At 65.7% G+C, this 57,671-nt stretch carries 50 protein-coding genes; 27 read left to right on the plus strand and 23 right to left on the minus strand.

Annotated elements, in window-relative coordinates; translation table 11 throughout:
* Positions 1-444: 444 nt before the first annotated feature.
* Entirely contained in the window at positions 445-2,613 is a 2,169-nt protein-coding gene (locus HZB53_01175; protein ID MBI5876233.1) for a sodium-translocating pyrophosphatase, read from the plus strand.
* Positions 2,614-2,786: 173 nt separating this feature from the next.
* Here the strand turns inward: HZB53_01175 and HZB53_01180 are convergent, their stop codons facing one another.
* From HZB53_01180 to tsaE, 4 genes are all read right to left on the minus strand, one after another.
* Positions 2,787-3,611, minus strand: a complete 825-nt coding sequence (locus HZB53_01180) for a hypothetical protein (protein MBI5876234.1) — start codon at positions 3,609-3,611, stop codon at positions 2,787-2,789.
* 452 nt (positions 3,612-4,063) lie between these two features.
* Positions 4,064-4,624, minus strand: a complete 561-nt coding sequence (rimI, locus tag HZB53_01185) for a ribosomal protein S18-alanine N-acetyltransferase (protein MBI5876235.1) — start codon at positions 4,622-4,624, stop codon at positions 4,064-4,066.
* A gap of 6 nt (positions 4,625-4,630) precedes the next feature.
* On the minus strand, positions 4,631-5,302 hold the full coding sequence (gene tsaB / locus HZB53_01190; GenBank protein ID MBI5876236.1) for a tRNA (adenosine(37)-N6)-threonylcarbamoyltransferase complex dimerization subunit type 1 TsaB: 672 nt from the start codon (positions 5,300-5,302) through the stop codon (positions 4,631-4,633).
* Positions 5,303-5,305: 3 nt separating this feature from the next.
* The gene (tsaE, locus tag HZB53_01195) at positions 5,306-5,773 is read right to left on the minus strand and encodes a tRNA (adenosine(37)-N6)-threonylcarbamoyltransferase complex ATPase subunit type 1 TsaE (protein MBI5876237.1); all 468 of its coding nucleotides are present in this window, start codon (positions 5,771-5,773) and stop codon (positions 5,306-5,308) included.
* Between the two features lie 552 nt (positions 5,774-6,325).
* Here tsaE and HZB53_01200 point away from each other — a divergent pair.
* Together HZB53_01200 and HZB53_01205 are read left to right on the plus strand one after the other, a co-directional pair.
* Positions 6,326-7,063, plus strand: a complete 738-nt coding sequence (locus HZB53_01200; protein ID MBI5876238.1) for a metallophosphoesterase family protein — start codon at positions 6,326-6,328, stop codon at positions 7,061-7,063.
* Positions 7,064-7,170: 107 nt separating this feature from the next.
* Positions 7,171-8,109: a DUF4349 domain-containing protein gene (locus HZB53_01205; protein ID MBI5876239.1), complete on the plus strand. Its 939-nt coding sequence runs from the start codon at positions 7,171-7,173 to the stop codon at positions 8,107-8,109.
* A gap of 185 nt (positions 8,110-8,294) precedes the next feature.
* On the opposite strand, the gene HZB53_01210 is transcribed toward HZB53_01205, so the two are convergent.
* The 6 genes from HZB53_01210 to HZB53_01235 form a co-directional block, all read right to left on the minus strand.
* The gene (locus HZB53_01210; protein MBI5876240.1) at positions 8,295-9,989 is read right to left on the minus strand and encodes a cyclic nucleotide-binding domain-containing protein; all 1,695 of its coding nucleotides are present in this window, start codon (positions 9,987-9,989) and stop codon (positions 8,295-8,297) included.
* Between the two features lie 342 nt (positions 9,990-10,331).
* Positions 10,332-12,248, minus strand: coding sequence for an excinuclease ABC subunit UvrC (gene uvrC / locus HZB53_01215; GenBank protein ID MBI5876241.1), 1,917 nt, complete (start codon positions 12,246-12,248; stop codon positions 10,332-10,334).
* Between the two features lie 187 nt (positions 12,249-12,435).
* Positions 12,436-12,966 (minus strand): hypothetical protein, encoded by a 531-nt coding sequence (locus tag HZB53_01220; GenBank protein MBI5876242.1) that lies wholly within the window; start codon positions 12,964-12,966, stop codon positions 12,436-12,438.
* Between the two features lie 214 nt (positions 12,967-13,180).
* The gene (locus HZB53_01225) at positions 13,181-14,314 is read right to left on the minus strand and encodes a beta-lactamase family protein (protein ID MBI5876243.1); all 1,134 of its coding nucleotides are present in this window, start codon (positions 14,312-14,314) and stop codon (positions 13,181-13,183) included.
* Between the two features lie 181 nt (positions 14,315-14,495).
* Positions 14,496-14,897, minus strand: coding sequence for a type II toxin-antitoxin system VapC family toxin (locus HZB53_01230; protein MBI5876244.1), 402 nt, complete (start codon positions 14,895-14,897; stop codon positions 14,496-14,498).
* Positions 14,894-15,148 (minus strand): hypothetical protein, encoded by a 255-nt coding sequence (locus HZB53_01235; protein ID MBI5876245.1) that lies wholly within the window; start codon positions 15,146-15,148, stop codon positions 14,894-14,896. The genes HZB53_01230 and HZB53_01235 overlap by 4 nt, the downstream gene beginning before the upstream one ends.
* Positions 15,149-15,356: 208 nt before the next feature.
* Between HZB53_01235 and HZB53_01240 the strand changes: the two genes are divergently transcribed.
* The 5 genes from HZB53_01240 (at position 15,357) to HZB53_01260 (ending at position 21,841) form a co-directional block, all read left to right on the plus strand.
* Positions 15,357-16,190: a patatin-like phospholipase family protein gene (locus tag HZB53_01240; GenBank protein MBI5876246.1), complete on the plus strand. Its 834-nt coding sequence runs from the start codon at positions 15,357-15,359 to the stop codon at positions 16,188-16,190.
* Positions 16,191-16,207: 17 nt separating this feature from the next.
* Positions 16,208-16,816, plus strand: a complete 609-nt coding sequence (locus tag HZB53_01245) for a hypothetical protein (protein ID MBI5876247.1) — start codon at positions 16,208-16,210, stop codon at positions 16,814-16,816.
* A gap of 254 nt (positions 16,817-17,070) precedes the next feature.
* Positions 17,071-17,958 (plus strand): NAD(P)-dependent oxidoreductase, encoded by an 888-nt coding sequence (locus HZB53_01250; protein MBI5876248.1) that lies wholly within the window; start codon positions 17,071-17,073, stop codon positions 17,956-17,958.
* A gap of 146 nt (positions 17,959-18,104) precedes the next feature.
* On the plus strand, positions 18,105-20,864 hold the full coding sequence (locus HZB53_01255; protein MBI5876249.1) for a molybdopterin-dependent oxidoreductase: 2,760 nt from the start codon (positions 18,105-18,107) through the stop codon (positions 20,862-20,864).
* Entirely contained in the window at positions 20,861-21,841 is a 981-nt protein-coding gene (locus tag HZB53_01260; GenBank protein MBI5876250.1) for an FAD binding domain-containing protein, read from the plus strand. Before HZB53_01255 ends, HZB53_01260 begins: the two co-directional genes overlap by 4 nt.
* Positions 21,842-21,998: 157 nt before the next feature.
* On the opposite strand, the gene HZB53_01265 is transcribed toward HZB53_01260, so the two are convergent.
* The gene (locus tag HZB53_01265; protein ID MBI5876251.1) at positions 21,999-22,520 is read right to left on the minus strand and encodes a flavodoxin domain-containing protein; all 522 of its coding nucleotides are present in this window, start codon (positions 22,518-22,520) and stop codon (positions 21,999-22,001) included.
* A 605-nt stretch (positions 22,521-23,125) separates the two neighbouring features.
* On the opposite strand from HZB53_01265, the gene HZB53_01270 reads away from it, so the two are divergent.
* From HZB53_01270 to HZB53_01300, 7 genes are all read left to right on the plus strand, one after another.
* The gene (locus HZB53_01270; protein MBI5876252.1) at positions 23,126-24,844 is read left to right on the plus strand and encodes a hypothetical protein; all 1,719 of its coding nucleotides are present in this window, start codon (positions 23,126-23,128) and stop codon (positions 24,842-24,844) included.
* A 118-nt stretch (positions 24,845-24,962) separates the two neighbouring features.
* Positions 24,963-25,922 (plus strand): ABC transporter permease, encoded by a 960-nt coding sequence (locus HZB53_01275; GenBank protein ID MBI5876253.1) that lies wholly within the window; start codon positions 24,963-24,965, stop codon positions 25,920-25,922.
* A 6-nt stretch (positions 25,923-25,928) separates the two neighbouring features.
* Positions 25,929-26,879 (plus strand): ABC transporter permease, encoded by a 951-nt coding sequence (locus HZB53_01280; GenBank protein MBI5876254.1) that lies wholly within the window; start codon positions 25,929-25,931, stop codon positions 26,877-26,879.
* Positions 26,880-27,033: 154 nt separating this feature from the next.
* Entirely contained in the window at positions 27,034-28,734 is a 1,701-nt protein-coding gene (locus HZB53_01285; protein MBI5876255.1) for a hypothetical protein, read from the plus strand.
* Positions 28,703-29,437 (plus strand): endonuclease III, encoded by a 735-nt coding sequence (locus tag HZB53_01290; protein MBI5876256.1) that lies wholly within the window; start codon positions 28,703-28,705, stop codon positions 29,435-29,437. The genes HZB53_01285 and HZB53_01290 overlap by 32 nt, the downstream gene beginning before the upstream one ends.
* Positions 29,430-30,392, plus strand: a complete 963-nt coding sequence (locus tag HZB53_01295; protein ID MBI5876257.1) for a hypothetical protein — start codon at positions 29,430-29,432, stop codon at positions 30,390-30,392. The genes HZB53_01290 and HZB53_01295 overlap by 8 nt, the downstream gene beginning before the upstream one ends.
* A gap of 32 nt (positions 30,393-30,424) precedes the next feature.
* Positions 30,425-30,964: a hypothetical protein gene (locus HZB53_01300; protein MBI5876258.1), complete on the plus strand. Its 540-nt coding sequence runs from the start codon at positions 30,425-30,427 to the stop codon at positions 30,962-30,964.
* Between the two features lie 22 nt (positions 30,965-30,986).
* On the opposite strand, the gene HZB53_01305 is transcribed toward HZB53_01300, so the two are convergent.
* The 3 genes from HZB53_01305 to HZB53_01315 form a co-directional block, all read right to left on the minus strand.
* Positions 30,987-33,551, minus strand: a complete 2,565-nt coding sequence (locus HZB53_01305) for an SMC family ATPase (GenBank protein MBI5876259.1) — start codon at positions 33,549-33,551, stop codon at positions 30,987-30,989.
* Between the two features lie 383 nt (positions 33,552-33,934).
* Positions 33,935-34,477 (minus strand): ATP/GTP-binding protein, encoded by a 543-nt coding sequence (locus HZB53_01310; protein ID MBI5876260.1) that lies wholly within the window; start codon positions 34,475-34,477, stop codon positions 33,935-33,937.
* Between the two features lie 18 nt (positions 34,478-34,495).
* Positions 34,496-35,422, minus strand: a complete 927-nt coding sequence (locus HZB53_01315; protein ID MBI5876261.1) for a DUF4388 domain-containing protein — start codon at positions 35,420-35,422, stop codon at positions 34,496-34,498.
* Between the two features lie 260 nt (positions 35,423-35,682).
* Here HZB53_01315 and HZB53_01320 point away from each other — a divergent pair, with 260 nt between their 5' ends.
* Positions 35,683-36,075 (plus strand): hypothetical protein, encoded by a 393-nt coding sequence (locus tag HZB53_01320; protein ID MBI5876262.1) that lies wholly within the window; start codon positions 35,683-35,685, stop codon positions 36,073-36,075.
* Here HZB53_01320 and HZB53_01325 read toward each other — a convergent pair.
* From HZB53_01325 to HZB53_01365, 9 genes are all read right to left on the minus strand, one after another.
* On the minus strand, positions 36,072-36,731 hold the full coding sequence (locus HZB53_01325; GenBank protein ID MBI5876263.1) for an NUDIX hydrolase N-terminal domain-containing protein: 660 nt from the start codon (positions 36,729-36,731) through the stop codon (positions 36,072-36,074). The two genes, HZB53_01320 and HZB53_01325, sit on opposite strands and share 4 nt — an antisense overlap.
* Positions 36,732-36,985: 254 nt before the next feature.
* A complete protein-coding gene (locus tag HZB53_01330) occupies positions 36,986-38,731 on the minus strand; it encodes an MBL fold metallo-hydrolase (GenBank protein ID MBI5876264.1) in 1,746 nt (581 codons plus the stop codon).
* Positions 38,732-39,176: 445 nt separating this feature from the next.
* The gene (locus HZB53_01335) at positions 39,177-40,220 is read right to left on the minus strand and encodes a polysaccharide deacetylase family protein (GenBank protein ID MBI5876265.1); all 1,044 of its coding nucleotides are present in this window, start codon (positions 40,218-40,220) and stop codon (positions 39,177-39,179) included.
* A gap of 45 nt (positions 40,221-40,265) precedes the next feature.
* The gene (locus HZB53_01340; GenBank protein ID MBI5876266.1) at positions 40,266-42,554 is read right to left on the minus strand and encodes a YfhO family protein; all 2,289 of its coding nucleotides are present in this window, start codon (positions 42,552-42,554) and stop codon (positions 40,266-40,268) included.
* On the minus strand, positions 42,541-43,341 hold the full coding sequence (locus HZB53_01345; GenBank protein ID MBI5876267.1) for an RNA methyltransferase: 801 nt from the start codon (positions 43,339-43,341) through the stop codon (positions 42,541-42,543). Before HZB53_01345 ends, HZB53_01340 begins: the two co-directional genes overlap by 14 nt.
* 14 nt (positions 43,342-43,355) lie before the next feature.
* Positions 43,356-44,495: a lipopolysaccharide heptosyltransferase II gene (gene waaF / locus HZB53_01350; protein MBI5876268.1), complete on the minus strand. Its 1,140-nt coding sequence runs from the start codon at positions 44,493-44,495 to the stop codon at positions 43,356-43,358.
* A 13-nt stretch (positions 44,496-44,508) separates the two neighbouring features.
* Complete coding sequence (locus HZB53_01355; GenBank protein ID MBI5876269.1) at positions 44,509-45,180, minus strand: DnaD domain protein; 672 nt, start codon at positions 45,178-45,180, stop codon at positions 44,509-44,511.
* On the minus strand, positions 45,180-46,532 hold the full coding sequence (dnaB, locus tag HZB53_01360; protein MBI5876270.1) for a replicative DNA helicase: 1,353 nt from the start codon (positions 46,530-46,532) through the stop codon (positions 45,180-45,182). The genes HZB53_01355 and dnaB overlap by 1 nt, the downstream gene beginning before the upstream one ends.
* Before the next feature lie 83 nt (positions 46,533-46,615).
* The gene (locus HZB53_01365) at positions 46,616-47,125 is read right to left on the minus strand and encodes a bifunctional nuclease family protein (GenBank protein MBI5876271.1); all 510 of its coding nucleotides are present in this window, start codon (positions 47,123-47,125) and stop codon (positions 46,616-46,618) included.
* Between the two features lie 507 nt (positions 47,126-47,632).
* Between HZB53_01365 and HZB53_01370 the strand changes: the two genes are divergently transcribed.
* The 11 genes from HZB53_01370 (at position 47,633) to HZB53_01420 (ending at position 57,657) form a co-directional block, all read left to right on the plus strand.
* Positions 47,633-48,028 (plus strand): rhodanese, encoded by a 396-nt coding sequence (locus tag HZB53_01370; GenBank protein ID MBI5876272.1) that lies wholly within the window; start codon positions 47,633-47,635, stop codon positions 48,026-48,028.
* 52 nt (positions 48,029-48,080) lie between these two features.
* On the plus strand, positions 48,081-48,284 hold the full coding sequence (locus HZB53_01375; GenBank protein ID MBI5876273.1) for a hypothetical protein: 204 nt from the start codon (positions 48,081-48,083) through the stop codon (positions 48,282-48,284).
* A gap of 347 nt (positions 48,285-48,631) precedes the next feature.
* Complete coding sequence (gene ablA, locus HZB53_01380) at positions 48,632-50,035, plus strand: lysine 2,3-aminomutase (GenBank protein MBI5876274.1); 1,404 nt, start codon at positions 48,632-48,634, stop codon at positions 50,033-50,035.
* Entirely contained in the window at positions 50,017-51,195 is a 1,179-nt protein-coding gene (locus tag HZB53_01385) for a hypothetical protein (GenBank protein ID MBI5876275.1), read from the plus strand. The genes ablA and HZB53_01385 overlap by 19 nt, the downstream gene beginning before the upstream one ends.
* A gap of 86 nt (positions 51,196-51,281) precedes the next feature.
* Positions 51,282-52,352 carry an ATP-grasp domain-containing protein gene (locus HZB53_01390; GenBank protein ID MBI5876276.1) on the plus strand — a complete coding sequence of 357 codons (1,071 nt, stop codon included), beginning with the start codon at positions 51,282-51,284 and terminating at the stop codon, positions 52,350-52,352.
* Positions 52,353-52,375: 23 nt separating this feature from the next.
* On the plus strand, positions 52,376-53,374 hold the full coding sequence (locus tag HZB53_01395) for a hypothetical protein (protein MBI5876277.1): 999 nt from the start codon (positions 52,376-52,378) through the stop codon (positions 53,372-53,374).
* Complete coding sequence (locus HZB53_01400; protein ID MBI5876278.1) at positions 53,371-53,853, plus strand: GNAT family N-acetyltransferase; 483 nt, start codon at positions 53,371-53,373, stop codon at positions 53,851-53,853. Before HZB53_01395 ends, HZB53_01400 begins: the two co-directional genes overlap by 4 nt.
* A gap of 77 nt (positions 53,854-53,930) precedes the next feature.
* Complete coding sequence (locus HZB53_01405; protein ID MBI5876279.1) at positions 53,931-54,680, plus strand: hypothetical protein; 750 nt, start codon at positions 53,931-53,933, stop codon at positions 54,678-54,680.
* 54 nt (positions 54,681-54,734) lie between these two features.
* Complete coding sequence (tatA, locus tag HZB53_01410) at positions 54,735-55,286, plus strand: twin-arginine translocase TatA/TatE family subunit (GenBank protein ID MBI5876280.1); 552 nt, start codon at positions 54,735-54,737, stop codon at positions 55,284-55,286.
* 30 nt (positions 55,287-55,316) lie between these two features.
* Positions 55,317-56,243: a polysaccharide deacetylase family protein gene (locus tag HZB53_01415; GenBank protein MBI5876281.1), complete on the plus strand. Its 927-nt coding sequence runs from the start codon at positions 55,317-55,319 to the stop codon at positions 56,241-56,243.
* Positions 56,244-56,496: 253 nt separating this feature from the next.
* Positions 56,497-57,657 carry a trypsin-like peptidase domain-containing protein gene (locus tag HZB53_01420; GenBank protein MBI5876282.1) on the plus strand — a complete coding sequence of 387 codons (1,161 nt, stop codon included), beginning with the start codon at positions 56,497-56,499 and terminating at the stop codon, positions 57,655-57,657.
* Positions 57,658-57,671 lie beyond the last annotated feature (14 nt).

The raw sequence follows: 57,671 nt of genomic DNA on the forward strand, positions 1-57,671 counted from the left end.
GGGGGAGCGAGTTAAAAGGGGATTGGCGCGGCGGCTTTGCCGCCGCGCCAATCCCCAATACCCTTTTCCCCTTCTCCCCCGCGCGCGGGGGAGAAGGGGCTAGGGGATGAGGGGGTGACAACCACACTTGCCGCCCGGGATGGGAACATAATCAAACTGAAACAGTACAGGACAGTCCGCGAATAGCACGAATCTACGCGAATGGCTATGGTTTTCATTCGTGCCGATTCGCGTTATTCGCGGATTTCTTTTTGTGTTCCTTCGTGTGGCTTCGTGGACATGTTTTTCCCGCTTTCGCGGGCATCGGCGTATTTGCCATCTATCCCGTGAATTGCTAAAATAGCCGCGCTTGCAGGCTGGAATAGAGTGACGGGAGGGGCGCACAGGCGTGCGCCCCTTTGTTACGGACATTTGACGTTATCTTCATCGCAGGAGGATCACAGCATGGGTTTCTACCTTACTATCGTGCCGGTGGTCTCTGTGATCGCGCTGGCATTCGTGGGCTGGCTGGCCTACGATGTGCTGCGGCGCGACACCGGGACCCCCGAGATGTTGGAAGTGCATCGCACGATCAACGAAGGCGCCGTCGCGTTCTTGCGCCGGCAGTATACGACGATCGGCATCCTGGCCGTCGTCACGTCGGTGATTATCGGCGTCCTGATCGCCGGGCTTGAGAAGTTCCCCGAAGTCGCGGCCTACCGGAACAACCAGATTGGGCTGGGCGTCCTGACCGGCGTTGCGTTCCTGGTCGGCGCGGCCGCCTCGGCGCTGAGCGGTATCATCGGCATGTTCGTGGCGGTCAAGTCGAACGTGCGCGTGGCCAGCGCCGCGCGCCAGGGCGTCGGCCCGGCGCTGCAGGTGGCGCTGCGCGGCGGCGCGGTGTCCGGCTTCCTCGTCGTGACGCTCTCGCTGATCGGCGTCTTCATCATGTTCGTGGCGTTCGGCGGCATCGACCATCCGGGCGATGCGCCGTTCCTGATCGTCGGCACCGGCTTCGGCGCGTCGTTCGTCGCGCTGTTCGCGCAGCTCGGCGGCGGCATCTACACCAAGGCCGCCGATGTCGGCGCGGACCTGGTCGGCAAGGTCGAAGCGAACGTGCCGGAAGACGACCCGCGCAATGCGGGCGTCGTGGCTGACCTGGTGGGCGACAACGTCGGCGACTGCGCCGGCCGTGGCGCCGACCTGTTCGAGTCGACCGTCGCCGAGAACATCGGCGCGATGATCCTGGGCGTGGCCATCTTTGTCAAGACGCAGCGCGTCGAGTGGATCTTCTTCCCGCTGGTTGTGCGCGCGCTGGGCGTGATCGCCTCGATGGTCGGCCTGCTGGCCGTGCGCTACAACAAGGGCGAAGAGCCGATGAACGCGCTCTTCCGCGGCTACGCCGTGGCGGCCGTGCTCTCCGCCGTGGCGATGGGCCTCGTGACCAACATGATGCTGGGCGATGCCTGGCTGCCGCTCTTTGCGGCGGGCCTGGTCGGCATCCTGGCCGCGATCGCGTTCGTGCTGATCACGATGTACTACACCGAGGCGCGTTTCCGCCCGGTGCAGGAAATCGCCGACGCCAGCAAGACCGGCGTGGCGACCAACATTATCAGCGGCCTGGCCGTGGCGTTTGAGAACACCGCCGCGCCGGTCATCGGCATCGGCATCGCGCTGCTGGCCTCGTATTATCTCGGCACGCTGACGGCTGATACGCTGAAGGTCACGCCGGCCGTCGCCGGTATCTTCGGCACCGCCGTGGCGACCATGGGCATGCTGATGACCGCCGCGTACGTGCTGGCGATGGACACCTTCGGCCCGATCGTGGACAACGCGGGCGGCATCGTCGAGATGTCGAACGCGCCGAAGGAAGTGCGCGACGGCACCGACGCGCTCGACTCGGCCGGCAACACGACCAAGGCGCTGACCAAGGGCTATGCCATTGGCTCGGCTGCGCTGGCCGCTTTCCTGCTGTTCAGCGCCTACCTGGACAAGGTCGGCCTGGTGCGCGCCGCGGAACAGGGCATCGACCCGAACTCGCCGCAGGGCGTCGCGATCAACGCCGCCGCGCACGTCGTCAATCTGGGCGATGTGCGGGTGTTCGTCGGCGCGCTGATCGGCGCCATGCTCGTCTTCCTCTTCTCGGCGTTCGCGATTCGCGCGGTGAGCAACGTGGCGCAGGAGATCATCAAGGAAGTGCGCCGCCAGTTCAAGGAGATCCCGGGCCTGCTGGAAGGCAAGCCGGGCGCCAAGGCCGACTACGCCCGTTGCGTGGACATCACCACGCGCGGCGCGTTGAAGGCGATGGTGCTGCCGGGTGTCCTGGCGGTGGGCACGCCGATTGTGGTCGGCATCCTGCTGCGCGCCGAGGCGGCTGCGGGCCTGCTGATGGTCGGCACGATGAGCGGTATCCTGCTCGCCACCGTGATGAACAACGGCGGCGGCGCCTGGGACAACGCCAAGAAGTTCATTGAGGCGGGCAACCTGGGCGGCAAAGGCTCGGACGCGCACAAGGCGTCCGTGGTGGGCGACACGGTCGGCGATCCGTTCAAGGACACCGCTGGCCCGTCGCTGCACGTGCTGATCAAGCTGCTGGCGACGATTACGCTGGTGCTCGCGCCGCTGTTTATCTAGACGCAGCGCGGCGGCTGAACGACAGACCCGAAGGGTTTACAAAACCCTTCGGGTCTTTTTTGCTTCGAGCGCGGTCCGGCTTGCTGCCCCGCTTGTCATTCCGGCGCAAGCCGGAATCCAGTCCCACGCGCATGCATACAGTAGCGTTTAGAATCTACTTCGACGAGCGTGATTCACAGTAGTTGAATCGGCTTCAACCGCAGGCCCTGCCATTTTTGTTCAAGAATGATTTGCGCGAATCGGTTCGAGATGAACACCTCTCGAAATCCGCTATGTCCGCTACCAAACCATTCATGCGATAACTGGATATCCACATTCTCATGAAGACTTCCCCGACTGATCGACATAAGGCCGCGCATATGCACGGCTTTTTTTGTGATACCGCATCGTCGACACATCTCCGATCTTAATCCGTGTGCATTCAGTAAGGATGGCTTGGCAATAGACGGCACATAAAGCTGCGATACAAATTGTGATGGTTTGCCAGTTCTATGAACGTCTACATTCCACTTCTCGTGTCCTTTTATGTTCGCCGCGTCAAGGCGACTGAATACATTGTCCGTGGTCAAGACGGCATATGCCCAATGCAATGTTAGGAAGTCGTGCTTCCCCAACTTAGGCTCTGCCACCAAGTTAAAGGGTGTTTTTTGGATGAATCCCGCACCGCAAAGTGGACAGAAGTTTTCATAATTGGCTGGATTCGTGCCCAAGTCTCTTTGGGGGTGTGGATATCCTTGCTGATAAGTTGGCACAAGCCGCACCCAAGGAGCTGCCCGAATCTCTGCGTCTGTGAAAATCGTGTCATAGACATCAAGCGCCAATTTCTCTTTTGCCAACGCTGACAGCGGTAACCAATTGGGGTCAGATTCGACAATATCAATGTGAAGTAGATAGCCATTGCTTGGCAACGGACTTCGCTTTGACTTGATGCGCAACGAATCTATAGCCTGATCGACGTTGTCTTTGTGGTTGAATGTTAGCCTATGGTGTATTTCCATAATCGAACCGAGTCGGCATCAAAGTAGCGCCCCAATGCAGCATAATAGCGCGCCCGATAGAGCATCAGAGCTCGCAACCTTAAATCTCATGCCATCACCTTGACATCTAGAACAAATGTGCTATACTGGCATTTGTGGGCGAGTTGCGCCATTGATCGTTGAACCGTTTGATTCCCGCCGCTGCCCGGCCCGTTTCGTTTGAAATATAACGCGTCCGAACCCAATAGAATCAAGCCAAACGGTCCGATTCGTTTGATTGTTTGAAATGCGTCGCAATCAAACATCGGCCTCGGCTGGCGGCATTTCACTTTGTGGCAGGTTTTACCCAGCCGTCATTCCCGCCTTCGCCGTCAGTCAATCGCAGGTTTGTTGCTTTGTGCTCTTTGCTTGCTTTGCGGTGAGCAAAGCCTTCTCTCTACGCTCTCTGCGTCCTCTGCGGTGCGATTATCTTTTTACCCGCCTGCCGCCAGCCGTTCCCTTAGCCGCCCGACCAACCCCTCAAACATCACCTGGTACGCCTCGCTGGTGATCCGGGGCGTCGTCATGATCAACGCGTCTTCCTTGTTGTCGCTGTAGTAGCGCTTGCGCCGCCCCTCGACGTTGAAGCCGTACTTGCGGTACAGGTTTTGCGCGACCGTGTTGCTGACGCGCACCTCCAGCGTCATGCGCTCCGCGCCCATCGCGCGCGATTCCGCAATGATCGCCGCCAGCAGCAGTTCGCCCACGCCGCACCCGCGCCACTCGCGCCGCGTCGCGATCGTGCTGATGTGCGCGTCGTCCACCATCAGCCAGATGCCGCCGTAGGCGATCACCGTTGGACGCGGCAAACCGTCCTTGCCCGGCCGCTCACGCACGAGGTAGTAGTGCGCCATCTCGTTCTTCGCGATCTCGTGCCGGTACGCGCTGGCAGGCCACGGCTCAGTGAACGCCTCGTGCTCGATCACCATGATCGCATCGACGTCCTCGACGCGCATCGGCTCGATAACGTAGGGCAGCCCGCTCAGGTCGATCATCGGTGGCTACGCCAGGTTGTCCCCGTAGTCGGGCGCCAGCGTGTTGACGTCGTCGCTCTGCCCGGCCTGCCAGCGCACCCAGCCGAGGCGCGCCAGCACGCGCGGGTCGCGGCTGCGATCGTCCGGCGGCGCGAACTCTGCCGCGTCGCCGATCGTCGCGCGCAGCGTCTGCTCAGTGGCCGCGTCAACCTCGCCCGCAAAAAACACGCGCTGACCGGCCAGAATGGCCGCCAGATCCTCGGCGCGTCCGGGCGGGATGCGAGTGGTGGCTTCCCAGTGCGTGCCGTCGGCGCTGGCGCGGTAGAGGCACGCCGACAGCCGCCCGCGCCCAGCCTGCAGGACGGCGCACAGCACCGCGTCGGCACGCGGCGGGTACGCCTGTGCCGTAATATCGAGCGTCGGGATGCCAATCAGCGCCGCGCCGCTCACAAAGCAGCAGCCTTTGGCGACGCTGAGGCCGATGCGCAAACCGGTGTACGAGCCGGGGCCGTTGGCGACCGCGATCGCTCGGATGTCGCGCGCGGCGATGCTATTGCGCGCCAGCAACGCGACGATGTGCGGCACGAGCTCGACGGTGTGGTTGCGCTCGGTGTGCCACTGGAGCGCGTCGCGCGGTCCGCCGGCGTCCAGCAGGGCGATGCCGGCAAGCGAGGTGGCGGTGTCAATAGCAAGCAGCATAGGTCAGTCGGCGGCGATCTGTGCGAGCAGTTGCGCGGCGCGCGGTCCCGACGCGGCGAAATCGAAGGCGCGCCCGCTCCCGGCGTCCGGCTCGATGCGGATGTGCAGGCCGGGCAGGTCGCCGCGCGCATCGAACCGCTCGGCCCACTCGATCACGCAGACACCCTCGCCGTCCAGGTAGTCGCGCAGGCCGAGATTGAGCGCCTCGCGCGGGTTGTCGAGCCGGTACAGGTCGATATGGTAGAGCGGCAGCCGCCCGGCGTACTCGCGGATGAGTACGAAGGTCGGGCTGACGATCGGCTGGGTGATGCCCAGCGCGCGGCCGAGCCCCTGTGTGAAGGTCGTTTTGCCGCTGCCGAGGTCGCCGGAGAGCCACAGCACGTCGCCGGCTTGCAGCAGCGGGGCGATGCGCGCGGCCAGCGCCTGCGTTTCGGCGGCGCTCTGCGTGCGGGTAACCCAGGTGGCAGTCACATTCTTGATTATACCAAAGCGCCCGGGGCCGGGCGTGCGCTGGAATTTTACGCACACCCGCCGGATATATTGTCCAAGACGTGGGGACAGGTCTCTGACCTGTCCGAGCGCGCGGGTCAGAGATCTGCCGCAACACAGGCGCAGCGCGGATACCGATGTAGGGACAGGTCTCTGACCTGTCCGAGCGGACGGGCCAAAGACCTTGTCGTTACCTCCGCCGCTACGCGAGCGCGGCTGGCCCGCCTTCGCGGCTGTGCTACAATGAAGGTGGACTGGCTGCGTCGCGCGCAGGGTATACCGCAAAAGGTTAGGGATCGCACGGAAAGCCAGACCGTCATTCCGGCATGTTTTTGGCCGGAATCCACTCAACAAGGTGGCCCTGGCAATGGAGACAGTGGATGCCAGCGGTGGTCAGCGGCGAGAAGCCAGCGGGCAACGCATGCCGGCATGACGAGGGGGCGCAGTCCCGACAGTTTGGCGGTATACCCGCGACGCACAGCCGCAGATTTACCGCATGCCCGTTTCATGTTATCATCCCGTGCGGAAAACACTATGCGAATCGGCATTATTTCAGACATTCACGCGAACTCCGTCGCGCTGGAACGCGTCCTGCAGGTCATGGGCCCGGTGGACACGCTCTGGTGCCTCGGTGACGTCGTCGGCTACGGGCCCAACCCCAACGAGTCGATCGAGCGCCTGCTGGCCCTCCCGAACATGGAGGTCTGCCTGACTGGCAACCATGACTGGGCGGTGCTCGGCAAGCTCGACCTGAACGACTTCAACCCGGACGCGCGCCAGGCCGCGCTCTGGACCCGCGAGCAGTTGACCCCGGCGAGTGAGCGCTTCCTCGACGAGCGGCCGGGCAAGGTCGTGCGCGATGCGGAGTTCACGCTGGCGCATGCCAGCCCGCGCCAGCCAATCTGGGAGTACATCACCTCCGTGCCGCTGGCGCGCGCGAACTTCCCGCAGTTCGATACGCCGGTCTGCCTCGTCGGGCACACCCATGTGCCGGCCATCTACGCGCTCGACGCCAAAGGCATCGTGCACGACGAGCTGCCGACCGATGGCGGCAAGCTCAACCTGCGCGACGGGCGGCGGTACATCGTCAACCCCGGCAGCGTCGGGCAGCCGCGCGACAGCGACCCGCGCGCCGCGTACGCCATCTTCGACAGCGACAGCGGCGACTTTTATTTCCACCGCACCGAGTACGACATCGTGGAAACGCAGCGGCGAATGACCGCCGCGCAGATGCCGGTGCGGCTGATCATGCGGCTGAACTTCGGCTGGTAAACGGCCCGGGCGAGTCATGCGACTCGCCCTTTTTTATTGGGGAACAATCGGGCTTGGCACGGCGTCTGTATGGCAGAACAACAACCCGCAACCCGAAGGAGGCTCTCATGAAGAATACGCTGCTGAAAATGGTTGGCGTGCTGCTGCTGGCGGCGCTGGCGCTTAGCGCATGCGGCGCGGCCGCCACGCCAAGCTACATGCCGGGCCCCGCCGCCGAATCGCGGGCCGCCGACGGCTCAACCACGACCGCCGGCGCGCCCAATAGCAAGGCGCTGCCGTCCAACGCGCCGGCTCAGGCGCCCGCGCCGGGCCAGCCCAGCACGGGCAGCGCCGCCGTGTCCGACCGGCTGATCATCAAGACGGCGACGATCGCGCTGATCGTGAAGAACACGGAGCAGGCGTTCGACAGCATCAAGACGCAGACCGCCGCGTTCGGCGGGTTCGTGTCGGACTCCAGCACGGTGCGGATTGACAAGGATCGCGTGCGCATCACGGCAACGGTCCGCGTGCCCGCCGACAAGTACGACGAGGCGATCAAGGCGTTCAAGAAGGACGTGATTCGGGTCAACAACGAGAAGCTCGGCGGGCAGGATGTGACCGAGGAGTACACCGACCTGAACGCCCGCCTGCGCAACCTGGAGGCGACGGAGAAAGAACTGCTGGCGCTGATGACGACCGTGCGCGAGCGGATGCAGAAGGCGGAGGACATCCTCGCCGTCCAGCGCGAGATCAACAATGTGCGCGGTCAGATCGAGCAGTTGAAGGCGCGCATCCAGTTCCTCGATCGCTCAGTCTCGCTGGCGACGATCACGGTCTCGCTGGATTCGGAGACGCCGGAAGCGCCGGTGACACAGGAAGGCTGGGACCCGCTGCGCGTGGCGCGCGATGCCCTGCGCGGGCTGGTGAGCACGATGCAGGGTCTGGTCAACCTGGCGATCTACCTGCTGATCTTTGTGGCGCCGGTCCTGCTGGTCATCTTCCTGCCGCTGTACGGGTTGTGGCGGCTGTGGCGGCGGTCTCGCAAGCCGAAGGCGCCGAAGGCGTAGGGGCGCATCGGCGTGTGCGCCTGATGCAAATGACCAGGTAGGGGCGCACCGATGTGCGCGCCCGGCGGGGGGAGGGGCGGCACGCCAATCGGTCAGGCCGAACAAAAGACCCGAAGGGTTCTGTAAACCCTTCGGGTCTGATTTTCTGCATACGGGCGTTCACATGAACGCCTGTATCTTTTTGCCTACACCACGGGTGCCGGGCGTGCGCCGGCGCCGTTGTCGGGTGGAGTGTGCGGCTGCGACAGCAACCGGTGGTACTCGCCGAACCAGTCCAGGAACTCGCGGCGGCGCAACTGGCGCTCTTTCATGCGCTCCCGCTCGCGGAAGCGTTCCAGCGCATCGGAGATGAACGCCTGCGCGCGGCGCGGGTTCGGAATGTGGTCGAACGTCAGGCCGCTGTCGCCGCCGGCGGTCTGGATCAGCACCGTGCCGTAGTCGAACATGTTCTGGATGAACGTGTCGCGCTTGAACGTCACGTTCTGCACCTGCCCCAGGCTCGCCACGCGTACGCGCTCCTGCAGCCAGAGCGGCTGACGCTCGGAATCGATCAGGCGGTCGGGCGTGAGCACGTAGATGTCGTTCTCCCAGTCGCGGTACTCGTACCAGAGCCAGAACAGCGCGAGCGGCGTCAGCACCACGGCGATCAGCAGGGTGGCCGGCACCGAGAGCAGGCCGATGCCGACGATGTCGCTGTACAGCATGTAGAGCGTGAAGGCGATCACGACGGTCAGCATCAGTATCGGCATGCTGATGTCGCGCAGCAGCAGCAGCACGTGCTTGCGCCAGATGATCTGGTCGCCCTTGTGCGCGTAGGACGGCGCGATGATGTGCACGTTGCCGAACATCCGGCGCAGGATGCCGGAGCGCCCCTGCACCGAGACGCCGCCCGGCAGGCTGTCGGCGTCCGGCTTGTCGCCGCCGAGCCCGATCTCCTGCTGGAGCTCGCGTCGGATCGTCTGGCGCAGGCGCGAGATCTCCATCTGCCGCGCGTGCTCGCCCATGCGCGTGCGCTCGGCCTCGATCGTTTCGCGAATGTGGCGCGCGCGCGGCACGAAGTCGAACACGATGCGCCCGCCGCCCGCGGCCGTCTGGATCGTCACGTCGCCGAAGTCGAACAGATTGGCGAACAGGTTCGGCATCTCCGAGGTGACGTTCTGGATCTTGTCGAGCCCCGCTTCCTCGATCTCCTCAAACAGGAAGAGTGTGCGCTCGTGATGCAGCACGCGGCGGCTGGAGACGATGAACCAGTCGTTCTGCCAGTCAATGGTGTACCAGAGCAGACCGAGCACGTATACGGCCGCGGCGCCGGCGGCGACGCCCAGCAGTACCTGTCCGCCGAACGCGACCAGGGCGATGGTCGCCGGGATGAAGAACGCTGACCAGGCCGCGATGCGTGTGATAAGCCAGAGTGCGTGCCGGTGCGTGCTGTGCACCAGCGCCTCCTCGGCGCGCTTGGAGGGGAATTCGGCCAGCCGCCGCTTCGAACGCTGCACGATGCCGGCGTCGATCTCGCGCTGGATCTCGGGGTATTCGTTGTAGAACTCGAGGAAGTCGGCGCGCGCGAGGAATAGGAGCGACACCTGGCTGACGGCGTCGACCGTCTCGCGGCGCGGGGTGCTCTCGACCAGCGAGGTCGCCCCGAAGACGTCGCCCGCCACGTAGTAGCCGAGGAACTGCTGGCCGCCGGGCACGTTGCAGTTGGCGGACAACTGGCCGGATTCGACCAGGTAGAAGCGCTCGGCGGTCTCGCCCTCGCGGAAGATCACCTCGTTGCGCGGGCGCGACTCCTCGCCGAACTTGTCCAGCCACGGCTCGAGCTCCGCATCGTCGAGCACGTCGAGAAACTTGAAGCGCCGCAGGCGTTTGATGTCGACCATGACAGGTATCCTTGCCAGTCCGTGGAACCGCTCGTCATTGAGTGCGGACGGGTACCCCGGACCGCGCAGTTGTTATACTGTTTCGAAGTGTGCATGTCCCCATCACGCCGTCGCTTACGCACACGGCGTGACAACAACCGGCCCTCCCCCCGACCCCCCCCCAGCTTCGCTGGGAGGGGGTGCAAGTCAATGGGGATTGGCGCAGCGGCGCAGCCGCTGCGCCAATCCCCGATGGTTTTTCCCCTTCTCCCCCGCAGCGCGGGGGAGAAGGGGCCAGGGGATGAGGGGGCGGAAGTTGCCCCTACACAACCGCAATTAGGACATTGTCAAACCAAAACAGCATTACAGCCCAGCCTTGATCTGCTCGGCGGCGCGGCGGGTCATGCCCGGCACGGCCGCCAGTTCCTCCACGGGCGCGCGGCGGATGGCGTCCAGCGACCCGAACTGCTTCAGCAGCGCCTGCCGCCGTTTCTGCCCGATGCCCTTGATCTCGTCGAGCTGCGACGCCATCGACTGCTTGTCGCGCAGGCTGCGGTGATACGCCAACCCGTAGCGGTGTGCCTCGTCGCGCACGCGCTGCAGCAGTTGCAGCGCCGCCGTATCGCCGCCCAGCCGCAGCGACTGCGACTCGCCGGGGCGGAAGATCTCCTCCTGCTGCTTGGCCAGGCTGATGATCGGCACCGGGTCGAGCCCGAACTCCTGCATGACCTCGACGGCGGCCGATAACTGGCCTTTCCCGCCATCAATCATAATCAAATCGGGCAGGACTGCAAACGACGGATCACGCTTCGCGCCGGCGGCTTTGACCGGGGCCGCGCCTTTGGCGCTCACGCCGGGCCCGCCGCCCGATTCGCGCTCGGCGTGCTCGCTGGCGTAGTGCTTGAAGCGGCGGCGCAGCATCTCCTGCAGGCTGGCGAAGTCGTTCGGCTCGCCGGTCACCGTCTGGATCTTGAACTTGCGGTAGTCGCTCTTGCGCGGCGTGCCCTTCTCGAAGACGACCATCGCGCCGACGATCCCGACGCCCTGCGTGTTCGAGATGTCGTAGCCTTCGATGCGCGTCGGCGGGCTGTCGAGCCCGAGCGCTTCCTGCAGTTCGGTCAGCGCGCCGGTATGCTTCGTCTCGTCGGCCGCCCACTGGGCGCGCATGGCGGTCAGCGTCTCGACCGCGTTGTTGACCGCCATGTTCACCAGATCGCGCTTCTGGCCGTGGTGCGGCACGCTGATCTCGACCTTGTCGCCGCGCCGGTCGCGCAGCCACTGCTCGATGATCTTCGTCTCGTCGATCGCCTCGGGCAGCAGGATTTCGGGCGGCACGTAAGCGGCCTCATCGTAGAACTGCGTGACGAACGACGAGAGCACCTCGCCGGACTCTTTCTCGGCGGTGCCTTCCAGCACGAAATACTCGCGCCCGATCAGCTTGCCGTAGCGGATGAAGAAGACCTGCACGCACGCCTGGCCGTTCTCGCGCGCGATGGCGACGACGTCCTGGTCGGCCAGCCGCGTCGAGACGATCGCTTGCTTCTCGCTGATCTTCTGCAGGGCGACCAGCTTGTCGCGCAGGGCGGCGGCGCGCTCGAACTCCAGCACCTCGCTGGCCGCGCTCATCCTGGCCGTGATGTCGGCGATCACGTCCTCGGAGCGCCCGTCGAGGAAATCCATCAACTGCTTGATGACCGCGCGATACTCCGCCTTGTTGACCGCGCCGATGCACGGCCCGTTGCACATGCGAATGTCGAGGTACATGCAGGCGCGCGGGTCGGCGCCGGTAATCTCGCGGTCGCAGGTCAGGTACGGGAAGACGCGCCGCAGGGTGTTGAGCGTTTCGTACACGGCCCAGGCCGCCGTGAACGGCCCGTAGTAGCGCGCGCCGTCGCGCTCCATGCGCCGCGTCATGAACACCTTGGGGAACGGCTCCTGCCAGGTGACCTTGATGTACGGGTAGCGCTTGTCGTCCTTCAGCCGCACGTTGTAGCGCGGCCGGTAGCGCTTGATCAGATTGTTTTCGAGGACCAGCGCTTCCAGCTCGGAGCCGGTGACGATGAAATCGATCCGCTCGACCTGCAGCGACATCTGCCACGCCTTGGGCTGCGTGGCGATATTGGAGCGGTGCCAGTACGAGCGGACGCGGTTGCGCAGGTTGATCGCTTTGCCGACGTAGATGACCGTGTTGCCGCGGTCATGCATGATATAGCAGCCCGGCTTGGTCGGCAAGCTGTCCAGTTGCGACTGGATCGCCGGCGTTATGTGACTTTCACTCATCGTTGAGATTCTAGCATAGACCTGCGCCGCGCTTCAACTGCTTTCACCGCAAAGAACGCAAAGAGCGCAAAGAAAAACCACCAGCCAAGCTCACCGCAGAGCACGCAGAGAACACAGAGAAATCCCTGCCTTCATCTTGTCACCCTGTCACCTTGTCACCCTGTCATCCTGTCATCTTGTCATGCAGTCACCCGGCCGCCTCGATCCCCTCCTCCGCCAGCCACGCGTTCACGCGCGCCTGCATGCGCCCGGCACGGTACGCCTGCCAGCGCGCGGCTTCGGCGGGCGCGTCGCGCAGGATGGCCTCGAAGCGCGCGCGAGCGCCCGTGCCCTGCATCGCGCGCCAAAGCCGCTCGCGCAGCGCCGCGTCGGACGACTCCGCGAACGTCTTCATGTCGGCGTAACCGTCCATCGAGTCGCTCTCCGGCACCTTGCGGTAGCGCGCGCCGAAGCCCGCCTCGATCCGGTGCGCGGCGCGCAGGTCGTCCTTCACGCGCGCGCCAAGGTCGCGGCGCGACAGCGCCAGCTCGATATCGAGCGTGCCGTCGTCGGCGCCGTACATCTCCTGCAGGCCGTACAGTATCCGGCGCGTCTCCTCGCCGATGCGCTCGATCGCGCCGCTTTCCACGTCGAGGTAGAACGACAGCGCGCCCGATGACTGCTCGAACGCGTCGCACAGCCGGGCCAAGTCGAAAGGGACGGAGAGTGGGGTTGTCATAGGTCGCTCATAGCGGTTCCGGGCGGTGGCGGACAGCGCAGGCGTAGGGACGGGCCTCTGACACCCCAAAGGGCGCGACACGTCGCCTGTCCGCCCGGATCAAAGACACGTCCCGCGGAATAAGGGTAGGGACAGGTCTCTGACCTGTCCGGACGGGTCAAAGACCCGTCCCTACGACGGCGCAATCGCATGCCCGGTTCATACGACAGACCGCTCAATCCGTCACCGCGGCGCAGACCGCGCTTGAAAAGCGCGACCAGCGCGGGTGGTTCCAGAGGTTGTGCAGTATATGGTTGCCGAGCATCACGCAGACGAGCTCGCGCTCCGGGTCGGCCCATGCGAAGGTGCCGGCCACGCCGGAGTGCCCGAACGTGCGCGGCGACGTGAACTCGCCGGAGAAGTGCGGGCGCTTGGCGGCGCGCATGTCGAAGCCGAGCCCCCAGGCGCATTCGTCCCAGGTCATGAAGCCCTCGATGCCGCCGCGCAGGCCGGTCGTCTGGTTAGTCGTCATCAGCCGCGTCGTCGCCGGGGCGAGCACCGCACGCCCGTGCGCCTTGCCGCCGTCGAGGAACATCTGGAAGAACGCGGCCACGTCACCGGCGGTGGCGATGACGCTGCCGCCGGGGTTGGTCAGGGTCCGTGCGTAGCGCGAGTTGAAGCGTTCGAACGTGCCGCCGGCGTCGGGCACGCCATCCACCTGTGCAATGCGCGCATAGGTCGAGTCCGGCGGCGCCAGATACGCCTCGCTCATGCCGGCGGGCGCGAACAGCCGCTCGCGCAGGAACGTGGCGAACGGCTTGCCGCTGACTGCCTCGATGACCAATCCGAGCATGCCGTAGCCGACGTTGCTATACTCGACTTTGCTGCCGACCGGCGCGGCGAGGCGCGTGCGGTGGTAGTGCTTCAGCAGCGCGTCGGTGCCCGATCCGCGCTCGACCTGTTCGGTGATCTCCGGGCCGGGGTCCTGCGGCAGGCCGCTGGTGTGCGTCAGCAGTCGCCGGATGGTGATCGCGTCGCGCCACTCGCCCTTGAACTGCGGCACGTAGTCCGACAGCGGGTCGTCGAGCGAGACCTTGCCCGCCTCGACCAGCATCATCACGGCGGTCGCCGTCATCGGCTTGCCGATCGACGCGATGTGGAAGAGCGTGCTTGAGTTCACGGCGCGACCATTCTCGCCGGCGTCCGTGCGGCCGCCGTAAAACTCGCCCGCCATGCGGCCGCGCCGCGCGACGACGGCGGCCACGGCGCTGACGGTGCCGTCGGCCAGCCAGCCCTGCGGCTGCGCGAAGGCGGCTTGCAGGCGTTCGGCCGACAGGCCGACGGATTCGGGGGATGCGGTAGGCAGCATGACCAGGACTCCACAGGTGGGATGACGAGATTATAGAACGGCCAAGAGGCAAATCCCAAATCCCAACAGGCGCGGTAGCGGCGTTCAACTGAACGCCGGCCCGGGGCTTGAAATGCAGCGGAGTTGCGAGATGCCGGCTCGCGAATAGGAAGGGGCTTATTCAGCGCAAGCGCAGGTGGGATCAGGCGCTCGCCCAATTCTCGATACGCAGATTAGCAATGCGGTTGTAGTGACGTGTATTATTCGTGACCAGTATCCGGTCGGTCGCCATGGCCGTTGCGGCGATGAGCAGGTCGAAGTCCGCGACCGGCTGTCCCTGTTTGCGCAATTCGCTCTTGATACGCCCGAAGACGTGTAACACGGCATTGTCGAGCGGAAGCACCGGGAATTGCAGTATGAATGCTTCGGCGCGCGCGAGGTTTTCATTGACACGCGCCGAATGGTATGCGCCGAAGTACAATTCGGCCGCCGTGATGGCGGAAATGGCGATGCGGCTCACGCCGGCCTGGCGCAAATGCTCGCGGACGCTTACATCCCCCTTCAGCCAATAGACGCAGCTATCCGTGTCCAGCAGGTAGGTCACAGGCTGACCTCGCGCTCCGTGATCGTCCGGCTGGCGTAAATGTCTGCGACGATAGCGTCGGTGGAACGCTCATCATCCCATACGCCGAACGTCGCCAGCAACTCGACAGGTAGGGTGTCGCCGCTGTCGTTCGTGCCCGGCGCGTGGGATTGCTCGCGAAGCACGCGGCGCACAATTTCCGTAATCAGCGCGTCCAGATCGGCGACCGTCAGATCGCTTACCGCTTGGTCGGGGGCAAAACGTGTGGTCATCTTCCCCTCCAGTGCAAACAATGTCTCAGTTCATTATATCGCATACTGCTGGCGCACAGGCAATTCGCTATTTGTCTTCGCCCACGCCTCCGCACGGTCTGCTTGCCGTGCTGATCGCCGCCGCGCCGCACCCACCAGGTTGGTGCCTCTCGCTTGTCCGCAATGTGAAGTATACTTGCCTTGAACGCACTTGCACGGAGGCTTCTTCATGACCTTGGCACTGGTCCTCGGCGGCGGCGGGGTGGCGGGCATCGCGTGGGAGACGGGGCTGCTCAAAGGACTGCGCGATGCGGGCGTTGACCTGTCGACGGCTGACGTCTTCATCGGCACCTCGGCCGGGTCGGTGGTCGGCACGCAGTTGGCGACCGGCTGCGACCTGGATGAACTGTACGCGCGGCAGTCGCGCCCGTTCGATCCGCAGAACGAAAAAAAGCCCGACACGTCGCTGTCCGCGCTCATACTGGCGATGGCGCTGTCGTGGCGACTGTACGGCACCGCTCAGCAGCGGCGGGCGCGGCTGGGGGCGCGGGCGCTGCGGGCACGCACGCCGAGCGAGCAGAGCCGCCTCGCCATCATCAGCGCGCGCCTGCCGGTCCAGACTTGGCCCGAGCGCCGCCTGCTGATCACCGCGGTCGATACCGGCGATGGCGCGTTCGTCGTCTGGAACAAAAGCTCCGGCGTTCCGCTGACGCTGGCGGTCGCCTCAAGCTGCGCCGTCCCGATCATCTCGCCGCCGGTGACGATCAACGGGCGGCGCTACATGGACGGCGGCATGCACTCGTCGACGAACGCCCAACTGGCCGGCGGCTATGACCGTGTCGTGGTCGTGGCGGTCAGCCCGAGCGCGGCGGGCACGCACCATGCCGAAATCGTCGGGCTGCGCGCCGGCGGCAGTCAGGTGGCGCTGGTCATACCGGATGCGGCCGCGCGCCAGGTGATCTTCCCCAGCGTGATGGACCCCCTGCGCCGTCAACCTTCGGCGCGCGCCGGTCTGGCGCAGGCCGCGGCCGAGGCAGCGCGCCTGCGCGCAGCGTTCGCCTGAGCGGAGGTAGCCGCGCGATGGTTGCCCGCCGTTATTCGCGCCCGCGCCGCCTGCTGGTTGTGCTGCTGATGGCGGCGACCGCTGCCAGCGCGCTCGGCGCCGCGCTCAACATCGTCCTGGCCCCGGCGGCGGGCGCTGTCCTCGATGATGCCCTGCGCCTGCCGGTCGTCGATGCGTCGGCGCTGGCAAGCATGCCGGATGGCGCGCGCGTCGTCGTCCAGGGCGCGATCAGCGTGCGATCGACGCCGCTGCTGCGCGGCTTCGTGGCGTACGTGCGGCAGGAAGGCTCCACCCTCTACGAAATGAACTGGGGCGCGCGCGAGCAGAACAGCGCGCCGTTCGTGCTTGATGCCGTCGGCGGCCCGGTGCGCATCCTCAACAGCCGGTACACGTTGATCAACCCGCCCGCTGTGCCGCCTGACCACTACTTCGGCTTCCAAATCGGCGACTGCGTCGCGGTTACCGGCTCGGTCGCGCGCGACGCGCAGGGCCCTGCGCTGATCGCCGAGCGGGTCATCGCGGGCACGTGGGAAGGGTACTCAGTGGGACAAGTAGCTGCCCTCGCTCTGCCGGTGATTGCCGCGATTGCACTCGCGAGCCTGCTCGCTGCGGTTGTGACAAGATGACGGGATGACACGGTGACAAGGTGACTGGGTGACATGGCATGGAGTATAGGGTATTGGGAATAGGCAACGCGGCCTCGGCCACTCCAGCCCTTGCCGTATCGCGTGGTCACCTTGTCACCTTGTCACCCTGTCATCTCTTCATCCCGTCATCCAGTCATCCCCTCATCTCTTCACGATGTTTTGCCGGCCGCGGGCTTGGGACTAGAATCTGCTCGTAGCGCGTCTCTTACACTCACCCCTGGAGCGACTTTTTCATGGCAAACCTCGGATACATCGGCCTCGGCGTGATGGGCAGCCGCATGGCCAAGCGCCTGCTCGACAAAGGCCATACCGTCACTGGTTACAACCGCACGAAATCGAAGGCGCAATGGCTGATCGACGCCGGCATGCGCTGGGCCGACTCGCCGCGTGCTGTCTGCGCGCAGGCCGACATCGTCATCAGCATGGTCACCGACACGAAAGCACTGCTGGCCGTCACCGGCGGCCCGGACGGCGTGTTGGCCGGCCTCCGCTCCGGCCAACTCTACATCGACATGAGCACCGTCAGCCCGGCCGCCAGCCGCGATCTCGCCGCGCAGGTCGCCGCGCAGGGCGCGCAGATGCTCGATGCGCCGGTCAGCGGCAGCGTCATCACGCTGGAGCAGGGCAACCTCTCGGTCATGGTCGGGGGCGCGCCGGATGCGTTCGCGCGCGCGAAGCCGGTCCTGCTCGACATCGGCCCGAAGGTCACGCACGTCGGCGCGAACGGGCTGGCCGTCGGCATGAAGATCGCGACGAACCTGAGCCTCGCCGTGCAGATGCTGGCGTTCAGCGAGGGCGTGCTGCTGGCCGAGAAGAGCGGCATCAAGCGTGAGACCGCCGTCGAGGTGCTGCTGAACAGTGTGATCTCCTCGCCGATGGTCAAATATCGCGGCCCGTTCGTGCTCAACCTGCCTGCCGAGGCGTGGTTCGACGTGAACATGATGCAGAAGGACATGCTGCTCGCGCTGGAGATGGGTCGCCAGCTTGACGTGCCGCTGCCGACAACGGCGGCGACCAACGAAATGCTGACCGCCGCGCGCGGGTTTGGCCTCGCCAAAGAAGACTTCGCCGTGCTGTTCGACGCGCTGGCGCGCATGGCGGGGGTCAATCCCCGTTCATAAACACGGCCACGGATCGCGCAAGCATTACTCGTAGGGGCACCCCTTGCGGGTGCCCGATGCCAGGCCGGGGCAAGCCCGGCCACTACGCGGATGTCATGCAACTGCACATGCCCGGCCTGGTATGGGGTTCTCAGGATAACAAGCCTATGATTGATAATCGCCAGACCATCACCCTGCACGTCAACGGCGCGGCGCACACACTGGCCGTCGAGCCGCGCTGGACGCTGGCGCGCGTGCTGCGCGAAGACCTCGGCCTGACCGGTACGCAGATCGGCTGCGACCGCGCCGAATGTGGCGCCTGTGCCGTCCACCTCGATGGGCGCGCAGCGTATGCCTGCACCACGCTCGCCGTGCAGGCGGAGGGGCGCGCGATCACCACGATCGAAGGATTGTCGCCCGCGCCGGCTGCGGGTGGCGAGATGCGCCTTGCAGACCTCGACCCGCTCCAGCGCGCTTTCGTCGAGCACGACGCACTGCAGTGCGGCTTCTGCACGCCGGGCTTCATCATGTCCGCCCGTGCCCTGCTCAACCAGAAGCCGAAGCCGACGATGGACGACATCCGTTTCGGGCTGATCGGCAACATCTGCCGCTGCGGCGCATACCCGAAGATCATCGCCGCTGTGCTCGACGCCAGCGACCAGCCGGAACTGGCGCGCGCCGCCGAGCGCGTCACGCGCCACGCGGCCACTGAACTGCCGCCGCTCGAGGTGCTCGGCGCCTACGTCCCGCGCAACGAGGCGATCGACAAGGTGATCGGCCGCGCCGACTTCGTTTCATCGCTGCGCCTGCCTGGCATGGCGCACGCCAAGGTGTTGCGCAGCCCGCACGCGCACGCCCGCATCGTGCAGATCGACACGTCGCGCGCCGAGCAGGCGCCCGGCGTGCTGTGCGTGCTGACCCATCGCGACATGCCCGCCGCACTCTGGACGCCGCCCGACGCGCACATCCTCGACGACCGCGTGCGCTACATCGGCGACGAGGTCGCGGCGGTTGTCGCCGAGACGGAAGACAAAGCCGCCGACGCGCTTGCGCTGATCACCGTCGAGTACGAGCTGCTGCCGGCGGTGTTCGACGAGCGCGCGCTGTCGGCGGACGCCGCGCCGATCCACGAGGGCGGCAATACGGCCGGCACGATGAACATCGCGCGCGGCGACCCGGACGCGGGCTTCGCCGAGGCCGATGTGGTCATCGAGGACACGTTTCACTTCGCGCCGGTGCATTCCAGCCCGTTGCAGGCGCGCGTCGCCGTCGCGCACTGGGAGGGCGATCAACTAACCGTCTGGGCGGCCTCGCGCTCGCCGTTCCTGCTCAAGCAGCGCCTGTCACAGGTCTTCGGCCTGCCGCGCGAGGCGGTGCGCGTGCTGGTCAACGTGACTGGCGGTAGCTACGGCTCGAAGGACGAGAGCCGCGTGACGTTCCTGGCGGCCGCGCTGGCGCGCAAAGCCGGCCGGCCGGTGCGCCTCTGGTTCACGCGCTTCGAGGAGATGACTGCGGGGCGCAACCGCCCGTGGGGCCGCATTCATATCAAGGCGGGCGTGAAGCGTGATGGCACGCTGACCGCCATCACCAGCGAATCGCTGTTTAACAGCGGCGCGTATTCCGGCGGCGGTTTCAGCATCGGGCGCGGCGCGGGCGCGATCTTCGATATGTACCGCTGCGCTGCCCGCTACGGCGGCACGATGCACTACTCGAATCTGCCGCCGGCCGGCTCGTACCGCGCGCTCAACGCCGTCCATTCGACGTTTGCGGTCGAAAGCATCATCGACCGTCTGGCGGAAGCGGTGCAGATCGATCCGTTGGAGTTCCGCCGCAAGAACTGCGTGCGCCCGGGCGACCTGCTGACCCAGGTGGATGGCCGCCCGGTGCCGCCATTGCCGCTGTCGACATCCGGTTATGAGGAATGCCTGTGGCTCGGCGCGGAGCAGATCGGCTGGTCGGCACGCAATGCACAGCCGGGCGCGGGCAGCGGGCGGCGCCTGCGTGGCATCGGCTTCGCGCCGGTCGTGTACGGCACCGGTAGCGACGAGTCCGACGCCGAGGTGGAGATTCTGCCTGACGGGCATGTCGGCGTGCTGAGCGGCGTGTCCGATGTTGGCGTCGGCACGCGCACGGTGCTGGCGATGATTGCCGCCGAGGTGCTCGGCGTGCCGTATGCGGCGGTCGGCATCCGCTCGGGTGACACCAACCTGCCGAACGCGCCAATGCAGGCTGGCAGCCGCATCACGTTCACAGTCGGCTGGGCGACGAAGCTGGCCGCCGAGTCGGCGCGCGCGCAACTGCTGAAACTGGCCGAGCCGCTGTTCGAGGTAGCGGCCGCCGATCTACGCATCGAGCGCGGCGTCATCAAGCCGAAAGACGGTGGGACGGGGCACACGTTCGCCGAAGTCTTCACGTTCGCCGGGCGCGGCACGCCGATCAACGGGCTGGGGCACTCGACCCAGCAGGCCAAGCCGGCCGTGCAAGGCTTCGGCGCGCACTTCGCGGAGGTGGACGTCGACCTTGACACCGGCGATGTGCGCGTCCTGCGCTACGTGGCGGCACACGACGTCGGTCGCGCGCTGAACCCGCACGGCGTCGAGAACCAGATCTATGGGCTGGCGCAGACGTTGGGGCAGGCGTTGAGCGAGGAACTGGTCTTCGACCATGGCTTGACGCTGAACGCGAACCTGTCGCAGTACCTGATGCCGACGCTCGGCGACTTCCCGCCGGTCGACGTCGTCATGGTCGAGACCAACGAGCCGCTCGGCCCGTTCGGCGCGAAAGGCATCGGCGAGCCGCCGCTGCCGCCGGTCGCGCCGGCGATCGCCAACGCGATCTACAACGCCGTCGGCGTGCGCTTCAACAGCCTGCCGATCGCGCGCGACGCCGTGCTGGCCGCGCTGGCCGCGAAGGAGGCCGCGCGATGAACAACTTCAGCTACCATCGCCCGCAGAACCTGAATGACGCGCTGGCCCTGCTGACGTCGGATGTCCGCCCGCTCGGCGGTGGCACCGACCTGCTCGGCATGTTGAAGGACGGCCTGCTCGCGCCGGCCGCGCTGGTCGACGTGCAGGAACTGTCCGAATTGCACGGCATCACGGAGAGCGACGCCGGCCTGCGCATCGGCGCGGCCACGCCGATCGCCGACGTGCTGGCCTGGCCGGGGCTCTGGAAGAACCACAGCCTGCTGGCCATGGCGTGCCAGGTCGTCGGGTTCCCGGAGATCCGCACGATGGGCACCATCGGCGGCAACCTGTGCCAGCGTCCGCGCTGCGTCTACTTCCGGCATCCGCTGGCCACGCGCTGCCTCAAGCGCGGCGGCGATCTGTGCTATCCGACGGAGGGCCGCGCCGATGGCCTGTTCGCCGTCTTCGGCGACAGCCCGTGCCGCGCGGTGCATCCGAGCGATATCGCGCCCGCGCTGGTCGCGCTGCACGCGACGCTGCAGATTGCCGCTCCCGGCGGCGAGCGTACGGTGAGCGCCGACCAGTTCTTCAGCGCCGCCGATCTCTCGCGTGAGAACATCCTGCGGCCCGACGAGTTGCTGGTATCGATTGAGGCGCCGCGTCCGGCAACGGGAACACGCGGCACGTACCTCAAGAGCAAGCGGCGTCCCTCGCACGACTTCTCGCGCGCGGCAGTCGCACTGTCGGCCGTCGTGCAGGACGGCGTGGTCACGCAGATCGACCTGGTGCTCGGCAGTGTCGCGCTCGTGCCGTGGCGGCTTGGCGCGGTCGAGCAGTTACTGGCGGGCAAGCGGCTCAATGCCACGCTCGTACGCGAGGCCGCCGACCTCGCCGCGCGCGATGCGCGCCCGGTGGCGACGACCGGTCCGTCGAATGGGTCGAAGATCGCGCTGGTGCGCGGACTGGTCTTCAAGGCGCTGAGCGGGTTGATGGCGTAGTGCAGCCAGACCCTTCGGGTCTTTCAAACCCGAAGGGTGTGCTCGCGTGGCACAACAAGCCATCCGAGGCCTTGCAGCCTCGGATGGCTGTTCATTTTTCACGACAGGGCGTGGACGGTCGTGTGCAGGAGCGTGTCGCCATATCGGCGGGCGGCGTTTATGCCGCCAGGAGAGGCTTCAACTCCGTGGCCCAGGCGCGGACGGCGTTCCAGTCGCGGCGGTCGCCCTTCGGGAAAATGCCCAGGGCAACGGTCGCGCGCAGTTGCAGGGTATCCCAGTTGAGCGGGAGCTTATTGAAGTCCAGCATGCCGGCAAAGAACGCTTCACTGACGGGCTTCACTTGCGCGCGCACGGGCGCAACCCACGTGGCAACGGCGGATCGAAATTGTTCTGTGTTCGAAATCGCCAGCGTGATGCTGACGGTAAACATGGCAAAACGCTTCTGTGAAAGCGCCGCGCGGTGCTTCTGCACAAACTCCGCCGCTTCCGGCAGCCATTTGGATTTGCGAATGGCGCTCCCCGCCACCACCGCCCCATAGGGCGACAGGTCGTTGACATCCTGCATAGCCAGCACATCGACCGGCGCGCCGTTTTCGGACAGCGCCGCGCCGATCGCTTGCGCTATTTCCGCCGTGGAGCCTGTGCGGCTGGCATACGTGACGAGAATTCTGTCGCTCATCGTGCTTTCCTTTCGGCCGGTTCAACGCGGGGGTCCACGTTGGCCCCTTTCGAGAGCGCCAACATTATCCAGCGGGAGGCGTCCAGGCAGTAGAGACAAATGTCAGGCATTTTCGATGACACGTGTAAGGCGGCCTTGTGCTGGCCAATCGGCCTTTCTGCTTGCACGCGGTCGGCAGATGAGCGCACGAGCGAAAAACGACGGCATCCGAGGCCATCATTGGCCTCGGATGCCGTTTCCCGCCACCTCGTCACGCGGCACTGCGGCGGGCACTCGCCCCCGTACACCCATCGGGTTTGGGGAACCTGATGGGTGTGTACGACCCTGTGCAGGCAGGCGGATCGGCGACTCGCCTCCACACGGATGCAGCGTGCGACCGAGTGATCCGATAGGCCTGAATATCGCCTTGGGCAGCCGCCAACGCAATCCGTTGACGGGCAGCCCATCGGTTCTGGCACAGGGGCAAAACGCAGTTTTATGCTATACTTCCAGCCTACGGGCAGAGGGAGATCATCTGTTTTTAGCCCGTTTGTCATCCAGATTGGCGGCCTGATCGTTGACGCCGGTGCGCCCAGGCCCGTATGTCTCCAAGGAGGAGAAAACCAATGAAGAAAGCTGTCTTGTTGTTTGCCGTCCTGCTGCTCGCGTTGATCGCGTGCGGCCCGACGACCACGGCGGAGCCGACCAAGGCGCCTGCTGCGCCGACTACGGCGCCCGCCACGGTGCCAACTGCCGCGCCCGCCGCGCCGACTGCGGCCGTGGCCCAGCCGACCGCCGCGCCAACCAAGCCTGCGATCATCGAGGGCGGCACGTTCATCGAAGGCTCGTTCGCCGACGGGCGCACGTTCAACTCGATCTTGTCGTCGGACACGACGTCCAGCCGCTTCATCAAGTTGATGGGTAATGGCCTGTTGAATGTCAAGCCGTCGCTGGAGCCGGTCTGCGACTTGTGCGAATCGTACACGGTCTCACCGGACAACCTCAAGATCACGTTCAAGCTGCGCAAGGGCGTCAAGTTCCATGACGGCACGGAAATGACGGCCGAAGATGTGAAGTATGTCTACGACTCGATCATGGAAGAGTCGAACGCGTCGCCGCGCCGCGGCGGCCTGAAGGACTACTTCGTCGGCGACAAGTCCTTCGTCGTCGTCGATCCGTACACGATCGAGTTCAACTATGCCAAGCCGAAGGCCGACACGCTGGTCTCGGACCTCGGCTACCAGATCTTCCCGAAGGCGGCCTTCAAGGGTGTCAAGGGCAAAGACTTCATCGAGAACGACTTCAACACGAAAACCCCGATCTACACCGGTCCGTTCAAGTTCAAGGAATGGATCAAGGGCGATCACATGACGGTCGAGGCGAACCCGAACTACTTCCTGGGCAAGCCGAAGCTGGCGCAATATATCACGAAGATCATCCCGGACCAGGCCGCTGGCTTTGCCCAGTTGAAGACGAGCGATGTGGACTACGCGCCGGTTCAGGCCGCGCAGATGAAGGACGCCAAGACCCTGGCCAACATCAACGCCATCGCGTTCGACCAGTTCAATTTCGACTTCATGGCATTCAACCTCGACCCGGCCAAGACGACCCTGTTCCAGGACGTGAACGTGCGTAAGGCGCTGCTGCTGGCGCTGGACCGCAAGGCGATCGTGGACAGCCAGTACTTCGGCTACGCCACGCTGGCCAACACGTCGATGCCGAACATCTCGTGGGCGTACAACAAGGACAACAAGCCGACCTACGGCTACGATGCGAAGGCCGCCAGCGACCTGCTCGACAAGGCCGGCTGGGCGAAGGGCGCGGACGGCATCCGCGCCAAGGACGGCAAGAAGTTCTCGTTCACTGTCTGGACCAACGCCGGCAACAACCAGCGCGAGGCGATCATCGTCGCCGCGCAGCAGTACTGGAAAGAGATCGGCCTCGACGTCAAGACGGCGACCGAGGAGTGGAGCGCGTTCCTGAAGCGCATCGGCGCGACGCCGGACGGCACGCGCGACTACGATGTCTTCCTGGTCGGTTTCCAGTGGGGCGTCGATCCGAGCCAGCGCGACATGTGGCACTCGGCCGGCGGCTTCAACCTGAACAAGTACGTCAACGCGAAAATGGACAAAATCCTTGACGATGCTCTGGCGACGCTGGACCAGGCCAAGCGCAAGGACTTCTACTTCCAGATGCAGACGATCGTGGCCGAGGACGTGCCGAGCATGATCCTGTACTTCCCGCAGGCGACGGTCGGTATGAACAAGCGCGTCAACGGCTACAGCCCGGCGCCGGGCAACATCCCGTGGAACAACCTCCACGAGTGGTGGGTGTCCCCGAAGTAGTAGTTTTGAGTATCGTGTGCGCCGGGCAGCCGGCGCGCGCATGATCCTGTGCTAACCAACGGCGTGCGGGTGGCTCGTCCGCCCGCACGCCGTTACTGGTTCCAATCGCGATGCGCCGATGACCAAATTCCTGATTCGCCGTTTGCTGCAGGCGATCCCCACGTTCATCGGGATCACCTTCATCGTTTTTGCGATGATCAACCTGGTGCCGGGCGGCCCGGCAGCCGATCTGGCGCTGGATCCGTCGATCAAGCCCGAGGATCGCGCGCGTATTATGGAAAGCATGGGCCTGAACAAGCCGTGGTGGGAACGCTACGTCGACTATGTGTCCGGCATCGTCCTGCGTGGCGACATGGGCACCTCGCTGATCCAGCGCGGCGTCAAGGTGTCCGAATTGATCACCGGGCGCCTGCCGAACACGCTCGTGCTCGCGCTCTCGGCGCTCATGCTGTCCCTGGCGGTTTCCGTGCCGCTGGGGGTTTTGTCCGCCGTGAGTCAGCACTCTCTCTTTGATAATGTCGCCACCCTCTTGTCGACGGTCGGTTTGGCCGTGCCGGCGTTCTGGCTCGGCATCATGCTCATCTACCTTTTCGCGGTCAACCTGGGCTGGTTCCCGACCGGCGGGGTGTATACCCTCGGCAAGCCCGACACGCTGCCGGACCGCCTGTGGCATCTGGTCATGCCGACCTTCACGCTGGCCTTCATCCAGATGGCGCAGTGGAACCGCTACATACGCGCCTCGATGCTCGACGTGATCCGCCAGGATTACGTGCGCACGGCGCGCGCCAAGGGCCTGCGTGACCGGATCGTCATCTTCAAGCATGCCCTGCGCAACGCGTTGATTCCGTTTGCGACCCTGCTCGGCCTCTCTCTGCCGAATCTGGTCGGCGGCGCCGTGGTGATCGAGCGTATCTTCACCTGGCCTGGCATCGGCCGCCTGGCGTTCGACAAGGCGCAGGAGCGAGACTACCCGGTGATCATGGGCGTTGTCATGATGGGCGCGATCGTGGTCATCATTGGCAACCTGGCGGCCGATATCGCATACGGCTTCCTCGATCCGCGCATTAAGCAGGACTAATCGGCCATGACTACTGCCGCACAAACTAGCCCGTCACCGTTGCCCGACATCTTTGCCGCGGAAGCGGCCAAGAAGAGTCCCAGTCTGACCGAACTCGCCTGGCACCGCTTCCGACGCGACAAACTGGCGATGACCGGGATGTTTCTGCTGATTCTGCTGACCTTGATTGCGGCGCTGGCGACCCCGATCTCGGATAATATCACTCAGTACAGCTTTGAGAAGATCAGCCCACTCTACAACCTGAAACCGTCCGGTTTCCAGCGCAGCGAGACGGCTCCGGTCAACTGGCTTGGCACCGACGACCTCGGCCGCGACGTGCTGACCCGGCTGATCTTTGGCGCGCAGGTTTCGCTCTTGCTGGCGCTCCTGACTGTCGCCCTGACGCTGACGATCGGCACGCTGAGCGGCGCGGCGTCCGGCTTTTTCGGCGGCTGGGTCGATACGATCATCACCTGGCTGATCAATACGCTTCTGGCGATTCCCGTCTTCTTCCTGCTCGTGCTGATTGCGGTCGTCTTCCGCCCGCCGTGGTGGGGCCTGGCGATCGTGCTGGCCTCCGTGTCCTGGATGGGCGTCTCGCGCCTGGTGCGCGGCGAGTTCCTCGCGCTCAAGCAGCGCGACTTCGTGCTGGCGGCCACCACGGTCGGCGCGCAGCAATCGCGCATCATTTTCAGGCATATCCTGCCGAACGCCACCTCGCCGATGATCGTCGCCGCGACCCTGCAGATCGGCAACGTGATCCTGGTCGAGACCGCGCTGTCCTATCTCGGCCTCGGCGTGCAGCCGCCGACGCCGTCGTGGGGCAACATGCTCACCAATGCCCAGCGCTTCCTGACCATTCCTGAGGCGCAGGCGCTCATCATTGCGCCCGGCGTGTGCATCTTTCTCACGGTGCTGGCGTTCAACTTCGTCGGCAATGGTCTGCGCGACGCGCTCGATCCGCGTTTGAAAGAGTAGGCGGGGCGGTGCCGTCATTTCGAAGTCGCGCAGCGACTGAGAAATCTTTCCAACGCCGTGCCAGCGAGATTTCTCGCTGCGCTCGAAATGACACTATAAGGGCGAAGCCATGGCGGCTTCGCCTTTTTTGTTTGCCGTATGGTAAAATCGTTCAATGCACCTCAAGCGCTTCCTGATCGTGCTGGCGGCCTGTGTGTGGCTGGCTGCGTGCGAGCCGTCGTCCGACAGCACGCCTTTGCCGGGCACGACCGCCGTGCCGAGCGCGCCCGCCGCGCGCACTGTGGCGCCGACCGCCACCTCGCCGCCCTCGCCGACACCCCCGCCCATTGACGGCGGCGCCTTCACTGAAGGCGCTCTGCTCGACGTCAAGACGCTCAACTCGCTGTACGGCGTGGATTTCGTGTCCAGCCGCGTTATTTACCTGCTCGGCAACCGCCTGACGAACGTCCGGCCCGACCTGACGCCGGAGTGCGACCTCTGCACCGGCTGGACCGTTTCACCCGACGGGCTCAAGATCGCGTTCACGCTGCGGCAGAGCGTCAAGTTCCATGACGGCCAGGAGTTGACCGCCGAGGACGTGAAGTTCACCTACGACGCGATTCTGGACGCTGCGCGCCTGTCGCCGCTTCAGGCGCCGCTGAAGAGCTATCTGCCGGGCCCGGCTGCGATCAAGGTCACCGGCCCGTATGCGATCCAGTTTGAGTTCAGCCGCCCCAAGAGCGACGCCCTGCTGACCGACTTTGCGACGCCGGCGATCCTGCCGAAGCATCTGCTCGGCAGCGTCGCGGCCCGCGATTTCGCCTCGGCGCCGTTCAACACACGCCCGGTCTACACCGGCCCATTCATGTTCAAAGAGTGGGTGCGCGGCGATCATATTACGCTGGTGGCCAACCCGAACTACTTCAAGGGCAAGCCGCACCTCGATGCCTACGTCGTCAAGGTGTTCCCGGAGCTGACGTCGGTCTTTGCTCCCCTGCGCGATGGTGTGATCGATGGCGGCATGTTTGACCTCTCGCAGGTGGCCGATGCGCAGAAGGTGCCCGGCCTGTTGACGTATGCGGTGCCGTCGTTCCGCTTCACGTATCTGGCGTTCCAACTGGAGCCGGGGCGCGGCGCGCTCTTCCAGGACCGGCGCGTGCGCCAGGCGCTGATGCTCGCGCTCGACCGCAAGGCGATCGTGGACAAGGTGCTGTACGGGCAGGGCGTGGTCGCGCTGACGACACTGCCGCCGCACTCGTGGGCGTATAACGCGGCGACCGAGCCGTATGCGTACAGCCCGGAGCGCGCGCGTGCCCTGCTGGATCAGGCCGGGTGGGTGGCCGGCGCCGACGGCATCCGCGCCAAAGACGGCGTGAAGTTCTCACTCACGCTGGTGACCAGCGCGGGGCTGCGCATCCGTGAAGCGACTATCCTCGAAGTTCAGCGCTACTGGAAGGCGATCGGCGTGGACGTGCGCCTGCAGACCGACGAGTGGACGGCGTTCCTGAAGCGCATCGGCGCGACGGCCGACAGCCCGCGCGATTTCGACGCGTTCGTCACCACGTTCCTGGTTGGCGCCGACCCGAACCAGCGCTCGCTCTGGCACAGCAGCGCGGCGGCGACCGGCTACAACTACGGCGGCTACAAGAGCGCTGAGGCCGACAAGTTGCTGGACGACGGCCTGGGCGTGTTCGACCTGCCGGCACGCAAAACAGCCTACTTCCAGTTACAGCAGGTGCTGGCCGGCGATCTGCCGGTCCTGCCGCTGTTCTACGAGTACCTGCCTGGCGCGGTCACGCGCCGCCTGCACAACTTCACGCCGGCGGTGGCCGGATCGCTCAACAATGCGCACGACTGGTGGCTCGAACCCAAATAGCGCGCCTGCGGCGGACGCGGTGCGCCAACTGGCGGCGCGTATCGCGGCGGTGGATGCGCGGTTGCGCACGCTGTACGGTGTGGCGCGCCGCCGGCGCATCGATCCGGTGTCTGAGCTGGTTGCCACCATCCTGAGCCAGTCTACCACCGACGTGCAGACGGCGCGCTCGTTCGAGGCGCTGCGCCGGCGCTTCCCCGCTTGGGAGCAGGTGCGCGACGCGCCAGTGTCAGCGATTGCCCGCGAAATCCGCTCGTCGGGTCTGTCACGCCAGAAGGCGCCGCGCATCAAGCGCGCACTGGCGGCGATCAGCCGCGCGCGCGGCGCCATAGAACTGGACTTTCTGCGCCGCCTGCCGCTGGCCGAGGCGCGCGACTGGCTCATGCAATTGGACGGCGTCGGACCCAAGACGGCGGCGATTGTGCTGCTGTTTGCGCTCGGCAAGCCGGCTTTCCCGGTGGACACGCACGTGCATCGCGCCACGCGCCGGCTCGGCTGGGTGCCGGCCCGCGCGAGCGCGGAGCAGGCGTATCGCCTGCTGGAACCGAGCGTGCCGCCCCGTGCGCATTACCGGCTGCACATCAACCTGATTCGCCATGGTCGCGCCGTGTGTCGCGCGGCGCGCCCGCTCTGCAACGCATGCGCTCTGCGCGACCTGTGTGACACCGGGCGCGCCGTGCCCCGAAAGAAACCCGTTCATGCCTGACCGAACGCGTATGCGCCTGTTGCTCCCGTTCGCCGCACTTTGCCTTGCGGCGGCGCTGTCGGCGTGCGGCGGCCCGCCGAAGCCGCTGTTGAGCGGACACTGGGTCAGGAAGGCAAGCATGAACGAAGACCGCAGTTGGATCGGCATGGCGGCGGTCGCGGGCAAGATCTACGCCATTGGCGGCATGGTCGGCCAACTGGGCAACCGATTGGCCTCCAGCGAGGTCTACGACCCCGGTCGCAACGAGTGGCGGCCGATTGCCCGAATGCCGACCGCGCGCAGTTCGACCGGCACGGCCGCCGTCGGCGACAACGTGTACGTGATCGGCGGCTACGCGGAGAGCGGCACCACCGATGTGGTCGAGATTTACGACACACGGGCTGATGCCTGGCGCGTGAACGATATGCCGCTGCCGACGAAGCGCTTCGACATGGCGATAGCCGCCATGGGCCCGCTGATCTACACGGCCGGCGGCTATGATGCGGGGGCAATGAATACGGTCGAGGTGCTCGACACGCAGACCGGGCGCTGGGCGTCGCTGCCGCCGCTACCGACGCCGCGCTATGCGTTCCAGGCGGTCGTGGTGGACGGCAAGCTCTGGGCGATGGGTGGGCGCAATGACACTGGCGCGACCGACGTGATCGAGGTGTACGACCCGGCGAAGCAGGTATGGACGCGCGGATCGGCCAAACTGCCGGAGCCGCTGGCCGGCTACGGCGCGGTGCTGGTTTCGGGACGCCTGCACATCGCCAAGTACGACAAGCACTGGGCGCTCGATCTGAAGGGCGGCCGCTGGTCGGTGCTGCCGCCGATGCTCACCTCCCGCCATGGGTTGCAGTTGGCGGTTGTCGATGGCTTCGTGTACGCAGTGGGCGGCTGCGCCACCGGCGACGGCAACCTCTATGACGTGGCGCGCAACGAAGCTTTTATCGTGGACAGCACGCCCGTACCGTAACGGCCGGGCGCGCGGCAGGGAGCCGATGCCGGATGAAAAAACGCTTTGCACTCGCGATCTACATGCGTTACTGGCGCTCGTGGCGCGGGGTCTCGCTGGTTACGCTCGGCCTGGCGCTGGCGCTCATGCTGCTGGCGCCGGATGCCATGCACGCCTACCGGGAGCTGCTCTGGCTGGTCGCGGGGCTTGGCGCGCTCACGCTGGTGCTCGGTTTCGCGATGGGCCATCTCGCGTTCGTCAGTATCGGCAGCGACGCGATCATCGTACAGTTGCCGCTCTGGCGCATGCGCCTGGCGCTCGACTGCATCTACGCGACACGCCTGGTGACGCTGGAAGGCGCGGCCCCGGGCATCTGGAAAGATCACGAGTTGTCCGTCATGCCGGCAGTGTTGCTGGACCTGCACGTCTGGCCGCAGCCGCAGCGCGTCGCGCGCTTCTGGCTGGGGCGTTTGGTGCAGTCGAACACCCTGCTCCTGCCGGTAGAAGACACGATGGGCATGCGCCGCGCGCTCGATGCGGCGGCACTGGAGCAGGCGGAAGCGCGCCGGCAGCGATCAGGCGCGAGGTCGTAGGGGTACGCTGCGCGTACCCGCTTCAATTGATGAAGATGCTGGATCCGCCACCGGTCTTGACGACGTCGATGCGCGCCGGAAACAGGTCTTTCAACTCATCGATGTGCGTGATGACCAGGATGCGCTCGAACTGGTTCTGCACCGCCGTGATCGCCTCGACCAGCCGCTCGCGGCCGGTCGTGTCGAGCGCGCCAAACCCCTCGTCGATCACCAGCGTCTGCAGGCGCGCGCCGGCGCGCCGGGCCAGCAGTTTCGAGAGCGCGATGCGCACGGCGAAGTTCACGCGGAACGACTCCCCGCCCGAGAACATCTCGTAACTGCGCGCGCCGACCTCGTCGCTAATGACGATGTCGAGCGTCTCGATCGCCGCGGCCTCGTCTTTGCGCGCCGTCAGTTTCTCGCGTTGCGTCTCGAAGCGCACGCTCATGCGCCCGTCGGTCATCGTGGACAGCAGTTGGTTCGCCTCCTGCTCGATCTCCGGGATGGCCGCCTCGATCAGCATCGCCTGCACGCCCTTCTTGCCGAACGCGACGCGCAGTTCCTCGTACAGCGCCCGCTCGGCGTGGCAGGCGGCCAGCGCGCCCTGCTTCTCCACAATCAGCGTCTCGTACTGCCGCGCATGCTCCACCAGTTGGCGCGCCGCGCCCAGTTGCCGGTTCAGCACCGCGCTGCGCCCCTGCAGTTCGTTGACCAGTCGCTGTTGGTCGGCCATGGCACGGGCGACCGCGTCCAGCCGCGCCGTATCGGCTTTCAACAGCGACAGCGCGGACTCGTCGGCGGCGATCAGTTGGCGTTTCGCCGCCAGCGTGCTCTCCAGCAGGGCCAGCATCTGCCGCTCTGCGTCCAGCCGCTCGCGCGCGGCCTGCATCTGCGCGTGCTCGTGCTCGTACGGGGCCAGCGCGGCGACTGCGCGCCGCACGCTCTCGTGCGCGGCGGCATCGTAGCCCAGTGCGGCCAGTTGCGCGTCGATGGCGGCGATGCGTGCCTGCGCCTCGCGGGCATAGTCGCCCCCGGCCAGGCGCGCGCTGATGGCAGCCAGCGGCGCTTCGACGGTCGCGCGGTCGGCCAGCGCGCGCGCGGCGCGCTGCATCAGGTCGGCCAGCCGCGCCTCGTGCGCCTGTGTCGCGTTGCGGGCGCGCAGGTCTTGGTCGAGCCTCTGCAGCGCGGCCTTCAGTTGTTCCGTCTCGAAGTTGCGCTGGCTGATCCGCGCGTTGTTGGCATCATACTGTTCGCGCGCGCCCTTGCCCTCGCTCAGGTACTCGCCCTGCAGGCGCGCCGCCTCTTCAGCGGAAATCGGCTGCTGGCAAAGCGGGCACACGGCCGCGCCTTTCAGCTTGTCCAGCTTCTCCTTCAGCGATTCCATTTGGGTGCGCAGGTGCTTGTTGGCCGTCGTCAGTTCGTTGACTTCGGATGACAGCGCAATGTGCTGCTCGCGTGTCTGCTCGCGCTGCGCCTCTTTCTCGGCCAGTTGCGCCAGCATCTGCCGGGTGCGCCCGTACTCGGCCTGCCGCGCGTCGCCGTCGGCGATCTGCGCGTCGAGCGCGCTGAGGCGCTCGCGCAGCCCGCGCGCTTCCAGTTCCAACTGCGAGCGCTCCGCCTGTGCCCGCTTCTCCAGTTGCACGCGCTCGCCCGTCAGGGTAGTTGCCCGCGTCAGCAGGCTGTTGAACTCGCCGTCGCGTTCGCGCGCGACCTGCCACTGCGCGAACCCGGCGGCGATCCGTTCGGCGTCGGCGATACGCCGGGCGGCGGTCTCCAGCGTGCCCTGCTTCTGGGCGACATCGGCCTCCAGTTGGGCCACTTCGCGGCGCGTGCCGGCGGTGCGCGCTTCGATCTCGGCCGCCTGCGCGGACTTCTGGTCGAGCGCGCGTTTCTCGTCGCGCACCTGCTGGAGCGCGGCTTCGGCCCCGCGCAGCCGCGTCTCGGCCTGCGCGGCTTCGCTTTCCAGCCGTGCCAGTTCGGCTTCGTGGCGCGGCTTCTGGCGCAACTCCTGCTGGAACGATGCGATCTCCGCGCCCAGTCGCAGCGCGTCGTCGTCCAGCGTCTTGACGCGCGCTTTGGCCGCTTCCTCGTAGGTGTCGTACATGCCGAGTCCCAGGATGTCGGCCAGCACCTGTTTGCGCTCGGCCGGCCCCTTGCGCGCGAACTCGTCGGCGCGCCCCTGCAGCAGGAACGCGGAATTGATGAACGTGTCGTACGTCATGCGCAGCGTGCGCGTGATCTGCGCCTGGGTTTCGCGCGTGCTGGCCCCGGTGATGGCGTTGAAGCGCTGGCCGTCCCACAACTGCAGTTCCAGCGCGCCCATCCGCGTCTTGCCGCGCCGGCTGCGCTTGCGCAGGATGCGGTAGCGGTCGTCGCCAAGCCGGAACTCCAGCTCGACTTCCATCTCGTCGGTGCCGAGCGTGATCAGGTCCTCGTCGCGCCTGGCGCGCGCCTCGCCCCACAGCGCGTAGGTGAGCGCGTCGAGCAGCGCGGACTTGCCGTGCCCGTTGTCGCCGGCCAGGCAGGCGAGGTGAATACCGGCGAGGTCGAGCGTGGCGTCGCCGCGGTAGCACATGAAGTTATGCAAACGGAGTCGGTCGGGAATCATAGCGTTCTGATTGTACCACGCGCAAACAAAAACCCGCCTGATCGCTCCAGCAATTCTCAATTTGGCTTTGGACGGGTATGTGCCAATGTCGACATGTCATGCGCTGGTGTTCAGGTGCTTATCACGCCGGCCAATTCGACGAGTAATGAGTGCTGCCTTCCCCCCGGCCCCCTCCCAACGAAGTTGGGAGGGGGAGAGATTCCAAGGGGAGGTGCGCGGCGGCTGCGCCGCCGCGCACCTCCCCGTTAGTTTTTCCCCTTCTCCCCCGCGCGCCGGGGGAGAAAGGGTCAGGGGATGAGGGGGCAACCTGGGGGGCCAGACTTCAAAATGAGAATTGCTGTGATCGCTCAAGCGGTGTGGTTGGTCGGACGTGAGACGGAAGGCTACCGCGCGGCGTCCTGCTCCATGCTGTCGAGGATCGAATACAGCAGTTCGAGCACCACTTTCTTCACGGTCTCTTTGTTCTTGCTGACGCACGGCACGATTTTGATGTGCGGCTCCACGCCGAGAGCGAAACGCAGGTCCTCGGGCGGCCAGGCGTCGTCGATGTCCTGCTTGTTGGCGGCGATGACGTACGGCGTGTCGCTGTACGAGCGGAACACGTTCAGGATGCGCTTTGCCTCGCGGAACGTCTCGGGGCGGGACGAGTCGACCAGTACGATGAAGCCGAGCATGCCTTCGGACAGGATCTCCCACATGAAGTCGAAGCGTTTCTGCCCCGGCGTGCCGAACAGGTAGAGCACCAGATCGTCGTCGATCGTGATGCGCCCGAAGTCCATCGCGACCGTCGTCTCGCTCTTGATGCGCGCGGTTTCGTCGGTAATGCGCCGCTCGGTGTTGACGACTTCGATTTCGCTGATCGACTGAATGAACTGGGTTTTGCCCGCACTGAACGGGCCGGTGATAACCATCTTGACAGTCTGCATGGGGGTGGCTTTCGAGCGCTAGAGCTGGCGGATGCGGTTGATCAGGCGCATGATGATATTGCGGTTGACGGGGCCGGCCGCTTGCTGCGGCGCGGCGGCCGGTGCGGTCGTTGGGGCGCTGGCGGCCGCCGTGGCCGGCGCCAGGCGCGACGGTGCGCCAACCGGCGGCCGCGCGGCCGGCTCCGGCGCGGCGGCAGGCCTGGTCAGTAGCCGTTTCGGCGCGGCGCCTTCCGGGTGCAGCAGTTCGACCAGCCCGGCTGACATCATGCGGTACACGATCTTGCGAATCTGGAACTCGTTCATCTTGTTGACGTCCGCGATCTGGCGGATGCTGTTGCGCGGGTTGATGAACGAGATAACGCGCCATTCCTCCACACTCAGGCTGATGTCGCGCAAGTTGGTATTCGGACGTTCGGTGAACTTCATCGCCATGTCGAGGTCCGGCAGTTCGTCCTGGAGCATCTCCCATTCCTGCACGCGCCGCGTGCCTTCCATGATGACGGCTTCGAGGTTGATCGGTACGGTGATGCGGTCTTCCGCGGGCAGTGTGCCCGACTCGAAGAAGAAATTGCCGTCTGCCCACGTAAACAGCAGGTACACGGCGTCGAGCAAGCTGGCGCGCACCGACTGAACGATGTCGGTCTGGGTGACGTGTCCGGAGTTGATCAGCAGCAGCGCGATTTCCTTGTCGGTGCGCACGGTCGCGTGGCCCAGGATCGTGCGCTGCTGGTCCGCCGAGATCTTGCCGATGCGAAACAGGAGCGTCGTCAAATCGGGCGCTTGGCCGTTAAGCGCGGCATCCACCAGCCGGCCCTCGCGGAAAAACAGCTTGGCGGTTGCAGCCGGTGGGTGCTGAAGGTGCAGCACGCCGGTTTTGCGGGCCAAATTGATTAAATTCAGCAGCTGGGTAAGGCTGAAGTCCTTCAGGTTGCCTTTAAGTGCCATGCCGGTGTCACCTTTACTGGGTGTCTGGCGGCTCGTTGACGAAATGCCGATCAGACGCATCGATTATAGCGGAGGCGCTAAGGAGCGTCAATCATCAGCAATTCTCAATTTGGCTTTGTACGCGTACTGTCCAATGCCGGCTTGTCATGCGCTGGTGTTCAGGTGCTTATCACGCAAGCCAATTCGACGAGTAATGACTGCTTCCCTCCCCGTTAGCTTTTCCCCTTCTCCCCCGCGCGCGGGGGAGAAGGGGCCAGGGGATGAGGGGCAACCTGGTGGCCGACTCCAAAATGAGAATTGCTGGTCAATCATCAGCTATTCTCAATCAGGGCGATTCAATAGCCGTAGTGCATGATGAAAATCCGGCGAAACGGGCGCTGAGCTTGCCGTACCGCCCCGCGCAGACGGGGTCGAAGCGCGCGCATTTCCCTGCCCTCGACAGGGCTCAGGGCATGGGTGCGCGGTGGGCCTTGCGACTTTTGAATCGCCCTGTATTCTCAATTTGGCGGGGGGCTTATCTCGAGGACGCAGGCTACGTTGCCCTGGCGCATCGCGGCCACGTGCCGTTAGTCACCGCCGACGAAGCGTTGGTTCGCCAAATGACCAAGTCACCCTACCGGGTCATTTCGATGGGCGATCTGCGCGGCGCCTAGTGCTCGAAGTACGGCTGCTGCCAGCCGCCCGCGTGCGCCGCGAAGCAGTGCTCGATCCACGGCACACCTTCGCGCGAGAGCGGCGACGGCAGGCGGTCGCGCGCGAAGAAGCCGAGGTCGAGCGTCTCGTGCGGGTGGCCGCGCAGTTCGCCGCCCTCGAGCCGGCAGAGGAACGTCACGCTCCAGAAGTGGTTGTCGATGTTGGGCTGGGCACGCCGGCTGCTGTCGTAAACTGCGATGATGCGCTCGGGCGTCACGTGCAGGCCGGCCTCCTCCCAAACCTCCTTAACCGCCACTGCGGACGGCGCGTAGCCGATATCGGCCCAGCCGGTCACGTACAGCCAGTTGTGCGTCGTCGCTCGCTTCACCAGCAGCAGTTCGCCGCGCTCGTTGAAGACCGCCGCGCCCACGCCGACCTTCGGCGTGACGTAGCCTTTCTCGCGCTCCCCGACCTCCGCGCGCCACTTGGCGTACAGCGCGGCTGCCAGCACGGGGTCGTCCGTCGCGGCCGGCGTCGTGGCGGCCATGTCGGCCGCCAGCTTCAGCAGTTCCTCGTACCGTTCGCGGTCGTAGTCGTGCGGCTCGAACGCCAGCCCGGTCTGCGCAATCGCGCGCAGCCGCTGCGTCCACAGGTCGATCCTGACAATGTTCGTCATGCGCTCCCTCTGATGGCTGTTCAACAGGCCCGAGATTCCTCAAACTGCACTCCAACACCGGGCAGCTGCGTGAAACGTCAAGCGCGATGCGGCGGTGACTACTCGAGTGGTCGCGGATGGCGCGAATCAAGACCTCATAGGTTTTCAAAACCTGTGAGGTCTGGCCCTTCGTTCCTGCCGAACGGCATTGAACCGCAGCGCATGCCGAACGACCGACGCGGTGCAGCCGCGACAGGTGAGCGCCAGGCTGACGGTTACCGCAGCGCGAGTGCCGGCAATTCACTGGCAGGGGCATCGAACAGGCTCCAGAAGGTGGCCGCTTCGTCGGTGGTTCCCCTGCTGAGCGTCGCCGCGCCGTCTTCGAGCGTACGCGCCCAGGTGGACCGGCCCGTCAGGAGACGACGTAACGCCGCCTCGCTGGTCTGAACCTCGATCGTCGCGTCGGCGGAAGCGTCGGCGAGCGCGTCCGCTACGTCGGACCGGATAGCGAGTCCGTAGCTGGCGCCCGTATCGGTGCAGCGCAAGCTCACCTGCAGATGGAGTCCGGTGCTGCGGGATGGGTCCAGCCGGGTCGCGAACACGCGCAACAGCATCGGAATGGGCACGGTCGCGGCAACATCCGGGTTGGCCCACGCGCGGAGCACATCACGCAGCCTGGCGCGATCCAGCGTGCCGTCGATCTCCTTGGCCGCCATCAGATAGTTGTTGCGCCAGATGGGGTTGCTGGCCTGATAGCCGAGCTGGCGCAGCGCGTCGGCCTTCAACTGGCGCGCCTGCGGGTCGACGGGATCCAGGCGCAACACGTAGGTCAGCACCTCCGTCACCCAGCGGAAGTCACGCTCGGCCTGCGCTTTGGCGGCGACGGCCACTACCGCGTCGCGGCCGCCCATCGCTGCGACGTAGCGGGCGGCTCGTTCGCGGCGCGGTAACGGATCGAGGAACGCCGGGTCGCCTTCGTACCAGCCGAAGTAGTTGTAGAAGACCTGCCGTACCGTCTGCTTGACGGTGCCGTAGAACTCGCCGAGCCACGGATGCCCAGCCAGGCGCGGCGGCAGTTCCGAGATCCGCTCGACCATTTCGTCCGGTGTCAGTCCGCGCGCAATCAAGCGGACGCTCTGGTCGTGGATATACTGCATCGCATCCCGATAGTTCAGCAGCAATTCGCCCACCTCGGCCTGTCCCGCGATCGGACGCCCGTGACCGAAGATCAACGCCTGGGCGTCAAACCCGCGCGCCAGATCGACCGCGCGGATCCACTGCCACAGATCGCGCACCGCGCCCCGCAGGGCGTACAGGTTTGCCAGGCACTCCCCCTGGATCACGTCGGCCACGTGCAGGACGCCATGATCCGGGAACCAGATCACGATCTCATCGTCCGACTCGCTCGGCGCCTCGCGCAACTGTACGCGGATGCCGGCCACATTGATTTCGAGCGACCCCTGAAAGACGATCGTTGGCTGCATGAAGCCGACGGCGCCAACGTGCAACAATGGTCCCAGGCCGCCCTCCACCAACCCCTCCGGACCGCGCTCGAGGTCGAGACCGAAGGTGTAGGCCAACCGCAGCGGCGGCACGACCCCGAAGCTCGGATTGCCGCGTATCACGCCCGCCAACCGCTCGTGCGCGTAAATCTGCACCTGGCCGGCTGCGACCTCGGACGGATCGAGCAGGCCGCGGACTCCGGAGATGTGGTCGGGATGGCTGTGGCTGTAGATCAGCGCCTTGACCGGCTTGTTGCTGAACCTGCGCAGATCGGCCAGCGCTTGTCGCGCGGCCTCCGCGGTCTCCAGGCAGTCGATCAGCAGCACGCCATCGCTCCCAACCACCATGGTCATATTGGCATTGCCATAGCCAACCGCGATGTAGAAATTCTGGGCGACTTGATAGACGCCCTGTGCCATGCTTTGCGCATGGCTGGTCAGGCGCGGAGCCACGGTTGGGCTGGGGTCAGGATAGGCCAGGTTTTGGCCGGTCAAGAAGACGGGAGGCGGGATGGGCATGACGCACCTCATACTGTTTTCGTTTGACTGTGTCCTTATGGCTGTTGCGCAAGCACAGATGGTTGAATTGTACCCCCTCTCACCCCCTGGCCCCTTCTCCCCCGCAACGCGGGGGAGAAGGGGAAAAGCTAATAGGGATTGGCGCGGCGGCAAAGCCGCCGCGCCAATCCCCAGCCACTGGCTCCCCCTCCCAGCGAAGCTGGGAGGGGGTCGGGGGGAGGGCGAAGGTTCGTGCGATGCGACTCGGCCCATGAATCAATCCGATGGGGACACCCTATGTAGAAACAGTATCACATCGATTTGATAAAGAAATTGGCCTCAGCTGAACCAGGTCAACCGATTGGCGGCTCGCGTTCAACGACCTGGCGGCCGTCGATCACCGTGTTCAGGCCGCGCGTGGCGTCGCGTTTTCTTGTGCTGTGCAGTTAGCGGACTTTCGGTTCTGCTACAGCGTGTTGAAGTCCATGTCGAGCATGCGTTCTAGGCGGCGCTCGCCGGGCGTCTCGCGCTGCGGTGCGGCTGGCACCGGGGTCGGTGTCGGGTGCGGGGTGGGCGCGCTGGTCGGTGCCGGGGCGGGCGTCGGCGCGGTAGCTGTGCCGGTCACTGCGGTCGTGGCGGTCAATGGCTCCGTGGCGGCGGGCGCCTCGACGACTTCCGGCTTCGGCGTCGGGCGCGGCTTCGGGTAGCCGACGAGGTCGGAGGCAGTTGGGCGCGGGTAGCTGGCGCCGAGCAGTGCCGGCTCCAGCCCCTGCTCCCGCAACTGCGTCACGTACTGAGCCAGTGCGCCGCGATCGGAGACCGCGCTGCAGTGGAAGATGACGACCGCGCCGGGGCGAATCTTGCTCGTCACCTGCGTAATCACGATCGGCACGGTGGCGAAGTCGCGCCAGCCCAGGCTGTCGATGTCCCAGAAAACCGAGCGGATGCCGAGCGCGCCCACCTGTTGCAGCAGTTCCGGGTTGCGCGCGCCGTACGGGAAGCGGAAGAAGCGGATCGGGTAGTGGTAGCCAAGCGCCCAGTCGATCAGCGCCCAGTTGCGCACCAGTTCGTCGGTGATCTCCTCGCTCGACAGATCGCGGAAGTTGCGGTGGCTGTACGAGTGCAGCGCCAGTTCGTGGCCCTCGTCGATGGCGCGCTTGAGCAGCGCGCGCGACTCGTCCGGCCACTTGTCGATCATGACACCCATCAGGAAGATCGTCATGTGAATCTTGTTGGCCTTCGCAATGTCGAGCGTCTCTTCAAGCTGGCCCGGCGTCATGCCGCAGTCCGGCGTGAGGTAGTAAGTGTTGCCCGCCTCGGACTTGCCGTGCGTGACCTCATTGTGCGCCAGCCAGTCGGCCAGCGCCGGCGTGGTGGCTTTGGCGTCGGCAACGACCGCGCCCCAGTACTCCGCGGCGCGCTGGGCGCAGGCGGGACAGTCGGCGCTCGCGCCGGTGGGCACGAAGGCCAGCAGCAGGGCGAGCACCGTAAGCGGAATCAAACGTCGCATGGTCGGGTGATGTTCTCTATGGTAATGCAAGGTGGTGGCGGCCCATCAGGGGCGTGCGCGGCGCAGTCCCCAGACGGCAGCGGCCAGAGCGCCTGCACCCGTCAGCAGGGTGACGAGCGCGCCTATTTTCACCGAATCGGGGCTGAAAGTCAATTCGACGTGATGGCGGCCGGCCGGCAGCGGCGCGCCGATCAGGATGCCGTCGGCGCGCATGAGTTGCGCGGGCGCGCCGTCGATGGTCGCCTGCCAGCCGGGATAGTTGATCTCGCTGAACACGAGTATGCCGTTGGCGGCGGCGCCGGCGTTCAGCAATACGCGGCCGGGTGCGGTGGTGAGATCCTCGACCGTGGACGCGCCGCTCGCCGGCACGCTGAGCGGGAATGGCGGCGGCTCGCTCAACACGACGACCCCGGCGGGCGCGGCATCGAGCACGGCGTCGCTGTTGAGCGCCTCGGACTCGCGGCCCGGCGCGACGACGACCGCCGTGTGCGCGATCCATGCGCGCGGCAGGCCGCCGCTGTAGCCGTACAGGCGCGTGTCGCCGTCCTGCGCGATCAGGCCGAACGCGCCGTGCGCGATCTCGCGTTTGGTCACGACGTAGCGCACGCCGAGCAACTGGAAGCGGCGCAGTTCGTTCACGTCGCGGTCGAACTGCTCGGTCGTGGCCAGCCGCAAGGGATCGTTGCCGTTGATCTCCGCGAAGCCGTAGTGCGCGCCGGCGTTGTGCGCGCCGGGCAACAGTCCCTCGCTGGCGACGCGCGCCCGAGGATTCCCAGCCAGTTCGGCCTGCAACGCCCTGGTAAGTGGTGTGTCCGGGAAGTAGTTGGACGGCGTCGGCTTCTGGAAATTGTATGCGCCGTTCACGGTAAACAGGTTCAGCGCGACCAACGCCGCCAGTCCCGTGGCGGCTACGGCGGCGCGCAGTCTCCCGGTGGCGTGCAAGTGCCAGAGCGCCCACGCGCCCGCCGCGTAGAAGAACGCCGGCACGAACTGGCGCAGGTAGCCGGGAAACAGGTTGACCTGCGCGCCCTCGCTGAACAGCGCGCCGACGTACGCGCCGGCGATCAGCAAGCCAAGCGCGGCCAATGTGCCACGCATGGTCGCTGGCACCGCGCGCGCTGCGATGGCAGGGTTCTCGCCGCTCTGCGTCAGGCGGGCTGCGCCGAGCGCGGCGAGCATCGCCAGCGCGAGCGACCAGAGGAACGCGGCGCGCTCCTGGTCGCGCACCAGTGCGAAGCCGGGCGCGAGCAGGTAGAACAGCGAGTAGACGAACGTCGAATTGCCGAAGGAGAGGAAGAGCGCGACAGCGGCCAGCGCCAGCCAGAACAGGCTGCGGTGTGGCGCGGCGAACAGCGCGAAGCCGGCCAGCAGCAATGGCAACAGGCCGACGTACAGCGGCGAACCGCCAAAGTAGCCCGGCGCGATCAGCGTGATCAGTTCGTGCAGGGCGAAGCCGCCCGATGTGAAGTCGTAACCAAGCTGGGCGCGCGTGGAGTAGCGCGTGAACTCGAGGGTCGGCAGCAACTGCACCGCCGACAGCCCGATGCCGAACAGTCCGAACAGCAGCAGCCCCGCGAACTGCGCCGGGAGCCGCATGCCGCCCGCGCTGCGCGAGGCGTAGAGCCAGTACGCTGCGGACGTGTAGAACACATAGATGTACGTCTGCGGGTGCCCGGCCAGGATGCTGGTTGCCATCAGCGTTCCGGCCAGCGCCAGCCACGCGGCCTGACGCGGCGCGAGCCAGCGCGCGCGTGGTGTACTTGTTGCCGTGGCCGCGCCGTGCAGCGCCCAGAGTACGAACGGCAGCCAGACATCGCCGGCCAGGATCGACGCCTGCTGCGCCGGATACGAGATCAGGTAGCCGCCGAACGTGAACGCCAGCGCGGCGATCCAGGCGGCGAGCGGGCTGTGTGTGACGCGCCGCGCGAACAGGAACATGCCGACGGCGGCGAGCGCGTAATGCAGGACGACTTGAAGTTCGAGCACGCCGAACGTGAACGGCTTGCCGATCAGCGCAAGCGCCGCGACGGTGAGCAGGTTCGGCGGGTAGAGCGTCGCCATCTGCGAATCGGCGAGTCCCGGCTGGCCGGCATACATCGCCGGGTTCCAGAGCGGCAGTCGCCCGGCGGCCAGTTCGCGTGCGGCGAAGACACGCAGCGGGTAGTATTGCAGCGTCAGGTCGCCGTCCGGCAACTGCATGCGGTCGAGCGGGTTCGGCGCGACGAGTCGCCAGAAAAAGAGAAACGGCAGGGCGACCAGCACGAGCAGCGGTGTGGCCGGGTGGCGCGCGATGCGTAGGAGCGCCGCCTGCAAGCGGGACTCAATGCTCGGCATGGCGCGCCTGGTTGAAGAACTCATAGAGCATGACAGTGGTCGCCACGGCGAGGTTGAGCGAGTCGCTGTGGCCGACCATCGGGATGCGCGCCATCACATCGCAGGCGGCCTGCTGGTCGGCGTGCAGTCCTTCGCGCTCGCTGCCCATCACGAGCACGCGCGGCGCGGGGTAGCGGATCGCCTGGAAGTCCGTCGCGCCCTTGTCCGATGTGCCGACCAGTACGACGCTGCGCTCTCGCGCCCACGCGACGAGCGCATCCCACGAGGCGCGCGCAAGCGACTGCGTGAACAGCGCGCCCATGCTGGCGCGCACCGCTTCGGGGTCGTGCGGATCGGCGGAGCGCCCGGTCAAGATCAGGCCGGCAGCGCCGACGGCATCCGCCGTGCGCAGAATCGTGCCGATGTTGCCGGGGTCCTGCGCGGCGTCGAGCGCAATCCAGCAGAGCCCGGCGGCTGGATCGATGTCCTCGAGCGCGAACCAGCGCTGGCGCACGACGGCAGCGAGGCCCTGCGGGCCTTCCTTCGATGAGATGCTCTCGAACACGGCGCGCGAAACGTCGAGCACCGGTACCCCGGAGCGTTCCGTGACCCCCACAATCGCGCGCGCATGACCGCTCTTGAGCAGTTCCGGCGCAACGACCAGCGACTCCAGCAGCGCGCCGGATTCGACGGCGGCCGTGACGAGGCGGATGCCCTCGACGAAGCAGAGGCCTGCCTGGTCGCGCTCCTTGCGACGATGCAGCGCGCGGATCTGCTTGATGCGCGCGTTGGCCGTGCTGGTGATCAGGGGCGGCGGCGTGTTCACGCGTTTACACCTTGCCGGCGCAATACAATCTGCGCGGCCTGCCAGACTTCGTCCACGCTGATCGTTTCGATGGCGCGGTTGGGGCAGCAGTCCGGCCGCGCGCGCCCGTTGCGGAAGCACGGGTTGCAGCCGGCGTCGTGCCAGATGGCGATGCTCTTCTGGTTGTATGGGCCGTAGATGCGCGGATCGCTCGGGCCGTAGAGCGCCACGACCGGTGTGCCGACGGCGTTGGCCAGATGCATCGTGCCCGTGTCGTTGCCGATCATTAGCACGCAGCGTTGATACAGTGCGCCCAACTGACCGATGTTCATTTTGCCGGTCGTATCAAGTGGCGTGTGGCGCATCGCGGCGCGCACCGCCTGCGTCAGCGTGGCGTCGCCCGCCGCGCCGATCAGCACGACGGTCGCGCCGTACGTTTCGATCAATCGATCGGCGATCTGCGCGAAGCGCTCGGCCGGCCAACGCTTGCTGGTCAGTACCGTGCCGGGGTTGTTGCCGCCGCCGGGATGGATGGCGACGATCGGGGCGGTGGCTGTGCCGAGCAGCGCGCCGGTGAACGCGATCTCGTCGGCGGTCGGCACGAACAGCGTCGGCTCGACCTCGCTGCGGCCGCGCTGCGGCTGAGTGCCGAGCGCGCGCGGCACGTCGAGATAGAGTTCCGGCTCGTAGCGCACCTCGGGCACCGGCACGCGGACGTTGTGCGCGAAGCCGCGCCCCCCGTTGTCGAGTCCGGCGCGCACCGGCACGCCGGCCAGCCAGGCCGCTACTCCGACGCGCGGCGAACGATCAAGTGTTACGCACAGATCGTAGCCGCCGGCGCGCACCCGGCCGGCCAGCCGCCAGACGTCGCCCCAGCCGTAGCGGCCCTGGCCGACCGCGCCGCTGTCGATGATCTGCTTGATGTGCGGGTTGTGCTCGATTACCGCGCGCGACCACGACCCGACGGCGAAGTCGATCTGCGCGGCCGGGTAGGCTCTGCGCAGCGCGGTGACGACCGGTGTGGCCAGCACGACGTCACCGAGGCAGCACGGCTTGATGATCAGAATCTTCTCGTACGCGCGTGTGAGCGGCTGTTTGTACGATGGGAACGCCGCGCCGAGCAGTCGTGTGGCGAGTGTAATCAACGTGTCGCGCATCGCAGGGTGGAGGTCAGCGGGTGCGCTTCGGGCGCAGGGCGGGCGCGCCGGCCGGCTTGCGCGGCGTGACGGGCTTGCGCCCATCGCGCTGCCAGCGCTGAAGAATGGTCTCGATGTAGCGCCAACTGCGCTTGTCGCGACGCGCCGCCTCAGCGAACGCATCGGCCACCCATTCCGGCGCGTATTGCGTCGCCGCGTCTTCCAACTGCTGGGCGATCAACGGCGTCAGCATGCCGATGTGCTGCTCGTACAGCGCGAAGATGTTCGGTTTGGCCGCCTCGGCGGGCGTTTCGGCCGGCGCCGCCCCGCGCTGGAGTTTCAGCTTGCCCTGCCGCACCAGTGCCAGATCGCGCCGCCCGGCTTCGTCGTTCAGGAAGTAGAAGCGCTCGCTCTCGTCCGCCGGGTTGCGCGCGCGCAGTTCGACCAGCGTGCGGCGCGCCACGGCCGCTGCCAGCGCGGTATCGAGCGCGCCCGCCGGCAGCATGCGCTGGAGTTGTGCGTCGGCGCTCAGGTCGCGGTGGCTGGCGCAGCGCGGCGCATCGTGCCGCGCCAGGCGCCAGATCAGATGAAGCGTCAGCTTCAACTCGGCCGGCTCGTCGATCTGCGCGAGCAGCTCGCTGAAGAAGAGATCCGGCACCGGCGTGACGCGCAGGCGGCCGGGCGGAAAGCCGTCGAATGCCGCCATCAGAACGCCATTTCGGCGTCTTCCTCGCGGTAGTATTCGAGGTCCGCGAAGCGCGAGGAGGCGCGGTTGAAGTGCAGCGAAACGCTGCCGGTCGGGCCGTTGCGGTGCTTGGCTACGATTACCTCGGCGATGTTGGGGCGCTCGGTCGCCTTGTCGTAGGCGTCGTCGCGGTACAGGAACATGACGACGTCGGCGTCCTGCTCGATGCTGCCGCTTTCGCGCAGGTCGGAGAGCTGCGGGTGCTTGTCGGGCCGCGACTCGACGGCGCGCGACAACTGCGACAGCGCGACGACCGGCACGCGCAGTTCGCGCGCCAGCGCCTTGAGCGAGCGCGAGATGCCGGCGATCTCCTGCACGCGGTTCTCGTTGCGCTCGCTGCCGCGCATCAGTTGCAGGTAGTCGATCACGATCATTTCGAGGCCGCGCTCGGCGGCCAGGCGGCGCGCCTTGCTGCGGATCTCGTTGGGCGAGGCGGCCGGCGTGTCGTCCAGGTAGATCGGCGCCTCGGACAGGCGGCCGATCGCTTCGGTCAGGCGGTCGGTCTCCTCGTCGGTGATCTGCCCGAGCCGCAGGCGCTGGCCGTCGATGCCGGTCATGTTGGCGATCATGCGCTGGACGATCTGCTCATTGGCCATTTCGAGCGAGAAGACGGCGACGGTCTTGCGCGGCAGGTGCATGGCGGCGTTCTGCACCAGGTTCAGCGCGAACGACGTCTTGCCGATGCTCGGCCGGCCGGCGATGATGATCAGGTCGCTCTTCTGCAGGCCGCCGAGTTGCTTGTCGAGCGCGCTGAAGTGCGTCTGCACGCCGACGTACTCGTCGCGGTTGGTCTGCATGCGCTCGACGTTGTTGGCAACCTCGTGCACGACGGTGCTGATCGGCACGAGCTCCTTCGAAAGCTTGCGCTGGGTGACCTGAAAGATGAGCTGTTCGGAGCGGTCGATGATCTCGTCGAGATCGCCTTCGTTCTTGTACGCCATGCCGGCGATCTCGCCGGAAGCGCTGATCAGCCGGCGCAGCGTCGACATGCGATCGACAATCGTCGCGTACGACTCGACGTTGGCGGCCGTCGGCACGGCGTTGATCAGCGACACAATGAAGGTCGACCCGCCCAGCTCGTCGAGCCGCTTGTTGCGCTCCAACTCATCCACCAGCGCGACGTAGTCGACCGGCTGGTGGCGCTCCGCGAGGTTTACGGCGGCTTCCCAGATCCAGCGGTGCCGCTCGTTGAAGAAATCCTTGCCGCGCAGCATCGTCATCACTTTGTGGATGGCGTCGGGGTCGATCAAGACGGAGCCGAGCACAGCCTGCTCGGCGTCGAAATTGTGAGGGGGTTGATGGTCGAAGCTCATAGGTATGACGCCTGAAACACACGGCGGGGACTTGGAACCTGCCTCCAAATCCCCGCCCGGTTGTGAGGCCTGTGCGGCCCGCGCTACTCTTTGTCTGCCTTGCCCAGATCGTCGAGGTCGAGCGTGTCGATGAAGTCGCTGAAGGCGGAGAGCCGGGCCTCTTCCTCGCTCGACACGCTGCCGGAGATGTCTTCCTCCGGCACGATGCCGGCGCTGTCCATCACCTCGTCGTTGACGAAGATCTTGACGCTGGTGCGCACGGCCAGCGCGATGGCGTCGCTGGTGCGCGAGTCGATCTCGAGCCGCTTGCCGTCCACGTCGAGCACGATATTGGCGAAGAACGTCTCCTGCCGCAGGTCGGTGACGACAATGTGCGAGACGCGCCCGCCCAACGAGGCGATGACACGCTTGAGCAGGTCGTGCGTCAGCGGGCGCGGCACTTCCACGCCCTGCATTTGCAGCGTGATCGCCTCGGCCTCGAACGGGCCGATCCAGATGGGCAGAAATCGCTCGCCGGCGACCTCTTTCAACACCACCAGCCGGTACTGCGAGACGAGGCTGACTTTAACGCTATCAATGGTCACCTCGACCATGATCTATCCTCCGCGGTCGCGCATGCGCGACCGCAACCATCCAGAGTAACTGCCGATACCAGCGATTATACCATATAGCGTCGGGCGGCGAACAACGACGTTTGTGCGCGCATTATCGGTGCGCCGCACAGCTTAATACGCGATTGGCGCGAGGCGGCATCTGTGTTTGCGTGTGGTGCGTTGGAGTGGCGGGCAATGTGGGGCGGGCTCGTGCTGCGTACAGTGATGGCGTACGTTGCCCGAGGCTGTCATCTGAAGCGACGTTCGCCGCTGAAGAGCTTGTGCAAAACCGCACGGAAACGCTTCATCGCCACGGCCGGCGATTAGAGATCCTTCGCGCGCGCAACGTCCAAGAAGTGATCGGTGTTGCCTTCGCGCTCAGGACGACAACCTGTGCACGGCGCGGATATGCGAAGGAGCAAGATGACGCAGTCGGCAGGCTTGCCGTGCCCGTAATTTCAGCTAAAATGTTTGCGCATCAACTTGGGACAGGGGGAAGGAAGACCGATGAGACTGTTCGATCGTTTTCGCAAGAAACCGGACGCACCCGCTGCGCCAGCCTCGCCGGCTGCGCCTGCGCCACGCGTGGTGGAACTGCCGGCCGAGGAACTGAAGGCGCGCATCGATCGCGGCGATGCGCCGCTGATCGTCGATGTGCGTGAGCCGTGGGAGCACAACATCGCGCAACTGCCCGGCGCGACGCTCATGCCGATGAACACCATCCCGGCGCGCATGAGCGAACTGGATCGCGACGCCGAGATCGTGGTGTACTGTCATCACGGCATGCGTTCGTGGAACGTCGCGGCGTACCTGGCGCAGAACGGATTTGTTAACGTGAAGAACCTGACGGGTGGCATCGACACATGGGCGCGCCGGATTGAACCGGGTATGCGCAAGTACTAAGACATACCTCACAAGTTGAAGACCTGTGAGGTGTAGACTGCCGAGCAAACGCATGGCAACCAAGACGCTGGGGGAGTGGGAGTGCGGAAGGTGCGGCTGGATCACGGACGGCGAGTCCGCGCCGCCGTTGTGCGCCGAGTGCGGCGCGCCGTCCGGCCGCTTCATATTCTACATGTACCTCGACGACAGCGATTGGAACGATGAGGTGGAGCCGCGCGACGTCGAAATTCCGAACGAGGAGTATGGCGATACATAGGGCGAAGTAAATCGACAATTGTACGAATATACAGGGTGTTTGCAGAATATTGCGAACACCCTTTACTTTTTCTTAAAATTCCAATACATACGCACTATTCTATTGACAATAGAGTGTTATGCACTATACTAGCAGTTGAGAATGTGACAAGTACATAGGTAGTGGCTTGGTCGATGTCGACACAAGAGAAGGGAATCGCGGGAAATGTGCGCGCTTCCCTCTTTTATTAGCATAATAATCAAGTTAGAACTTATGTTCAGATAATCGGTTCGGAACTTAAGTTCTAATTGTAGTCCGAAGTTCCATCCCAGCACGAGCGACTGCGGTCGCAGAGGAAGAGAGATCCCATGCCTGTTGAACCCGAGGAGCCCTCCGGGACGAGCCAGTCTCCGACGAAACTGCGCTCGCCGTGGCGCGCTGTGCCCGATGCCAAATGGCTTGACTGGCGCTGGCAGATGAGCAACCGCCTCAACTCGCTGGAGGAGTTGCAGTCGGTCATCAACTTGACGCCTGACGAGATCGCGGGCATTACCGCCAAGGATCGCTTCCGCGTCGACATCACGCCGTACTTCGCTGCGCTGATGGACCCGGACGACCCGAACTGCCCGGTGCGCCGCCAGATCATACCGACGGCCGCTGAGTTGCAGAAGGCCGACTACATGATGGAGGACTCGCTCGGCGAAGACCGTCATTCGCCGGTGCCGGGTCTGGTGCACCGCTACCCGGACCGCGTGCTGATGCTCGTGACGACGCAGTGCGCGACGTACTGCCGTTACTGCACGCGCAGCCGCATCGTGGGCGACCCGCATGAGAACTTCAACCGCAAGCAGCTTGAGGGCATGGTCGACTACATCGCGCGCACGCCGCAGGTGCGCGATGTGCTGATCTCCGGTGGCGACCCGTTGACGCTAGCGCCGAAGACGCTCGACTGGGTGCTGGGCGCGCTGCGGGCGATCAAGCACGTCGAGATCATCCGCATCGGCAGCCGCGTGCCGGTCTTCATGCCGATGCGCGTCGACGACGAGCTGGTGACGACGCTATCCAAGTATCACCCGCTGTGGATGAACATTCACGTCAACCACTACAAGGAAATCACGCCGGAGTTGAGCGCCGCGCTGGCGAAGTTGTCCAACGCGGGCATCCCGCTCGGCAACCAGTCGGTGCTGCTGGCCGGCGTGAACGACTGCCCGAACGTCATCAAGCGGCTGAGCCACGAACTGCTGCGCAACCGCGTGCGGCCGTACTACCTCTACCAGTGCGACCTGGTGGAAGGGGCGGGCCACTTCCGCACGTCGGTCTCCAAGGGCATCGAGATCATGGAGGCGCTGCGCGGCCACACGACCGGTTTCGCGGTCCCGACGTACGTGATCGACGCGCCGGGCGGCGGCGGCAAGGTGCCGATCATGCCGAACTATCTGGTCGCGCAGTCGCCGGATCGCGTCATCGTGCGCAACTTCGAAGGCGTGATCACGGCGTACGATCAGCCGGTGGATTACCGCAATCACGATCCGAAGACCTGCCCGGACTGCATGGCTTCGGCGGCGCGCCGCGACCTGCAGGACGGCGTGTCGGGCCTGCTCTCCGGCGCCGCGCTGTCGATCACGCCGGAAGGCTATGACGATCTGCACCGCCGCGGCCGCACGGAGCCGAACACGGTCGAAGAGTTTATCGAAATCCAGGGTAGCGCCCATACTGCGGATCCCAATGGCAACGGGCACTACAAGGAGCCGATATGGCAGCGCGAAAGCTGACGGTGGCCCTGCTGGCCAACCTGAAGAAAAATGCCCCACACGTGCTGGGCGAAGCGCCCGACGCGCACGACGATCTGGACTCGGAGCGCACGGTCGAGGCGCTGAAGGCGTCGATCGAGGCGAGCGGGCACAAGTGCGTGTTCCTTGAAGGCAACCTGGATATCGTGAAGCCGCTGCGTAAGCTGAAGCCGGACCTCGCCTTCAACATCTGCGAGATGCACCACGGCGACAGCCGCGAGGCGCAAATTCCCGCGATCCTGGAGATGCTGCGCATCCCGTACACCGGCTCGCGCCTGCTCACGATGGCGCTGACGCAAGACAAGGCGATGACCAAGCGGCTGCTGCTGCACCACGGCCTGCCGACGCCGGAGTTCCAGGAGTTCTTCCGCGCCGACGAGCCGGTTGACCCGAAACTGAAGTACCCGTTGTTCGTCAAGCCGTCGCGCGAAGGCACCGGCATGGGCGTGGACAACCGGTCGATCGTGCGCACCGAAGCGGAACTGCGCGCGCGCGTCGCGTGGGTGATCGACACCTATCGCGAGCCGGCGCTGGTCGAGCGGTTCATCGAGGGGCGTGAGGTCACGGTGGGCATCGTGGGCAACCCGGGGCCGGAGCACTCATGGAAGTCGATGCGCAACGGCAAGCCGTATGGCGGCGCATTCGGCGAGGCGGTGGCGGGCGGCCCGTTCCACTTCTTCCCGGTGCTTGAGGTCGCGTTTGAGGACTATACGGTCGATACGCAAAACGTCTACTCGAACCTGCTGAAGACCGTTCTCGGCGACGATTACCACGTCAAGTGCCCGGCGCCGCTGGAGCCGAAGCAGTTGAAAGAACTGCAGCGCCTGACCGCCGCCACCTTCCAGGTGACGGGCAGCACGGACGTGGCGCGTGTGGACTTCCGGCTGGACATGCACGACAACTTTAAACCGTACATTCTGGAAATCAACCCGCTGCCCGGCATGAGCCCGGGGTACAGCGACCTGTGCCTGGAGGCCGAGGCCGAAGGGCTGTCGCACCAGCAACTGGTGGACGGCATCGTGCGGCTGGCGCTTCGCCGCAACGGCATCCCGATGCCGGCGCCGGCGCCCGTTCCGGTGCGTGAACGCGCGCCGCGCAAGGCGCCGGCAGGTGTGCCGGCGGGTGTGCCCGTGCCGGCCTAGCGTTGGCAGTTGCGGGCCGATGATGAACGTGGCCGGCGCTGGATTCCGCGATCCGGCGCCGGCCACATGTTTTGCGAGACCATGATATGCGCACGACCATGCAAATCCTGATGCTCCTGAGCGAGATGCCGGGGCTGACCGATGAGAAGACGGTGGACAACGAAGTGGGCCGCGACGTCTTCATCACGGCCGACGCGATCGACGCCGCGCTGCGCGAGCGCGGCCACCGCGTGACGCGGGCGCTGATCCAGAAGAGCGTGCTCGACGCGCTGGAGTCTTACGACCCGCGCGCGTGGGCCGTCTTCAACCTGTGCGAGACGCTGGAAGGCGAGTCGTTCCGCGAGCCGTATGTGCCGGCGGTGCTCGATGCGCTGGGATACGCGTACACCGGCTCCGATGCGCGCGCGCTGCACGCCTGCGTCAACAAGGCGAAGACGAAGGCGCGCCTGGCCGCGGCCGGCCTGCCGACGGCGGCCTACCAGTTGTTCCGTTCGCCGGACGACCCGGTCAACGTGCCGTTCCCGGCTTTCGTCAAGCCGGTCGCGGAGGATGCCTCATACGGCGTGACGGACAACGCCGTGGTGCGCAACAAGCGTGAACTGCGCCGTCAGGTGAGCACCATCCTCTCGGAGTTTGGCGGGCCGGTGCTCGTGGAGGATTTCATCGCCGGCCGCGAGTTCAATGTCGGCATCATCGGCAACGATCCACCCCGGGCGCTGCCGCTGGCAGAGATCAACTTCGCGCGCATTAGCGACCCGCACCGGCAGATCATCTCGTTCGCGGCCAAATGGGACGACACGGCGGAGGAGTTTCACGACACGCCGGTCACCTGCCCGGCCGATGTGTCGCCGTTGCTCGCCGCTGAGATCCAGCGCGTGTCGCTGGAGGCGTTCCGCCTGATGGGTTGCCGCGACTACGGCCGGGTGGATATCCGCGTGCGCGACAACCAGCCGTACATCCTCGAAGTCAACCCGAACTGCGGCATTGCGCCCGATGCCGGTTTCCCGCGCGAGATGCGCATCGCCGGTTTCGACTACGGTGCGATGGCCGAGCAGATCGCGCGCCTGGCCGACGAGCGCCGCGCAGCGCGCTACGGCGCCGCGCCGGTCCGCACCCCGCTGAAGGCGGTCCGCCGCCGCACGCCCGTGCCGGCGTGAACCGCTCCGCCGCGAGCGTTGCCTTGAAAGTCCTGATCCTGCGAAACGTCGTGCCCGTGCCGCCGGGTGTTGACGAAAAAGACCTGCTGTCCGAGCTCGACGTGATCCGCGCGTCGGAAGGCATCCAGCGGGCGCTGAACGCGCGCGGACACGAAACGCGCCTGGACGTCGTGTCCGGCAACGTCCTGGACGTGCTGGTGCGCTACGACCCGCGCGAGTGGCTGGTGTTCAATCTGGTCGAGAGCCTCGACGGGCGCGCCGACCTGGAGCCGTATGTGCTGGCGATGTACGAGTCGCAGGGCTTCACGTACACCGCGGGCCCGGCGATCACGCACTACAACTGCCTGCACAAAGATCGCGCCAAGCGCATCTTCCAGGCGGCCGGCATCGCCACACCGGCCTTCCACGTGGCGACCGACGCCAACGATTCGGTGGATATGCCGCTGCCGGCGATCGTCAAACCGGTGGCCGAGGACGCCAGCATCGGGATCCCGCTCACGGCGGTGGCGACGACGCGTGCCGAGCTGCGCGAGCGCGTGGATCACGTCGTGCGCAAGCATCACCAGCCCGCGCTGGTCGAAGAGTACATCGAGGGCCGCGAGTTCTACGTTGGGATCTGGGGCAACCGCGCGCCGGAGGTGCTGCCGCTTTCCGAGATGGACTTCAGCCGCATCGCCAACCCGCTGCAGCGCATCTCATCGTATGAGGTGAAGTGGGAGGAGGGCACGCCGCTGTTCGACAGCACGCCCGCCGTCTGTCCGGCCGATTTGGACGAGGCGCTGGCCGAGCGTGTGCGCGACATTACGCGGCGGGCGTACCGCGCGCTGGGCTGCCGGGACTACGCGCACGCCGACATCCGCGTGCGCGGCGGCCAGCCATACCTGCTGGAGATTAACCCGGCGTGCGACCTCTCCGAGGGGATGGGCTTCTCGAAGCAGGCGCGCATCGCCGGCTACGCGTACCCCGACGCGATTGAGCGCATCGTCATGTTCGCGCTTGAACGCATGGAACGCGCCGCATGATCCAGGTACGCCCCACGACGCGCGCCGACGCCGAGGCGATCAATCGTATCGCCGCCAGTGTGACGGTCTTCAGTGCGGAGGAAGTGCGCGCGGTCGGCGAGTTGCTGGACCTGTTCTTCACCGACCACGCGCAGGATGAGTTCCTGTTTATCAGCGCCGAGGACGACGGGCGTGTGGTCGGCTTCGCGTGCTACGGGCGCATCGCGCTCACGGCGCGCAACTACGAATTGAACTGGATCGCGACCGACCCGCAGGCCGGACGGCGCGGCGTCGCGGCCGCGCTGATCGGCGAGGTGGAGCGCATCGCGCGGGAAGCCGGCGCGCGCTATGTCAACCTCGAAACGTCGGCCACGTCGCCTTACGCGCCGGCGCGGGCGTTCTATGACCGGCAGGACTATCAGATCGTCGCCCGCATCCCCGACTATTACTCCGACGGCGACGAGATGCTGATGTACCGCAAGCTAGTCGCTAGCTGCTAGTTCCGCGATTCCCCCGTTTCATTGTAGAATACGCGCGATTGTCGAGCCTTTCCTAAGATCGCCTCGGACTGGAGCGCGTGCAACCGGTTCTCAACTTCGTCAGCGGTATTGCTATCTGGCTGTATATCGTCAGCGCCATCATCTTCCTGGTGGCGGTGCGCTTCTGGTGGGGCGCGCGTCGCGATGTGCGCAATACCATTTATGGGCTCGAGAAAGAGTCTGCGACCGATCGGGCGTGGGGCGCCATCACGTTTGCGTTGCTGTCGCTGGTGATCGGCGGCGCTGTCTATTACGCCGATGCCAATGCAGACCATCTGCCTCCGGTGGCGCCGCAACGCTCGCCGACCCCGAACCTGGCACTGTTCATCACACCGACGGCGACCGCGCCAGTCCCGACCGCGACCGCCGCCCCGCCGACCCCGACACCGCTGCGCGGTCCGGTGGCCTCGCCGACCCCGAAGCTGACGCTGACCAACACGCCATCGGCGGCGACGAACACGCCGCCGCCGGCCGCCTGCCCGAACCCGTCCGCGCGCATCATTTCGCCGGGCGCGGATGCGCACCTGTTCGGGCCAGTGACCGTGCGCGGCAGCGCGACGATTCCCGAATTTCAATACTACAAGATCGAGTATGGCGTTGGCGAGAACCCGCCCGGCTGGACGGTGATCGGCGATTTGCGCCGGCAGCCGGTCAGCGATGGCGCGCTCGTCACGTTCAATGCCGACGGCTTCGCGCCGGGTGTTTACGGTCTGCGGCTGACGGTCGTCGATCAGCGCGGAAATTTTCCGGTGACCCCCTGCGTGGTCCGGGTGTTCTTCGGGCAGTAATCGCATTTGGCGCATTGCAGAATTGCGCTAGAATGCGGCAGAGGAGGGAGAACTATGTTCGACGTTGGTGTGCCTGAACTGGTATTGGTTCTGGTGGTGGCCCTGGTCGTATTTGGCCCGGGCAAACTGCCTGAAATTGGCGCGAGCATTGGCAAGGCGATCCGGGAATTCCGTGGCGTCACGCAGTCGATCAGCAACGAAGTCAACGCGGTGACGAATCTCGACCTGCTGGCCGAGGACGAAGCCACCACGAAGCGGATACTGGCCGAGAAGGAGGCCGCCGCGAAGGCGCAGGCCGAAAGCGCCAACGCTCCGCATGCTGCCGTCGAGGCTGCGGCGATGGCCTATGCTGAAACGCCGGTGACGGCGGTCGAAGCGCCGGTCACGGCCGCCGATTTGCGCCCGGTGGACAGCATCACCGAGCAGATCGCCGAGCTTGAAGAGTCGATTAAAGCGCAAGAGCGCTTGCGCCTGATGATGGGCGACCAGTCGACAAACGCGATCATCGCGACGATCCGCGCGCGAATTGAAGAACTTCAGCGTCGCTCGTCCGATGCCGTGGCGGCCGCCGCCGCTGCAAACGAACCGGCGGCGACGCCCGCCTAGCGGTCTTTCGCTGCGCAACGGGATAGAGCAATGATGCTTCGAGCCCGCTGGCTCATACTGATTGCCGGGATGGTGTTGATGGCCGCATGCGGCGGACCTGCGACGCCCGCGGTCACGCCGACACCGCCCGGCCCGACCCCAACGATTACGCCCGCCGTGCTATTGCCGGCGGGCGCACCGCTTTCCGCGCAAGCCACGCCGGGCGCGACACGGCCGGCTACCCCAGCGCGCACCGGCACGCTGTTGCCGACGCCGCTTCCCGCTATCCAACCGGGCGCGGCGGCGTCGGTCTCCGTGCCGATCCTGATGTACCACCAGATCCGCGACCTGACGGCCAGCGCCTCGGCCGATGACCGGATATGGACGGTCGCGCCGGCATCGCTGGCGGCACAACTGGGCTACCTCGCCGACAAGGGCTACACCACGATCAGCCTCGACCAGTTACTCGACGGCATGAGCGGGCAGTCGCCGCTGCCGCCGAAGCCGGTCGTGATCACGTTCGACGACGGCTGGAAGACACAGTACACCAACGCGCTGCCGCTGCTCAAAAAGTACAACCAGACGGCGACGTTCTATGTGGTCACGACCTACATGGGATACGGCGCATACTTCGACTGGATGATGACCGGCGAGGTGCTTAAAGCAGGCATGACGATCGGCAGCCACACGATCGACCACAAGTCGTTGACGAGCGTTTCGGCATCCGAATTGGACAAAGAACTGCGCGAGTCCAAGTCGGCGCTGGAAGGCAAGCTCGGCATTACCGTCACGCACCTGGCGTACCCAAACGGCGCGTTCAACGACAGTGTGGTCGCCGCGGTGAAACGCGCCGGCTACCGCAGCGCGACGACGATCAACCCCGCGCCGGTCAAAAGCCCTGTCGCGCCGCTGGCGTTGCCGCGCATCCGGGTCGAGTACAAGGACACACTGGCCGACTTCGCCAAGAAGCTGCCGTAGCCCACAATCTGCGCAAGTAATCGTAATTCGGCGCCCCCCAGCGGGCGGTTTGCAGTCTAACCGCCCGCTTTGCATTCTCTCATTTGGCTCTCATTGAGCTTTGGTTTAATACAATCAGCAACAGCAGAGGCTACGGGCAAACAGCCTCCTCCTTGAAACCGCCCCGACTCCCCTTGGGCGAGGGGAGTCGGGGATTCCGGTTTTATATGGCATAAAGCGGGGCGGCTTGTCCCCATTTTGAGAGGTCATAAATATGGAAACACAGAGCAGAGGCGTGGGGTGTCGGACGCTATTCGTGGTTGTGATGCTGGCGCTGTTCGTCGGCCTGCTGGGCGGCGGCGCGGCCGGCGGCTCGATCGCGTATCTGATGTCCAGCCAGCAGCGCGCGGCGTCACCGGTTGTGGCCAGCGCGCCTGCGGCCGGGGCCGCCGCGCAGGTCGTGGCGGTGCAGCCGGATTCCGCAATCGTGCAGGCGGTCAAGCGGGTGAACCCGGCGGTCGTGACGATCGTCGCGACGACGCAGCAGCGGATTCCGTCCGCATCCGGCCCGCGCAACCGGCAGGGGCAGGCAACCGGCACGGGCGTGGTGATTGACGACAAGGGCTATATCGTAACTAACCAGCACGTGATCGACGGCGCAACGGCGATCCAGGTGCTGTTCCAGGATGGCGGTAAATCGGATGCGAAGCTGATCGGCAGCGACGCGTTCAGCGATCTGGCCGTACTGCAGGTGACTGACCGCGCGATGCCGGGCGTCGCCGAACTGGGCGATTCGAAGGCTCTGCAGCAGGGCGAGCCGGTGATCGCGATCGGCTCGGCGCTGGGCGACTTCCGCGATACGGTGACGGTTGGCGTGGTCAGCGGCCTGAACCGCCAGTTGAGCGCGAACGAAGGCTCGTCGCTCGAAGGGCTGATCCAGACCGATGCGGCGATCAATCACGGCAATTCCGGCGGTCCACTGGTGAACATCAGCGGTCAGGTGATCGGCATCAACTCGCTGGTCGTCAGCACGGACAACAACGGGCAGTCTGCGCAGGGCCTCGGCTTTGCGGTGCCGGTCAACACGGTGAAGTATGTGGCGGCGCAGTTGCTGGCCAGCGGGCGTGTGTCGCGGCCGTTCATGGGCGTGACGTACACGACGCTGAACCCGCAGATTGCGGCGGCGAACAACCTGGCGCCCAAGCAGGGCGCATGGATTCAGGAGATTTCGGCGGGCGGGCCGGCGGCGCGCGCCGGGTTGAAGGTCGGCGACGTGATTACCGCGATCAACGGGACGGCGCTGACGGCGGACGCGCCGCTGCCGACCATATTGCTGAAGAACAAAGTCGGGGAGACGGTGACACTGTCGGTGCAGCGCGGCGATCAGACGCTGAACGTGGATGTGAAGCTCGCCGACCGGCCGACCACTGGATAGTCTTGGCTGCCGGC

It is taken from the genome of Chloroflexota bacterium (assembly GCA_016235055.1).
GTDB lineage: Bacteria > Chloroflexota > Anaerolineae > JACRMK01 > JACRMK01 > JACRMK01.

What these genes read in the sequence shown, in the direction of transcription:
- HZB53_01175 (MBI5876233.1), top strand. Translation starts at nt 445, where the DNA reads ATGGGTTTCTACCTTACTATCGTGCCGGTGGTCTCTGTGATCGCGCTG.
- HZB53_01180 (MBI5876234.1), bottom strand. Translation starts at nt 3,611, where the DNA reads ATGGAAATACACCATAGGCTAACATTCAACCACAAAGACAACGTCGAT.
- rimI (MBI5876235.1), bottom strand. Translation starts at nt 4,624, where the DNA reads ATGATCGACCTGAGCGGGCTGCCCTACGTTATCGAGCCGATGCGCGTC.
- tsaB (MBI5876236.1), bottom strand. Translation starts at nt 5,302, where the DNA reads ATGCTGCTTGCTATTGACACCGCCACCTCGCTTGCCGGCATCGCCCTG.
- HZB53_01200 (MBI5876238.1), top strand. Translation starts at nt 6,326, where the DNA reads ATGCGAATCGGCATTATTTCAGACATTCACGCGAACTCCGTCGCGCTG.
- HZB53_01205 (MBI5876239.1), top strand. Translation starts at nt 7,171, where the DNA reads ATGAAGAATACGCTGCTGAAAATGGTTGGCGTGCTGCTGCTGGCGGCG.
- HZB53_01210 (MBI5876240.1), bottom strand. Translation starts at nt 9,989, where the DNA reads ATGGTCGACATCAAACGCCTGCGGCGCTTCAAGTTTCTCGACGTGCTC.
- uvrC (MBI5876241.1), bottom strand. Translation starts at nt 12,248, where the DNA reads ATGAGTGAAAGTCACATAACGCCGGCGATCCAGTCGCAACTGGACAGC.
- HZB53_01220 (MBI5876242.1), bottom strand. Translation starts at nt 12,966, where the DNA reads ATGACAACCCCACTCTCCGTCCCTTTCGACTTGGCCCGGCTGTGCGAC.
- HZB53_01225 (MBI5876243.1), bottom strand. Translation starts at nt 14,314, where the DNA reads ATGCTGCCTACCGCATCCCCCGAATCCGTCGGCCTGTCGGCCGAACGC.
- HZB53_01235 (MBI5876245.1), bottom strand. Translation starts at nt 15,148, where the DNA reads ATGACCACACGTTTTGCCCCCGACCAAGCGGTAAGCGATCTGACGGTC.
- HZB53_01240 (MBI5876246.1), top strand. Translation starts at nt 15,357, where the DNA reads ATGACCTTGGCACTGGTCCTCGGCGGCGGCGGGGTGGCGGGCATCGCG.
- HZB53_01245 (MBI5876247.1), top strand. Translation starts at nt 16,208, where the DNA reads ATGGTTGCCCGCCGTTATTCGCGCCCGCGCCGCCTGCTGGTTGTGCTG.
- HZB53_01250 (MBI5876248.1), top strand. Translation starts at nt 17,071, where the DNA reads ATGGCAAACCTCGGATACATCGGCCTCGGCGTGATGGGCAGCCGCATG.
- HZB53_01255 (MBI5876249.1), top strand. Translation starts at nt 18,105, where the DNA reads ATGATTGATAATCGCCAGACCATCACCCTGCACGTCAACGGCGCGGCG.
- HZB53_01260 (MBI5876250.1), top strand. Translation starts at nt 20,861, where the DNA reads ATGAACAACTTCAGCTACCATCGCCCGCAGAACCTGAATGACGCGCTG.
- HZB53_01265 (MBI5876251.1), bottom strand. Translation starts at nt 22,520, where the DNA reads ATGAGCGACAGAATTCTCGTCACGTATGCCAGCCGCACAGGCTCCACG.
- HZB53_01270 (MBI5876252.1), top strand. Translation starts at nt 23,126, where the DNA reads ATGAAGAAAGCTGTCTTGTTGTTTGCCGTCCTGCTGCTCGCGTTGATC.
- HZB53_01275 (MBI5876253.1), top strand. Translation starts at nt 24,963, where the DNA reads ATGACCAAATTCCTGATTCGCCGTTTGCTGCAGGCGATCCCCACGTTC.
- HZB53_01280 (MBI5876254.1), top strand. Translation starts at nt 25,929, where the DNA reads ATGACTACTGCCGCACAAACTAGCCCGTCACCGTTGCCCGACATCTTT.
- HZB53_01285 (MBI5876255.1), top strand. Translation starts at nt 27,034, where the DNA reads ATGCACCTCAAGCGCTTCCTGATCGTGCTGGCGGCCTGTGTGTGGCTG.
- HZB53_01290 (MBI5876256.1), top strand. Translation starts at nt 28,703, where the DNA reads ATGCGCACGACTGGTGGCTCGAACCCAAATAGCGCGCCTGCGGCGGAC.
- HZB53_01295 (MBI5876257.1), top strand. Translation starts at nt 29,430, where the DNA reads ATGCCTGACCGAACGCGTATGCGCCTGTTGCTCCCGTTCGCCGCACTT.
- HZB53_01300 (MBI5876258.1), top strand. Translation starts at nt 30,425, where the DNA reads ATGAAAAAACGCTTTGCACTCGCGATCTACATGCGTTACTGGCGCTCG.
- HZB53_01305 (MBI5876259.1), bottom strand. Translation starts at nt 33,551, where the DNA reads ATGATTCCCGACCGACTCCGTTTGCATAACTTCATGTGCTACCGCGGC.
- HZB53_01310 (MBI5876260.1), bottom strand. Translation starts at nt 34,477, where the DNA reads ATGCAGACTGTCAAGATGGTTATCACCGGCCCGTTCAGTGCGGGCAAA.
- HZB53_01315 (MBI5876261.1), bottom strand. Translation starts at nt 35,422, where the DNA reads ATGGCACTTAAAGGCAACCTGAAGGACTTCAGCCTTACCCAGCTGCTG.
- HZB53_01320 (MBI5876262.1), top strand. Translation starts at nt 35,683, where the DNA reads ATGAGGGGCAACCTGGTGGCCGACTCCAAAATGAGAATTGCTGGTCAA.
- HZB53_01325 (MBI5876263.1), bottom strand. Translation starts at nt 36,731, where the DNA reads ATGACGAACATTGTCAGGATCGACCTGTGGACGCAGCGGCTGCGCGCG.
- HZB53_01330 (MBI5876264.1), bottom strand. Translation starts at nt 38,731, where the DNA reads ATGCCCATCCCGCCTCCCGTCTTCTTGACCGGCCAAAACCTGGCCTAT.
- HZB53_01335 (MBI5876265.1), bottom strand. Translation starts at nt 40,220, where the DNA reads ATGCGACGTTTGATTCCGCTTACGGTGCTCGCCCTGCTGCTGGCCTTC.
- HZB53_01340 (MBI5876266.1), bottom strand. Translation starts at nt 42,554, where the DNA reads ATGCCGAGCATTGAGTCCCGCTTGCAGGCGGCGCTCCTACGCATCGCG.
- waaF (MBI5876268.1), bottom strand. Translation starts at nt 44,495, where the DNA reads ATGCGCGACACGTTGATTACACTCGCCACACGACTGCTCGGCGCGGCG.
- HZB53_01355 (MBI5876269.1), bottom strand. Translation starts at nt 45,180, where the DNA reads ATGGCGGCATTCGACGGCTTTCCGCCCGGCCGCCTGCGCGTCACGCCG.
- dnaB (MBI5876270.1), bottom strand. Translation starts at nt 46,532, where the DNA reads ATGAGCTTCGACCATCAACCCCCTCACAATTTCGACGCCGAGCAGGCT.
- HZB53_01365 (MBI5876271.1), bottom strand. Translation starts at nt 47,125, where the DNA reads ATGGTCGAGGTGACCATTGATAGCGTTAAAGTCAGCCTCGTCTCGCAG.
- HZB53_01370 (MBI5876272.1), top strand. Translation starts at nt 47,633, where the DNA reads ATGAGACTGTTCGATCGTTTTCGCAAGAAACCGGACGCACCCGCTGCG.
- HZB53_01375 (MBI5876273.1), top strand. Translation starts at nt 48,081, where the DNA reads ATGGCAACCAAGACGCTGGGGGAGTGGGAGTGCGGAAGGTGCGGCTGG.
- ablA (MBI5876274.1), top strand. Translation starts at nt 48,632, where the DNA reads ATGCCTGTTGAACCCGAGGAGCCCTCCGGGACGAGCCAGTCTCCGACG.
- HZB53_01385 (MBI5876275.1), top strand. Translation starts at nt 50,017, where the DNA reads ATGGCAGCGCGAAAGCTGACGGTGGCCCTGCTGGCCAACCTGAAGAAA.
- HZB53_01390 (MBI5876276.1), top strand. Translation starts at nt 51,282, where the DNA reads ATGCGCACGACCATGCAAATCCTGATGCTCCTGAGCGAGATGCCGGGG.
- HZB53_01400 (MBI5876278.1), top strand. Translation starts at nt 53,371, where the DNA reads ATGATCCAGGTACGCCCCACGACGCGCGCCGACGCCGAGGCGATCAAT.
- tatA (MBI5876280.1), top strand. Translation starts at nt 54,735, where the DNA reads ATGTTCGACGTTGGTGTGCCTGAACTGGTATTGGTTCTGGTGGTGGCC.
- HZB53_01415 (MBI5876281.1), top strand. Translation starts at nt 55,317, where the DNA reads ATGATGCTTCGAGCCCGCTGGCTCATACTGATTGCCGGGATGGTGTTG.
- HZB53_01420 (MBI5876282.1), top strand. Translation starts at nt 56,497, where the DNA reads ATGGAAACACAGAGCAGAGGCGTGGGGTGTCGGACGCTATTCGTGGTT.